Consider the following 55,258-nt stretch of genomic DNA (forward strand, 5'->3'; position numbering starts at 1 on the left):
ATCGCCTGGCACCTGCGCGAGTCCATCGGTGGTGATGACAGTCGCTATAAGCGCGTGGTGTTCAACGAGATCACCAAGAAGGCGATTCAGGATGCCTTCTCCAAGCCCGGTGAGCTGGACATCAACCGCGTTAACGCCCAGCAGGCACGCCGTTTCCTTGATCGTGTGGTGGGCTACATGGTCTCGCCGCTGCTGTGGGCCAAGATCGCCCGTGGCCTGTCTGCCGGTCGCGTGCAGTCGGTGGCGGTGAAGCTGGTCGTTGAGCGTGAAAAAGAAATTCGTGCCTTCGTCCCGGAAGAATACTGGGAAGTGCACGCTGATCTCGGCACTGCGAAGAACGCCAAGGTGCGCTTCGAAGTCGTTCGCGAAGACGGTTCGGCCTTCAAACCGGTCAACGAAGCGCAGGCCATGGTGGCGCTGGAGAAGCTCAAGGCTTCCAGCTACAGCGTGGTCAAGCGCGAAGATCGTCCGACTAGCAGCAAGCCGTCGGCGCCTTTCATCACGTCGACCCTGCAGCAGGCTGCGAGCAACCGTCTGGGCTTCGGCGTGAAGAAGACCATGATGATGGCTCAGCGTCTCTACGAGGCGGGTTACATCACCTATATGCGTACCGACTCGACCAACCTGTCGAACGACGCCGTAGAGATGGTTCGTGGCTTCATTGGCAGCGAGTACGGCGACAAGTACCTGCCGGGTAAGCCTAATCTGTATTCGAGCAAGGAAGGTGCCCAGGAAGCGCACGAAGCGATTCGTCCCTCTGACGTCAACTTGCGTCCGACCCAGCTCTCCGGCATGGAGCGTGATGCCGAGCGCCTGTATGACCTGATCTGGCGTCAGTTCGTAGCCTGCCAGATGCCGCCGGCCGAGTACCTGTCCACCAGCGTCACCGTGGCTGCCGGCAACTTCGAGCTGCGCGCCAAGGGCCGCATCCTCAAGTTCGACGGTTACACCCGCGTGCTGCCGCAGCAGAGCAAGCCGGGCGAGGACGACGTCCTGCCGGAAATGAAGGAAGGCGAGAGCCTCAAGCTGATTCAGCTCGACCCCAGCCAGCACTTCACCAAGCCGCCGGCGCGTTATTCCGAAGCGAGCCTGGTCAAGGAGCTGGAAAAACGCGGTATCGGCCGTCCGTCCACCTATGCAGCGATCATTTCCACCATCCAGGATCGCGGCTACGTCACGGTGCACAACCGTCGTTTCTATGCCGAGAAGATGGGCGACATCGTCACCGAGCGTCTCGACGAGAGCTTCGCCAACCTGATGGATTACAGCTTTACCGCCACCATGGAAGAGCATCTCGACGATGTGGCCCAGGGTGAGCGCGAGTGGAAGCATCTGCTCGACGAGTTCTACGGTGATTTCAAGAAGAAGCTCGAAGTGGCCGAGGCGGGTGAGGGCGGCATGCGTGCCAACCAGCCGACGCTGACCGACATCCCCTGCCGCGAGTGCGGCCGGCCGATGATGATCCGCACTGCCTCCACCGGCGTGTTCCTTGGTTGCTCCGGCTATGCGCTGCCGCCGAAGGAACGCTGCAAGGCCACCATCAACCTGGTGCCGGGCGACGAGATTGCTGCCGACGACGAGGGTGAGTCCGAGTCCCGCGTACTGCTTGGCAAGCATCGTTGCCCGATCTGCTCCACGGCCATGGATGCCTATCTGCTGGATGAAACCCGCAAGCTGCACATCTGTGGCAACAACCCGGATTGCACGGGTTACGAGATCGAGCAGGGTCAGTACCGCATCAAGGGTTATGAAGGGCCAAGTCTGGAGTGCGACAAGTGCGGCAGCCAGATGCAGCTCAAGACGGGCCGTTTCGGCAAGTTCTTCGGTTGCACCAATGCCAGCTGCAAGAACACCCGCAAGCTGCTCAAGAACGGCGAAGCGGCGCCGCCGAAGATGGACAAGGTGGAGATGCCCGAGCTCAAGTGCGAGAAGGTGGATGACACCTACGTGCTGCGTGACGGTGCATCGGGTCTGTTCCTCGCAGCCAGCCAGTTCCCCAAGAATCGTGAGACGCGTGCACCCCTGGTGCTGGAAATCGTTCCGCACAAGCATGAGATCGATCCCAAGTACCACTTCCTTTGCGATGCTCCACAAAAGGACCCGGATGGCCGCCCAGCAGTGATTCGCTACAGCCGCAAGACCAAGGAGCAGTACGTGCAGTCCGAGGTCGATGGCAAGCCGACTGGCTGGCGTGCGTTCTTCGATGGCGGTAAGTGGAAGGTCGAGGACAAGCGCTGATCTCTGCGCTCTGACGAGAAGCGCGTCTGCCTTGGTTAGACGCGCGTATCATGACCCGATCTGCTGTGGAGGTCGCCGCAATGGCCAAAGAAATCTATACCCGCACCAATCAGAAGATCTTCTTCGCCGGTATCGCCCTGGATAACTGGCGCAAGGCCGAGGCTTCCAGCGCGTTCAACGTGCAGGCGCTGGTGCAGGCCGAGCGTGAAGCTGCGCTGTTTCACCTGTACGGTGGGCTTCTTGGGGTGTGTCATGAGATCGCCGGTTACTACCGCATGAACAACGCAGCGCCTTCGCGTGTCGAGGCCTTCGTGCAGCAGGCGGTGCTCGACGGTTCACCCAGCCCTGAGCTGGCCGAGTTGGTCGAATTGGCGCAGCAGCGCGAAACCTGGCTGGCCGAGTTGCTGGCGGCCTATGCTGCGCTGTTCCAGCCGCCACGTGAGGAGCGCAAGGCCAAGGTCGATCCGTCCATGCCGTTGATCACCGCTGTCAGCGTCGGCGAAGAGCCGGCCGAGCTGGGCATCGATGATATCGATGCCTGGCGTCAGCAGCTCAAGGCTCTGGTGCTGCGTTTCCGCGAAGGCCTGAGCGAGTGCTGATTGGGTTTAACTGGACCAGTGGGCTGGGGACGATCCCGGCTGGCTGTTACAATGTCGTGTTTTTGCACAGAGACTGAGCCATGCCTACATCCTTCCTGGAAATCGTCGAACTGCCCGATGGGCGCATTGCCCTGCGTCGCGCAGAGGATGAAGAGGCGTTGGTGACCCTGGATTTCTCCGCTGATGCCAAGGCTTTCCTGCAGGGGCAACACATCGAGGTGGCCAAGGCCATGCTCAATGTTGGTGTGCAGATGGCTGGCCGAATGGCTGAGGGTGATTTCAGTGGTGAAGAAGAAGGCTCGCGCGTTCTCCACTGAGTTACTGCGTCTCAACGAAAAACGGGGCTCCATTGGAGCCCCGTTTTCATTTCCGCAAGCGAAGTCGTGGTCAGCTAACCCAGGCTGATGTTCAGGCTCTGCGCGCCACCTGTGTTGGCGGCCTGTGCAAGGCGCTGACGAGTGCTGCTCTCGACCGGATGCAACCAACTGATCACGGTATGGCTGCGACCCAGCTTGAGTGCTTCTTCGGCCAATTCCAGGGCATTCTGCCCTTGTCGCGGATGCAGCAGCAGGATTCGTTCACGGTTCAGCCCTGCATCGCGCAGCCAGCTTTGCGTGAGGCTGGCCGGTGGTGCCACCAGAGTCAGCCAGCGTGCGTCCTGATTCTGGCTCAGCTCTCGCAGAATCGGCGCCAGCAAGTGCAGGCAGTGCCCAGCGGCGCCACGTAGAGCCAGTTCGCTAAACGCCTGAGCATCCTCACTGCGAGAGATGTCATGGGCTGCGACCAGTGGCTCATTTGGCGTTCGGCCAAGAAACGCGTCGAAAAGGGGAAGTTGTGGGCGCTCGAACGACTGCTGCACGTACATGGTGTCTCCTCAGCGGCGGATTACACCGACGCTCAAACCTTCGATGACCAGATCCTGGTTTTCCAGGTCCACTTCGATCGGGGCGAACTCGGGGTTCTCGGCAATCAGCCAGACCTTATTGCCCTCGCGCTTGAAGCGTTTGACCGTCACTTCATCGTCGATACGGGCGACGACGATCTGGCCGTTACGGGCTTCACGGGTGGTGTGCACGGCGAGCAGATCGCCATCGAAAATGCCGATATCCTTCATGCTCATGCCGCGCACACGCAGCAGATAGTCGGCTTTGGGCTGAAAGAACGCAGGGTTGATCTGGCAGGATTCCTCGACATGTTGCTGAGCGAGGATCGGTGCGCCGGCAGCAACGCGGCCAATAACTGGAAGGCCTGCGTCTTCGTTCGCAGCGCCTGCCTCGAAGCCAGGAATGCGAATGCCGCGCGAAGCGCCTGGGGTCATTTCGATAGCCCCCTTGCGCGCAAGGGCCTTGAGGTGCTCTTCTGCTGCGTTGGGTGATTTGAACCCCAGTTCCTGAGCGATTTCCGCGCGGGTGGGTGGGTAGCCGTTGTCTTCCAGGCACCGTTTGATGAAGGCGAGAATCTCGGCTTGGCGTGGCGTCAGTTTCAGCATGGCTGGGCTCTGTCTTTTTATACAGTGACTGGGATTATATACAGTAAGCCGCTCTTGGCAACGCCCATTTTGCAGATGCCTGTCGTCCGGCTTGTTACCCATGCTGAGTAATCTGCGTCTCTGCTTGTTGTAAGCTGTGACCGGCCGGCCAAAAGACGGCTCATGCGGCTTGACAATTCAGTCGGATGAAACGTATGTTTCAAACAAGTGTTTGTCAGGTGGTAGGTCATGGCTCAGTCGGAAACCGTTGAACGCATTCTCGATGCTGCGGAACAGCTGTTCGCGGAAAAAGGCTTCGCTGAAACTTCATTGCGGCTGATCACCAGCAAGGCTGGGGTCAACCTGGCTGCCGTCAATTATCACTTCGGTTCGAAGAAGGCGCTGATTCAAGCGGTCTTCTCGCGCTTCCTTGGGCCTTTCTGTGCCAGCCTGGAAAAAGAACTCGATCGCCGTCAGGCCAAGTCTGACACCCAGGTTTCCCTGGAGGAGTTGCTCGAGCTTCTGGTCGAACAGGCTCTGGCCGTCAAGCCGCGCAGCGGCAACGATCTTTCCATCTTCATGCGCCTGCTCGGTTTGGCCTTCAGCCAGAGCCAGGGTCACCTGCGCAAATACCTGGAAGAGGTTTACGGCAAAGTTTTCCGTCGTTACATGCTGTTGGTACATGAGGCTGCGCCGCGTATTCCACCACTGGAGCTGTTCTGGCGTGTGCACTTCATGCTCGGTGCTGCGGCGTTCAGCATGTCTGGTATCAAGGCCTTGCGCGCGATGGCCGAGACCGATTTCGGCGTCAACACCTCGATCGAGCAGGTGATGCGGATGATGGTGCCATTCCTCGCCGCCGGTATGCGTTCGGAAACCGGGGTCAACGATCCTGCGTTAGCCGGCGCACAACTCAAGCCCCGGACCAAGACGCCAAGCGCTGCCCCCAAGGTTTGACCGGGCGGCAGGTGGGCTTGGCTTCGTCCTTCGGCTAAGCTAGCGGCCCATGTCCGATCTTGATTTACTCCACATCTCCATTGCTGATCAGGCGCTTTACGGCTTCAGTGCTGGGCGGCTGCTAGCGTGTTTTCCTGTATCCACCGCACGCAACGGCGCAGGTGAGCGTAATGGCTCGGGTTGCACGCCGCGCGGGCTGCATCAAGTGCGCGCGAAGATCGGCGCCGGTCTGCCTCTGGCGGCCGTGTTGCGCGGGCGTCGCTGGACAGGTGAGGTATGGTCGCCGCAACTGCACGAGCAATTTCCCGGCCGTGACTGGATCCTTACCCGCATTCTCTGGTTGAGCGGTCTCGAGTCGGGGCGCAATCGCCTGGGCGAGGTCGATACCTTCCGTCGCTACATCTATCTTCACGGCACCCCGGACACGGAACCCATGGGCGAGCCGTTGTCCCATGGCTGCATCCGTTTGCGCAACGCCGACATGCTGGCGCTTTTTGATCGCGTGCCGCCGCACTGCAGGGTGCGTATCGACGAAGCACCCTGCCCGCAGTGGGGCACAGGCCAAGATTTCACGTAAGGAATAGGTTTATGCAAGGCTCTTTGATGATGGACATCGCCGGCACCTGGCTGACCGCCGAGGATCGCCAGATGCTGCGCCAGCCCGAGGTGGGCGGCTTGATCATTTTCGCCCGCAACATCGAATCGCCGCGTCAGGTGCGCGAGTTGTGCCAGAGCATTCGTGCCGTGCGCCCGGACCTGCTGCTGGCCGTGGACCAGGAGGGCGGCCGGGTGCAGCGTCTGCGCCAGGGCTTTCTGCGTCTGCCGGCGATGCGCGCGATCGCCGACAACGACAATGCCGAAGTGCTTGCCGAGCATTGCGGCTGGCTGATGGCGACCGAGGTGCTGGCCGTTGGGCTGGATCTCAGCTTCGCTCCGGTCCTCGATCTCGACCATCAGCGCAGTCCGGTGGTCGGCAGTCGCGCCTTCGAGGGCGACCCGCAGCGGGCAACCACGCTGGCTGCTGCGTTCATCCGCGGCATGCACCAGGCGGGTATGGCAGCGACCGGCAAGCATTTCCCCGGGCATGGCTGGGCCGAGGCGGACTCTCACGTGGCCATTCCGGTCGACGAGCGCAGCCTCGATGAGATTCGCGCCTGTGACATGCAGCCGTTCAAGCGTCTGGCTGGCGAGCTCGATGCGGTGATGCCGGCGCATGTCATCTATCCGCAGGTCGATGAGCAGCCGGCGGGTTTCTCTCGTCGCTGGCTGCAGGACATCCTGCGCGGCGAGCTGGGCTTCGACGGCGTGATCTTCAGTGACGACCTGTCCATGGCCGGTGCGCACGTGGTCGGCGATGCCGGCAAGCGTATCGAGGCGGCGCTCGCTGCTGGCTGTGACATGGGCCTGGTGTGCAATGATCGGGGCTCGGCGGAACTGGCGCTCAGCGCATTGCAGCGCTTGCAGGTCACCCCGGCCGAGCGACTGCAGCGCATGCGTGGGCGCGGCCACGCGTGCACCGATTATCGTCAGGCGCCGCGTTGGTCTGCGGCGGTGGCTGCGCTCAGAGCGGCGCAGCTGATTGACTGAGGCGGAGAGGCGTAAGCGGCCCGCTTACAGCGGGCTGATGCGCACCAGGGCGCCGAGGCTGCCGTGATCGAGGTAGGTCAGGCTGTTGTCTTTCAGGCGTTGGGCGACTTTCATGTGTTCGCTGCTTTCCAGCAGGCCGTCGGCACTGAAGCGGTTGATCCACAGTTCCAGGTCCAGATCGGCGAAGCGATCCTGGGTGAAGGCGAGGGTGCCTTCGACCGGGTAGTGGCCGAGGTGCGCATCGCCGCTGTTGACGGCTACGCGGCTGGGCGAGGTGCTCAGTGTCTGACTCCAGGCCTTGTGCAGCAGAACCTCATAGCCATTACCCGAGTTGAGCTTGGCTGCTTCGCTGTCGAGGCTTGTGGGGCGCTCGCTGCCGGCGATTGGCAGGGCGGTGCCGGCCCAATCGTCGGGGGCGATCTTCGGCGCGATCACCGCGTCACCGGCCTGGCGGAATACCAGCAGTTCCACCTGATACAGACGTTCGGCGAAAGCGCTCGGGGCGAGCAGGCAGAGCAGCAGGGCGATCAGGTGCAATGGGCGCATGTAGGAGTCCTTCAGGTGGTGGGCGCGAGGCGCTCGAGCAGGGCTTCCAGGGTATTGAAGCGCTCTTCCGCGCGCTCCATGGGCACCTGGATCTTGAAGACGGTGGCGCCTTCGAACTTGTAGCGTTTCGGTTGGGTCTGGATCAGCTTGATCAGCGTCAGCGGGTCGACGCAGGTCTCTGCTGCGAATTCGATGCGGCCGCCCTGTGGTCCGGCGTCGACCTTGGTAATACCCAGCTTCTCTGCCTGCAGCTTGAGCAGGGTCAGGCGCATCAGATTTTTGGTTGGCTCCGGCAACAGGCCGAAGCGGTCGATCATCTCAACCTGCAGCTCCTTCAGGCCATCCTCGTCGCTGGCGTTGGCGATGCGCTTGTAGAGAATCAGGCGGGCGTGCACGTCGGGCAGGTAGTCTTCGGGGATCAGCGCCGGTACGCGCAGGTTGATCTCCGGGCCGCCGCCCAGCGGCTGGTCGAGGTTCGGCTGCTCGCCTTTCTGGATGGCCTTGACCGCGCGTTCGAGCATTTCCATGTACAAGGTGAAGCCGACGGCCTGAATCTGTCCGCTCTGGCCGTCACCGAGCAGTTCGCCGGCGCCGCGGATTTCCAGGTCGTGGGTGGCCAGGACGAAGCCCGCGCCGAGATCTTGGGCGTTGGCGATGGCCTCCAGGCGTTTCTCAGCGTCTGTGGTCATCTGCTTGCGCGGCGGGGTGAGCAGGTAGGCGTAGGCTTGGTGGTGGCTACGGCCGACACGGCCACGCAGCTGGTGCAGCTGGGCCAGACCGAACTTGTCGGCGCGGTCGATGATGATGGTGTTGGCGCTGGGCACGTCGATGCCAGTCTCGATGATGGTCGAGGCCACCAGTACGTTGAAGCGCTTGTGGTAGAAGTCGCTCATCACCTGTTCGAGATCGCGTTCGCGCATCTGCCCATGGCCGATGCCGATACGTGCCTCGGGGACCAGTTCGGCGAGGTCAGCGGCGCATTTCTCGATGGTCTTCACGTCGTTGTGCAGGTAGTACACCTGGCCACCGCGCAGCAGTTCGCGCAGCAGCGCTTCCTTGATGGTCGGCTTGTTGGCTTCCATGACGAAGGTGCGCACCGACAGGCGCCGCGCCGGCGGGGTGGCGATGATCGACAGGTCGCGCATGCCGGCCACGGCCATGTTCAGGGTGCGCGGGATGGGCGTGGCGGTCAGGGTGAGAATATCCACCTCGCTGCGCAGGGCCTTGAGCTGCTCCTTCTGGCGCACGCCGAAGCGGTGTTCCTCGTCGATGATGGCCAAGCCGAGGTTTTGGAACTTGACGTCATCCTGCAGCAGCTTGTGCGTGCCGATGACGATATCCACCTTGCCTTCGGCCAGTTGCTGCACGGCGTCGCCGACTTCCTTGACGCTCTTGAAGCGGCTCATCACCTCGACCTTCACCGGCCAATCGGCGAAGCGGTCGCGGAAGCTGTTGTAGTGCTGCTGGGCGAGCAGGGTGGTGGGCACCAGCACGGCGACCTGCTTGCCGCTGTGTACGGCGATGAAGGCGGCGCGCATGGCCACTTCGGTCTTGCCGAAGCCGACGTCGCCGCAAACCAGGCGATCCATCGGCTTGCCGGCCAGCATGTCGCTGCGCACGGCGTCGATGGCGGCCTGCTGGTCCGGGGTTTCCTCGAAGGGGAAGCCGGCGCTGAAGGTGGCGTAATCCAGCGCCGGGTCCTGGAAGGCGAAGCCTTCGCGGGCGGCGCGGCGGGCGTAGATATCGAGCAGCTCGGCGGCAACATCACGCACCTGCTCGGCTGCCTTGCGCTTGGCCTTCTGCCAGGCTTCCGAGCCGAGGCGGTGCAGCGGCGCAAGAGCATCGTCGCTGCCGGTGTAGCGGGCAATCAGGTGCAGGCTGGCCACCGGCACGTAGAGTTTGGCTTCGTCGGCGTACTGCAGGGCGAGGAATTCGGCGGCCTGGCCATCGAACTCCATGGTCACCAGGCCCAGGTAGCGGCCGACGCCGTGATCGATATGCACCACCGGTGCGCCCTCGCGCAGCTCGGTGAGGTTCTTGATCACGTTGTCGCCGCCTTCGCGGCCTTTCTCGCGGCGCCGGCGCTGCATGACGCGCTGGCCGAACAGCGGGCTCTCGGCGATCAGCGCCAGGTCGTCGAGCAGCAGCCCTTCGTCCAATGGTGCGATGCAGATGTTCAGGCGCTCGCTGCTGGCAACGAAGGCTGGCCAACCCTCGACTTCCTTGGGCTTGAGCTTGAGGCGAGCCAGCAGCTCCAGCAGCACTTCGCGGCGCCCGGCCGATTCGGCGCAGAACAGCACACGGCCTGGATATTCTTCGATAAAGCGGCGCAGCGCTGCCAGCGGCTCGCCGGCCTTGGCCTGGATCGCCAGGTCGGGCAGGGCGCGGGCGTCGAAGCGGGTCTGGCCGACGCCAGGCTCGATATCGTCCTGATTGACCACCACCCGCGGCCAGCTCTTCAGGCGGGCGAAACAGTCCTCCACCGGCAGGAAGATGTCGGCAGGCGGTAGCAATGGCCGCTCTGGATCAACTCGGCGATCCTCATAGCGGCTACGCGCATCTGTCCAAAATTGCTCGGCGGCTTTTTCGATACCGGGCAGGGAAAATACCTGGGTGTCGCCCGGCAGGTAGTCGAACAGGGTGTCCGTCTCTTCGAAGAACAGCGGCAGGTAGTACTCGATGCCTGCTGGGGTGATGCCGGTGGAAAGGTCCTGATAGATCGGGCAGCGACGGAAATCCACGTCGAAGCGCTCGCGAAAGCGCCCGCGGAAATCGGTGACGGCTTTCTTTTCCAGCGGAAACTCACGCGCTGGCAGCAGGCGGATCGACTCGACCTTGTCCACCGAGCGCTGGGTTTCGGGGTCGAAGGTGCGTAGGGTTTCGATTTCGTCGTCGAACAGGTCGATACGGTAGGGCGTGTCGCTGCCCATCGGGAAGAGGTCGATCAGCGCGCCGCGCACGGCGAATTCACCGTGCTCGTACACCGTATCTACGCAGCGGTAGCCGGCGGCCTCCAGGCGCGTGCGCGTCTGCTCCACATCGAGTTTCTGGCCGACATCCAGCACCAGGCTGCTGCCCAGCAGGAAGCGCTTCGGTGCGAGGCGGTGTAGGGCTGTGGTGATCGGCACTACGAGGATGCCGCGGCTCAGCTGCGGTAGACGATAGAGCGCTGCGATACGCTGCGAAATGATGTCCTGGTGCGGCGAAAACACATCGTAGGGCAGGGTTTCCCAGTCGGGGAAGTGCAGCACTGGCAGGTCGGGGGCGAAGAACGCCAGCTCTTCCTGTAGCCGCTCGGCGCTCTGGCTGCCTTCGGTGAGCACCAGGGTGAAGCGTCCAGCGTCGCTGGCCGCTTCTGCGATGGTCAGGGACAGGGCGGCCCCGGGCAGGTTGCCCCACTGTTGTTTGCCGGCGCTGGCCGGTAGAGACGGAAGACGCAGTACGGACACGGGCGGCTCACGGTCGTGACGAAAGGCCGGGAATTGTAGCGGGGCTTGCTGGTCAATGTCAGTCGCGACAGGCGCGCATTGCTCATGCTCGCGCGCACCGTCATAATGTAGCCCCTTTTTTCAGCCCCTACATGTGGAAGGTACTGCCCGTGACTCAGAAGCCCGACCAGTGTCTCGGTGAATGGATCGATCGTGAAGCCCTCGCGGAAGCGATGATTCCGCTGATTGGTCAGCTCTATCGCAACAACAATGTGGTGACCTCGATCTACGGCCGTGGCCTGATCAATCGTTCGGTCATCGACATCCTCAAGGCTCACCGTTTTGCCCGTCACCGCCTGGCTGAAGAAGCCGAGCTGTCGGTGCACGACACCTTCCCCATGCTCAAGGCCATGAGCGAGCTCAAGCTGGGCGCTGCCTCGGTTGATCTGGGCAAGCTGGTTGCCAAGTTCAAGGCCGAAGGCGCTGGTCGCGGCGTCGAGCAGTTCGTCAAGGACGAGCTGGCCGATGTGGTCGGCAAGCAGAACGGCGCTGGTCGTGAAGGTACCGACGTTGTGCTGTATGGCTTCGGTCGTATCGGCCGCCTGCTGGCGCGCATCCTTATCGAGAAGACCGGTGGTGGTGATGGCCTGCGTCTGCGCGCCATCGTCGTGCGCAAGGGTGCCAGTAACGATCTGGTCAAGCGTGCCAGCCTGCTGCGTCGTGACTCGGTGCACGGCAAGTTCAACGGCACCATCACCATCGATGAAGAGAACAACACCCTGACGGCCAACGGCAACCTGATCCAGGTGATCTACGCCAAGGATCCGAAGGAAGTCGACTACACCCAGTACGGCATCAAGAACGCGCTGCTGGTGGATAACACTGGTGTGTGGCGTGATGCCGAGGGTCTGGGTCAGCACCTGGCTTGCCCTGGCGTCGATCGCGTCGTGCTCACCGCGCCTGGCAAGGGCGCGCTGAAGAATATCGTGCACGGCATCAACCACAGCGAAATCACCGCTGAGGACAAGATCATCTCCGCTGCGTCCTGCACCACCAACGCCATCGTGCCGGTGCTCAAGGCGGTCAATGATCAGTACGGCATCGTCAATGGTCACGTCGAGACCGTTCACTCGTACACCAACGACCAGAACCTGATCGACAACTTCCATAAAGGCAGTCGTCGTGGTCGCAGCGCCGCGCTGAACATGGTCATCACCGAAACCGGCGCGGCTACCGCTGCTGCCAAGGCGCTGCCTGTGCTCAAGGGCAAGCTGACCGGCAATGCCATTCGTGTGCCGACGCCGAACGTGTCCATGGCCATTCTCAATCTGAACCTGGAGAAGGCCACCACGCGCGAAGAAATCAACGAGTACCTGCGCCAGATGGCCATGCACTCGGATCTGCAGAAGCAGATCGACTTCGTCAGCTCGCAGGAAGTGGTATCGACCGACTTCGTCGGCTCGCGTCACGCCGGTGTAGTGGATGCCGAAGCCACCATCGCCAACGATAACCGCGTTGTACTGTACGTCTGGTACGACAACGAGTTCGGTTACAGCTGCCAGGTGGTGCGCGTGATGGAAGACATGGCCGGGGTCAATCCGCCAGCCTTCCCGCGTTAAGCGTCAGGGTCAAAAAACGGGAGCTTCGGCTCCCGTTTTTTTATGCCTGAAATCTGCCCTGGCGAAGTTGTCGAGTTGATCTCGAGCAGTATCGAGTTTGTTGCGCCCTGTTACCGAAAGGCCAAAAAAAGCAAGCGCTTGGGTGGTCAGTGCCGGGGGGCGTCTTTATAATCAAGCGGATTTTTTACCCAGGTTTGGCGCCTTCCTCCACGCCCATATCGTATTGGCGTGGTCGGGTCTATTAGACCTTCGGTAGCGCCGCCTGTCCTATAAAAAGCTTTCTAAATCAGTGGTTAGGCAAACCTATGATCAAACTAAAGCATGGGCTTGATTTGCCCATAACGGGTGCGCCGGCACAGCGTATCGAGGCCGCCAGGCCCGTACGCAGTGTCGCTGTCATCGGCTTCGACTATCACGGGATGAAGCCGACGATGGAAGTGCAGGTCGGTGACCGGGTTAAGCTCGGTCAATTGCTGTTTACCGACAAGAAGACACCCGGCGTGCGCTATACCGCTCCCGCTGGTGGCGTGATCAGCGCCATCCATCGTGGTGAGAAGCGTGTCCTGCAATCCGTGGTCATCGACATTGATGGCGACGAGCAGGAGACCTTCGCTCAATATGCTGCCGACCAGCTGGATTCGCTGACTGACGAGCAGGTTCGCGAAAACCTGCAGCAGTCTGGCCTTTGGACCGCTCTGCGTACGCGTCCGTTCAGCAAGGTGCCGGCGCTCGATGCCGTACCGAGTTCGATCTTCGTGACCGCAGTCGACACGCATCCGCTCGCCGCCGATCCTGCTGTGATCATCGGTGAATATGCCGCTGATTTCGAAAATGGCCTCAAGGTTCTCGGTAACCTGGCCAAGATCTTCCTGTGCAAGGCCGACGGCGCCAATCTGCCTGGCGAGAAACTGGCCAAGGTACAGAGCGAAGCCTTTGCTGGCCCACATCCGGCAGGTCTGCCGGGGACTCACATCCACTTCCTCGACCCGGTCAGCATCGGCAAGAGCGTCTGGCAGATCGGTTACCAGGACGTGATCGCGGTGGGCAAGCTGTTCACCACTGGCCAGCTGTTCGTCGAGCGCGTGGTAGCACTCGGCGGCCCGGTTGCCGAAAAGCCGCGTCTGCTGCGCACCCGCCTGGGCGCCAACCTGGAAGAACTCACCGCTGGTGAGCTCAAACCAGGTTTCAATCGTGTGATTTCCGGCTCGGTGTTCGGCGGTCGTACCGCTCAGGGTGCCTTCGCCTTCCTCGGTCGTTACCACAACCAGGTGTCCTGCCTGGTGGAAGGCAATGACCGCGAGATGATGCATTACCTGCGTGCCGGGGTTAACAAACACTCGGTACTGAACGTGTTCGTCTCCAAGCTGGCCAGCGCCAAGCTGTTCAACTTCACCACCACCACCAACGGCAGCCCGCGTGCCATGGTGCCGGTGGGCAACTACGAAGCCGTGATGCCGCTGGATATCCTGCCGACTCAACTGCTGCGCTATCTGATCGTTGGCGACACCGAGATGGCTCAGAAACTGGGTTGCCTGGAGCTCGACGAAGAAGATCTGGCGCTGTGCACCTACGTGTGCGCTGGCAAGTATGAATATGGCCCGATCCTGCGGGACAACCTCACCCGCATCGAGAAGGAGGGTTAATCCGTGGGCATTCGTGCATTCCTCGACAAGATCGAGCACAACTTCGAAAAGGGCGGCAAGTACGAGAAGTGGTATGCCCTCTACGAGGCCATCGACACCTTCTTCTATCGTCCCGGCAGCGTGACCAAGACCACTGCTCACGTGCGTGATGGCATCGACCTCAAACGCATGATGATCACCGTGTGGCTGTGCACCTTCCCGGCGATGTTCTTCGGCATGTGGAACACCGGCTACCAGGCCAACCTGATCTTCGCTCAGAGCCCCGAGCTGCTGGCGAGCCAGGAAGGCTGGCGCTTCGCTCTGATCGGCTCGCTGGCCGGTTTCGATCCGAACAGCCTGTGGGACAACTTCATTCAGGGCGCGGCTTATTTCCTGCCTGTCTACGCGGTGACCTTCATCGTCGGCGGCTTCTGGGAAGTACTGTTCGCCTCGATCCGCAAGCATGAAGTCAACGAAGGCTTCTTCGTCACTTCCGTGTTGTTCGCCCTGATTCTGCCGCCGAGCATTCCGCTCTGGCAGGTCGCCCTGGGCATCAGCTTCGGTGTGGTGATCGGCAAGGAAGTGTTTGGTGGTACCGGCAAGAACTTCCTCAACCCGGCTCTGACCGGCCGCGCATTCCTGTTCTTCGCCTATCCGGCGCAGATGTCGGGTGATGCGGTCTGGACTGCGGTCGACGGCTTCGCTGGCGCCACTTCGCTGAGCCTGGCGGCTTCCGGCGGCATCGAGAACGTGATCAACAACGGCATCACCTGGATGGACGCTTTCTTCGGCACCATTCATGGTTCGATGGGTGAAACCAGTACTCTGGCCATCGCCATCGGCGGCCTGGTTCTGCTGGTCACCAAGATCGCTTCCTGGCGCATCGTCGCTGGCGTGATGCTGGGCATGATCGGTCTGAGCCTGCTGTTCAACACGATTGGCTCTGCCTCCAACCCGATGTTCGCCATGCCCTGGTACTGGCATCTGGTGGTGGGCGGCTTCGCCTTCGGCATGTTCTTCATGGCCACCGACCCGGTGTCGGCCTCCATGACCAACACCGGCAAGTGGATCTTCGGCGCCCTGATCGGCGTGATGGTCGTACTGATCCGTGTGGTCAACCCGGCCTTCCCTGAGGGCATGATGCTGGCGATTCTGTTCGCCAACCTGTTTGCACCGCTGATCGACCACTTCGTCGTTCAAGCCAATATCAAGCGGAGGCTGGCGCGCAATGTCTAGTCAAAAAGAATCCACCGTCCGCACGCTGACGGTGGCCGTGCTGGTGTGCCTGGTGTGCTCGGTGTTCGTCGCCGGCGCTGCCGTGGCACTGAAGCCGACCCAGGTTGAAAACCGTCTGCTGGACAAGCAGCGCAGCATCCTGTCCATTGCCGGCCTGGGTGAGGCAGGCATGTCCGGTGCCAGGGTCAAGGAAGTGTTCGACAGCACCGTCACTGCCAAGCTGGTGGACCTGGAGAGCGGCAAGTTCTCCGATGCGTTCGATCCGCTCACCTTCGACCCGCTGAAGGCCGCCAAGGACCCGAAAACCTCCGATGCTCTGAAGGGCAGCGAAGACATCGCCGGGATCAAGCGTCAGGAGCGTTACACCACCGTTTACCTGGTGGAGAAGGACGGCGAAATGGAAACCCTGATCCTGCCGGTGCGTGGTTATGGCCTGTGGTCGACCCTGCACGGCTTTATAGCGGTGAAAGGGGATCTGAACACCGTCGTGGGCATGGGCTTCTACCAGCATGGCGAGACCCCCGGCCTCGGCGGCGAGGTGGACAATCCGAAATGGAAAGGCCAATGGCCCGGCAAGACCCTGTTCGATGAAAACGGCAAACTCGCCGTACAGATCGTCAAGGGCGGTGTCGATCCGCAGAGCCCGCAAGCTACTCACCAAGTCGACGGCCTGGCCGGCGCCACTCTGACCAGCGTCGGTGTGGACAAGCTGCTGAAGTTCTGGCTCGGCCAGAACGGCTTCGGCCCGTTTATCGCTAACCTGCGTGCAGGGGAGGCTTGATCATGTCGCAGCCGACTATTAAAGAAGTCCTGCTCAACCCGATCTTCAACAACAACCCCATTGGCCTGCAGATCCTCGGTATCTGCTCGGCCCTGGCGGTCACGTCCAATCTGCAGACCGCGCTGGTGATGTCCGCCGCGCTGACGCTGGTGACCGGTTTCTCCAACCTGTTCATCTCGATGATCCGCAGCCAGATTCCAGGCTCGATCCGCATGATCGTGCAGATGGTGATCATTGCCTCGCTGGTGATCGTGGTCGATCAGGTGCTCAAGGCTTATGCCTTTAGCCTGTCCAAGCAGCTGTCGGTGTTCGTCGGCCTGATCATCACCAACTGCATCGTGATGGGGCGTGCCGAAGCCTTCGCCATGCAGAACCCGCCCGTGCTGTCGTTCTTCGACGGCATCGGTAACGGTCTGGGCTACAGCGCCATGCTGATCGCTCTGGGCATCATTCGCGAGTTGTTCGGTGCGGGCAAACTGATGGGTTACGAGGTCTTCTCGGTGGTCAACGATGGTGGCTGGTACCAGCCCAACGGCATGCTGCTGCTGCCGCCTTCGGCGTTCTTCCTGATCGGCCTGTTCATCTGGGCAATCCGTAGCTGGAAGAAGGATCAGGTCGAGGCCAATGCCTACAAGATGGCACCTCAGGTATCCAGCAAGGAGGCCTACTAATGGAGCACTATCTCAGTCTGCTGGCCAAGGCCGTGTTCGTCGAGAACATGGCGCTGGCCTTCTTCCTCGGCATGTGTACCTTCATCGCCATCTCCAAGAAGGTCGAGACTGCAATCGGTCTGGGCATCGCGGTGATCGTGGTACAGGTCATCACGGTACCGGCGAACAACCTGATCTACACCTACCTGCTCAAGGATGGCGCGCTGGCATGGGCTGGTCTGCCTGAGGTCGACCTCAGCTTCCTGGGGCTGCTCAGCTACATCGGCGTGATCGCGGCCATCGTGCAGATCCTCGAGATGCTGCTGGATAAATACGTACCGGCGCTATACAACGCGCTGGGTGTATTCCTGCCGCTGATCACCGTGAACTGCGCCATCATGGGCGGCACCCTGTTCATGGTCGAGCGTGACTACAACCTGGCCGAAAGTACCGTGTACGGCTTTGGTTCGGGTCTGTCCTGGGCGCTGGCGATCGCTGCGCTGGCCGGCATCCGCGAGAAACTCAAGTACAGCGATGTACCGGCTGGCCTGCAGGGTCTGGGCATTACCTTCATCACCATCGGTCTGATGTCGCTGGGCTTCATGTCCTTCTCCGGCGTGCAGCTGTAAGGAAAGGATGAACAGATGAATTACGAAATCTTCCTCGCCATCGGCATGTTTACCGCTATCGTCCTGGCGCTGGTGGTGGTAATTCTCGCTGCCCGCGCCAAGCTGGTTTCCAGCGGCGACGTGAGCATCGAGATCAACGGCGAAAAAACCATTGTGGTACCGGCTGGCGGCAAGCTGCTGCAAACCCTGGCCAACCACAACATCTTCCTGTCTTCCGCTTGCGGCGGCGGCGGTACCTGCGCCCAGTGCAAGTGCATCGTGGAAAGCGGTGGTGGCGAGATGCTGTCCACCGAAGAGTCGCACTTCACCAAGCGTGAGGCCCGTGAGGGCTGGCGCCTGTCCTGCCAGACGCCGGTCAAGCAGGACATGAAGATCGAAGTGCCTGAAGAGGTCTTCGGCGTCAAGAAGTGGGAGTGCACCGTCGAATCCAACCCGAACGTCGCCACCTTCATCAAGGAGCTGACGCTGAAGCTGCCGGAAGGTGAGAACGTCGACTTCCGCGCCGGTGGTTATGTGCAGCTGGAATGCCCGCCGCACACCGTGTACTACAAGGACTTCGACATTCAGGAGGAGTATCGCGGCGACTGGGACAAGTTCAACCAGTGGAAGTACGTGTCCAAGGTCGACGAGACCGTGATCCGTGCCTATTCCATGGCCAACTACCCGGAAGAGCGCGGTCTGGTGAAGTTCAACATCCGTATCGCCTCGCCGCCCCCCGGCAAGGACGATCTGCCGCCGGGCAAGATGTCTTCCTACGTGTTCAGCCTCAAGCCGGGCGACAAGATCACCGTGTACGGCCCCTTCGGTGAGTTCTTCGCCAAGGACACCGACGCCGAGATGGTCTTCATCGGTGGTGGTGCCGGCATGGCGCCGATGCGTTCGCACATCTTCGACCAGCTCAAGCGACTGAAATCCAAGCGCAAGATCAGCTTCTGGTACGGTGCGCGCTCCATGCGCGAGTCGTTCTACAACGAAGAGTACGATCAGTTGGCCGCGGAAAACCCGAACTTCGAATGGCACCTGGCGCTGTCCGACCCGCAGCCGGAAGACAACTGGACCGGTCTCAAGGGCTTCATTCACAACGTGCTGTACGAGAACTACCTGAAGGACCACCCGGCTCCTGAGGATTGCGAGTTCTACATGTGCGGCCCACCCATGATGAACGCCGCAGTGATCAAGATGCTTACCGACCTGGGCGTCGAGCCGGAGAACATCCTCCTCGACGACTTCGGCGGCTAACGCATGAGGTCTGCTGTACTCCAGCCCGTTATCGCTGTCGCCCTGGCGGCAGCCCTAACGGGCTGCTTGCATTCTGAACGGATCGAAGAGTTCGGTGGCCCGACCATGGGCAGCACCTATTCGATCAAATACGTCCGCAGTGAAGGTGTCGCGCCGCAAGCCGAACTCAAGGCCGCGACCGAGGCGATCCTCGCCGAGATCGATCTGCAGATGTCCACTTATCGCGATGATTCGCTGATCGAGCAGTTCAACCGGGCGCCGGCTGGTACCTGCCAGGCCATGCCCAAGGGCGTGCTGGATCTCGTGCGTGCCGGCAATCGCCTGCACGAGGAGAGTCAGGGCTACTTCGACCTGACGCTGGAGCCGTTGCTCGACCTCTGGGGTTTCGGACCCAAAGGGCAGGGCGAGGCCGTGCCGGACGCTGAACGCCTGGCTGAAGTGCGCCAGCGGGTCGGTCAACAGCACCTGAGCATCGAAGGCGAGCAGCTGTGCAAGGACGTCGACGTGGAAGTCGACTTCAACAGCATCGCTGCCGGTTACGCTGTCGATCAGATCGTCGCGCGTCTGGGCGAGCTGGGCGTTACCAGTTATCTGGTCGAGGCCACCGGCGAGCTCAAGGCGGCAGGCTTCAAGCCCGATGGCAGCCACTGGCGTATCGGCCTGGAGGCGCCGCGTAATGATCAGCGCGTCGCTCAGCGCATCCTGCAGCTCGATGGTTACGGTATTTCCACCTCTGGTGACTATCGCAACTACTTCGAAGAGAACGGCCAACGCTATTCGCACACGCTCGATCCGCTGACCGGCAAACCGGTCAATCACAAACTGGCAGCTGTCACGGTGGCCGATCCATTGACCTTGCGCGCCGATGGCTTGTCTACTCTATTGATGGTGCTGGGGCCGGATGCCGGCATGGCCTTCGCCGAGCGCAACGGTATCGCGGCGTTTTTCGTGACGCGTGAGGGCGAGGGCTTCGTCACACAGGGCACGACCGCATTCGAGCAGCTATTCGCTGCAGGAGATAAGCAATGACGTTTCTGGTGGTATTTCTGACCATGATCCTGGTCGTCGGCATGATGGCCGTCGGCGTGATCATGGGGCGCAAACCCATCGCCGGCTCCTGCGGTGGCATCGCCAATCTGGGTATCGAGAAAGAGTGCTCGATCTGTGGTGGTAGCCGTGAGAAGTGCGAAGAGGTCAATCGCGACAACGGCGAAGCGCCCAACACCGACCTGGCTTACGACGCGAGCAAGCGCTAAGCCAGGCGGCATGCTTTGATAGCCGGCAGCTGTAATCCACTGCCGGCCCTGCCGAGGGTGCGCCACAAGCGCTCCGGCCTGATCTGAAGGAGTAAACATGGCGGTCTACAACTACGATGTGGTGGTGCTGGGCTCCGGCCCGGCGGGCGAGGGCGCGGCAATGAACGCGGCCAAGGCCGGGCGCAAGGTGGCCGTGGTGGACAACCGTCCGCTGGTCGGTGGCAACTGTACCCACCTCGGCACCATCCCCTCCAAGGCGCTGCGCCACTCGGTGCGGCAGATCATGCAGTTCAACACCAATCCGATGTTTCGCCAGATTGGCGAGCCGCGCTGGTTCTCCTTCCCCGATGTGCTGAAAAGCGCCGAGAAGGTGATCGCCAAGCAAGTCACTTCGCGCACGGGCTACTACGCGCGCAACCGCATCGACACCTATTTCGGAACAGCCAGCTTCGCCGACGAGCAGACGATCGAAGTGGTCTGCCTCAATGGCGTAGTGGAAAAGCTTGTGGCCAAGCAGATCGTCATCGCCACCGGCTCGCGTCCCTATCGCCCGGCCGATGTCGATTTTCGTCACCCGCGTATCTACGATAGCGACACCATTCTCAGCCTGGGTCACACGCCGCGCCGCCTGATCATCTACGGAGCGGGCGTGATCGGTTGCGAGTACGCCTCGATCTTCAGTGGCCTGGGTGTGCTGGTCGACCTGATCGACAACCGCGATCAGTTGCTCAGTTTCCTCGACTCGGAAATCTCCGACGCGCTCTCCTACCACCTGCGCAACAACAACGTGCTGATTCGTCACAACGAAGAGTACGAGCGCATCGAGGGGGTGGAGAACGGCGTGGTGCTGCATCTGAAATCGGGCAAGAAGATCAAGGCCGACGCCCTGCTGTGGTGTAACGGCCGTACCGGCAACACCGATCAGTTGGGCCTGGAGAACATCGGCATTGCGGTCAACAGCCGTGGCCAGATCCAGGTCGACGAGTACTACCGCACCGAGGTCAGCAACATCTACGCCGCCGGTGACGTGATCGGCTGGCCGAGCCTGGCCAGTGCTGCGGCTGACCAGGGCCGTTCCGCTGCCGGCAGCATCGTCGAAAATGGCAGCTGGCGTTTCGTCGATGACGTACCGACCGGCATCTACACCATTCCGGAGATCAGTTCGATCGGCAAGACCGAGCGTGAACTGACTCAGGCCAAGGTGCCTTACGAAGTGGGCAAGGCCTTCTTCAAAGGCATGGCCCGTGCGCAGATCTCGGTCGAGCCGGTGGGCATGCTGAAGATCCTCTTCCATCGTGAAACCCTGGAAGTGCTGGGCGTGCACTGCTTCGGCTATCAGGCCTCGGAGATCGTCCACATCGGTCAGGCGATCATGAATCAGAAGGGCGAAGCCAACAGCATCAAGTACTTCATCAACACCACCTTCAACTACCCGACCATGGCCGAGGCTTATCGGGTTGCCGCGTTCGACGGCCTCAACCGGCTTTTTTGAGCGGCTCCGGCCGGCGGCCTGAGCCGGTCGGGGAGGCAGGCTGGGTAGTGGCTTCCGAGTGGCGCTGGCCGAATCGGGAGAGCTTCTAGCGTCTCAGGCGGCAGCAAACGACAAAACCGGCCTAGTGCCGGTTCTGTCGTTGTTGGGCGCTGTACTCGTAGCCCGGATTGCATCCGCGCTAAGCGGCTGGATCGCGGATAAATCCGCTCCTACGGAAGGTGAATGCCTTAGGTCGTAGCCCGGATGCAATCCGGGGACATCCTCGCTCCAGCTCCCGGATTGCATCCGGGCTTCGCGGCGGGCTGCTCTGGCTTGCTCCCCTCTCCCGCTTGCGGGGGGCGTTAAGGCTTAGCCGCGCAGGGTCTGCACCGCGATGCCGGGGAAGTCGGTGATGATGCTGTCGACGCCGAAGTCGGCCAGACGACGCATCAGCGCCGGTTCGTTGACCGTCCATACCGACACGTGCAGCCCCTGTTTCTGCGCCTTGAGCAGGCGCTCCGGGGTGCACAGCGCCCAGTTCAGGGCGAGCAGGTGACAGTCGTAATGGGCGGCCACCTTCAGCGGGTCGAGCCAGGCGTACTCGGCTACCAGGCCCAGTTGCAGCTGTGGTGTCAGCTCGCGCGCGGCCTTGAGCACCTCGCGTGAGCTGGAAGTGATGGTGATCCGTTCGCGCAGGCTGAAGCGCTCGGTCAGTTCGGCGATGGCCAGTACAGTGCGTGCAGCGCGTACTTTCGATGCGCTCTTGACTTCCAGCTGCCAGTGCTCGAACTGGCATTGCTCGAACAGGTCCTGCAGGCGCGGAATGGGGCAGGGGCGTACCCAGCCCGGGCCACCCTTGCGTGCGTCGTACTTGATCAGCTCGGCGGCGTCATGCTCGACCACCTTGCCGCGCAGGCCGGTGGTGCGCTTGAGGGTTGGGTCGTGGATCACCATCAATTCGCCGTCGCGTGACAGGTGCAGATCCAGCTCGCAACGATTGACGCCATGCTCGAGACAGCGCTGGAAGCTGGCGAGGGTGTTTTCCGGGGCTTCGCCCTTGGCGCCGCGATGGCCGTAGATAAGGGTCACTGTTGCTCCTTGGCGGTGTCGAGGTGGCGTGGCTGGTGATGGCGCACGCTGTTGATCACGTGATCGTATTCGAAATAGACGCTGAATTCGCGGTAGTCCCAGCGCGTGATCGGCGGCTGGCCGACGGGCTTGTGCTCCTCATCGGCGAGGCCGAAGCGCTCCAGTACCGAGCGTTTGGACTCGCCTTTGTGCGGCAGGTTGCGGGCATCGATATCCGAGCCCTGGCTGCCTACCGGGATGGTCAGGGTGTCGGCGAACGAGGAAAGCGGGGCGAGCAGGGCGAGTAGCAGGGCGAAGCGATACATGGCGGTTCCTTGGCGGCGTTCATTCGCGGGCCTGGCGACGTTCCAGGGCCTGTCTCTGCAGGATATGCCGGGCCAGCAATTGGCGCTGTGCGTCGGTCAACGCTTCGAACTCGGTGCCGATCTCGTACTGGCCGTCGCTGCGTGCGCTGCAATGCACCACCTGAGCGCGCAGCAGCAGGCCGAGGGCCTGTGGCATCAATACCATCTTGATCGCCAGGTGACTGCCGATTGCCACGGCCTGGGGGTGGCTGAAACTAATGCCACCCTCGGACAGCGAAACCTGGCGCGGTGCGCCAATGTCGCGCAACAGGCTCTGCGCCACTGCCTGGCCGAGCAGATCGATGCGTTTGTTGATCACTTTCAGGTAGTTGGCCAGGGTGCGGTCGCGTTCGCTGATGTGGCGCAGCAGATGCTGCGACTCGAAGTCCATCAGGTGCAGGTCGCTGAGCAGGTTGAACAGCGGCGATGGATCGTGAAGCGCGTCGCTGGCATGGGCTTCGGCCCCCGACAGCAGGCTGAATTCCAGTGCGATCGTATCGTCGATACGATAGTATTCGCGGCGATCATCTACATCGTTAGTCGACATGGCGAACCCATGAAAGCGGTGGTGGTCGAAGACCCTGTTGAAAGTCTCGTGAACTGGATGCATGCCAGGCAAGCGTCGGTTACGAATGGTAAACGAGCATTGCTCGCTTCGCTCGTCCCTTCGGGGCCACACTGCAGCGCACCAGCCGTAAGCGGCTTTCCAAGTGTTTTTAACGCAGCAGGCCCGTTACGCAGCCGACTTCGAGTTTCTTCTGAGTGTAAGGCCGCTGATCTGGCCCTGCCACATGGACGTTTTTCTTTCCCCCGAATCTCTCCGACATGTTCAGACCTCTGTTCGTATTCATCGGTACGCGCTACACGCGAGCCAAGCGCCGCAACCATTTCGTCTCGTTCATTTCCCTGACGTCCATGCTCGGCCTCACCCTGGGGGTGATGGTAATGATCCTGGTGCTGTCGGTCATGAACGGTTTCGACCACGAGATGCGCACGCGCGTCTTGGGGATGATTCCTCACGCCACGGTCGAGTCGCCGACCCCGGTCAGTGACTGGCCGACCCTGGCGCGCCAGGTGGAGCGCCATCCGCGCGTCGAGGCGCTGGCCCCCTTCACCCAGATGCAGGGCTTGCTGACGAACGACGGCAAGGTGCAGAAGGTGCTGATCAATGCCATCGATCCCGAGCAGGAACGCAAGGTCTCTATCATTGATGGCTTCTTCCAGCAGGGCAGTCTCGACAGCCTGCAGCCGGGCGATTTCGCCATGGTCATTGGCGACAAGGCAGCAGCCAAGCTGGGCCTCAAGCTCGGCGACAAGGTCACCTTCGTCGCGCCTGAGGTCACCGTGACCCCCGCGGGCATGTTCCCGCGCCTGAAGCGCTTCACTGTCACCGGTATTTTCCATGTCGGCGCCGGTGAGATCGACGGTGCCTTGGCCCTGGCCAACATCAGCGACCTGGCGCGCCTGCAGCGCTGGAAGCCGGATCAGGTGCAGGGCCTGCGGCTGAAGTTCGATGACCTGTTCCAGGCACCGCGCAGTGCCTGGGAGATCGCCCAGACCCTCGAAGGCGATTTCTATGCCCGCGACTGGACCCGTACTCACGGCAACCTGTACCAGGCCATTCGCATGGAGAAGACCATGATCGGCCTGCTGCTGCTGCTGATAGTCGCGGTGGCGGCATTCAACATCATCTCCACGTTGGTGATGGTGGTGACCGACAAGAAGGGCGACATCGCCATCCTGCGTACCCTCGGCGCCACGCCGCGGCAGATTATGGCCATTTTCATGGTCCAGGGCACCGTGATCGGTGTGGTCGGCACCGTCATCGGCGCGCTGCTGGGCATTCTTGCGGCGCTGAATATCAGCAGCCTGATCGCCGGCATCGAGCGCCTGCTGGGCATCAAGTTTCTCAACGCCGATGTCTATTTCATCGATTACCTGCCTTCGCAACTGCAGAGCGCCGACGTGGTGATGGTCTGCACCGCGGCGTTGCTGCTGAGCTTCTTCGCCACCCTGTATCCAGCCTGGCGCGCTGCGCGTACCCAGCCGGCCGAGGCCCTGCGCTATGAGTGAGTCCATGAATCAGAACGCCGTGAAACAGCACAATGCCGTGCTCAGCTGCCGAAACCTGAGCAAGCGTTACGACGAAGGCCCCGAGTCGGTAGTGGTGCTCGATGGGCTCGAACTGGAACTCTTCCCGGGCGAGCGCGTGGCCATCGTTGGCAGCTCCGGCTCCGGCAAGAGCACCCTGCTGAACATGCTCGGCGGCCTGGATACGCCCAGCGAGGGCAGCGTCTGGCTCGCCGGCGAACAACTGTCGGCACTGAGCGAGACCGCACGTGGCCTACTGCGCAACCGCGCGCTGGGCTTCGTCTACCAGTTTCACCACTTGCTGGCCGAGTTCACCGCGCTGGAGAACGTCTGCATGCCACTGCTGATCGGCAAGACGTCGATCGCCGAGGCGCGCCAGCGCGCGACAGCCTTGCTGGAGCGGGTAGGCCTGGGGCATCGCCTGAATCACAAGCCGTCAGAACTGTCCGGCGGTGAACGTCAGCGTGTGGCGATTGCCCGTGCCCTGGTCAACCGCCCTGGGCTGGTGCTGCTCGATGAGCCCACCGGCAACCTAGACCAGCACACCGCTGAAGGCATTCAGGAGCTGATGCGTGAGCTTAGCCGCGACTCCAACACTGCGTTTCTGGTGGTGACCCACGACATGCAGCTGGCCCGCCAGATGGATCGCGTGCTCAGCCTGCAGGACGGCAAGCTGGTGACCCTCTGATGTTTCGTCCGCTGAGTATCTTCATCGGCGCTCGCTACACACGGGCCAAGCGCCGCAACCATTTCATCTCCTTCATTTCGCTGACTTCGATGATCGGCCTGGCGCTCGGCGTGCTGGCGATGATCGTGGTGCTGTCGGTGATGAACGGTTTCCAGAAGGAAATGAGCTCGCGCATTCTCGGCATGGTGCCGCACGCCATGCTCTACGGAGCCGAGCCGGTCGCCGACTGGCGCGCCCTGGCGGATAAGGCCATGGCCAATCCGCAGGTACAGGCCGCGGCACCCTATGCCGAGCTGGAGGGCATGCTCTCGCATCGCGGGCTGATGCAGCCGATCCAGATTCATGGCATCGATCCGGCAGAAGAGGGCAAGGTATCGATCCTGCCCGAGCACATCCGCCAGGGCAGCCTGAACAATTTGCAACCCGGTGAATTCGGCGTGGTGATCGGCGACATCACCGCGCGGCGTTTCGGCTTGCAGGTGGGCGACAAGTTGACCTTGATCATCCCAGAGCTGAGCAGCGCGCCTGGTGGCGTCACGCCGCGCATGCAGCGCTTGAACGTGGCGGCGGTGTTCAAGGTCGGTGCCGAGCTGGACAGCTCGCTGGCCCTGATCAACGTCGTCGACGCCGCTGCCATGCAGCGACTGCCGGAAGGCACGGTGCCGGGCATTCGCCTGGCGCTGAAGGACCTCTACCAGGCGCCGCAGGTATCCAAAGCGCTGGTCGCCGAACTGGGCGCCGGTTACCGCGCCGATGACTGGACTCATACCCAGGGCAGCCTGTTCAGCGCGATGAAGATGGAGAAGACCATGATCGGTCTGCTGCTCCTGCTGATCGTCGCGGTGGCCGCGTTCAACATCATCGCCACGCTGATCATGGTGGTCGCCGATAAGAGCGGCGACATCGCCATTCTGCGCACCCTGGGCGCCACGCCACGGCAGATCATGGCGATTTTCATGGTGCAAGGCTCGGTGATCGGCCTGGTCGGTACGCTGATTGGTACGGTGTTGGGTGTGTTGGCGGCGCTCAATGTCAGCGCCCTAGTGGCTTGGCTGGAATCGTTCGCTGGGCAGCAGGTGATGAGCTCCGATGTGTACTTCATCAGCAGCCTGCCATCGGATCTGCAGTGGCTGGATGTGGCGCTGATCTGTTCGGCAGCGCTGATCCTGAGCTTCCTCGCCACGCTCTACCCCTCATGGCGGGCGGCGCAGGTGCAGCCGGCCGAAGCGCTGCGCTACGAGTAAGAACGAAAAAGCCGTCTAACCAGGCTGTGCGAAAACTACTGCGCTCGGTCATGCTGCGTTAAAAGCAGGCTCAGAAAGCTCATTTACCACTTGTAAACTGCGCTTCTTCCTGCTTTGCCTTGCCCGACCTTCGCTCGCTGCGTTTTCACACGGCCTGGTATTCGACGGCCTTTTCTTTTCAGCGGCGGTCCAAGCGGCGCTTTTCCTGACGCTTGCGCCAGCTACGCTGTACCCACCAGCGCCAGTAGAGCATGGTCAATACATACCCCAGTGCGGCGAGAACCAGGCCGGATACAAAGGAGCCGAGGTACAGCGGCTTCCACAGGATGGCCACTTCAGCCGTGATCCATTCCAGGCTCAGGGTCTGTGGCATACGCACCGGTGGTGTCTGCATGATCCATGCGCCCAGTTTGTAGGTGCAGTAGAAAATCGGTGGCATGGTGATGGGATTGGTCAGCCACACCAGGCCGATGGAAATCGGCAGGTTGGCGCGCATCGGGATGGCGACGGCGGCGGCGGCCAGCATCTGCATCGGCATGGGGATCATCGCCCAGAACAGGCCGATGGCCATGCCGCGAGCTACCGAGTGACGGTTGAGATGCCAGAGATTGGGGTCATGAATGAGCTTGCCGAGAAAGCGCAGGGACTTGTTACCCTTGATGCTGTCGGGGTTGGGCATGTAGCGCTTGAATAAACGACGCGGCATGAAGAGTCTCTGGGCAGGCAAAAGCGCCGATATTATGCACGGATTCGGTCTGGCCAGCGTTTCCATATTGTGACCGAAGGTGAGCGCCGGACGCGTTCGCTGCAGCTCGATGAGCAGGGAGGAAGGGGATGCGAACAGGGATGTTGGCACTGGCCTTGGGGCTATTGACGCTGCGCTTTCTGCCAAGCCTGCCGCCGAGTTGGTTGTTGCTGGTGGTGGTCTGCGCCGCTCTGGCTTTGCTGTTCTCGCGCCTCTATCCGCTTGGGTTCTTTTTGCTGGGGTTGGCCTGGGCCTGCAGCTCGGCGCAATCGGCACTGGATGACCGCCTTGCTCCACCGCTCGATGGCCGTACCCTGTGGCTGGAGGGGCGGGTGGTCGGCCTGCCTGAAGTGGCCGATGGTGTCGTGCGCTTCCAGTTCGAAGAGGCGCACTCGCGGCGCGCCGAGCTGCCGAAAAGAATGCGCTTGGCCTGGTATGGCGGGCCGCCGGTGCAAGGCGGCGAGCGCTGGCGGGTGGCGGTCAACCTGAAGCGGCCGCATGGCCTGGTCAATCCGCAGAGCTTCGACTACGAAGCCTGGTTGCTGGCGCAGCGTATCGGCGCCACGGGCACGATCAAGTCTGGCGAGCGGTTATCCCCCGCGACGGGCTTTGGTAGCTGGCGCGACAGTCTTCGCCAGCATCTGCTGGCTGCGCCGGCCTTTGGGCGCGAAGGTGCCATTGCCGCTCTGGTCCTCGGTGATGGCTCCGGCCTGAGTACGAGCGACTGGCGCCTGCTGCAGCACACGGGCACGGTGCACCTGATGGTCATCTCTGGCCAGCATATTGCCCTGCTAGCCGGCTTTCTTTACGGGCTGGTGGCGTTGCTGGCGAGAGTCGGTGCCTGGCCAAGGCGTTGGCCCTGGTTGCCCTGCGCCTGTGCGTTGGCCTTGAGCGGGGCGCTGGTCTACGGGATGTTGGCTGGTTTTGAGGTACCGGTGCGCAGGGCCTGCGTGATGGTTGCGCTGGTGCTGCTCTGGCGCATGCGCTTTCGTCATCTGGGCGCCTGGTGGCCATTGTTGCTGGCCTTGATCGTGGTTCTGCTGCTGGAGCCGCTGGCATCGTTGCAGCCGGGTTTCTGGTTGTCGTTTTCGGCGGTGGCGATTCTGGTTCTGGTGTTTGGCGGTCGACTTGGCGTCTGGGGTTGGTGGCGCGGGCTAACGCGTGCGCAATGGACCATGGCCATCGGCCTGTTGCCGATGATGTTGGTCCTCGGCCTGCCGGTCAGCAGCAGCGGGCCGTTGGCCAATCTGATCGCCGTGCCTTGGGTCGGATTGGTGGTGGTGCCTCTGGCCTTGCTGGGCACCCTGCTGCTGCCTATACCAATCTTGGGCGAAGGGCTGTTGTGGCTGGCCGGTGGTGCGCTGCACCTGCTGTTCGAATTGCTCGGCATCATCGCCGGCTGGCTACCCGCCTGGTTGCCGAGCGTTCTGCCGCTGTGGGCATGGTGGCTGGCGGCAGCTGGTGCTTTGCTGCTCCTTTTGCCGGCCGGGGTGCCGCTGCGGTTGCCCGGTCTTGCGCTGTTGTTGCCCGCATTGTTATTGCCACCGCCGCATCTAGATGATGGTCGCGCCGACATTTGGGTGCTGGATGTGGGGCAGGGGCTGGCGGTGCTGTTGCGTACCCGAGAACATGCTCTGCTGTACGACGCTGGGCCGCGCTTTGGTGATTTCGATACCGGTGAGCGCATCGTCTTGCCCTCGTTGCGAGCGCTGAACCTCAGGCAGCTCGACGTGATGCTGCTCAGCCATGCCGATAACGATCATGCTGGCGGCGCGGCCGGGATCAAGGCCGGTATGCCGGTATCGAGGGTGGTCAGTGGTGAACCGCGAAGGCTGGCCGATGCGCTCGGCGCCGAAGCGTGCGAGTCAGGACAAAGCTGGCAATGGAACGACGTGACCTTCAGGCTGTGGCAGTGGGAACGCGCCAGCTCCGGCAACCAGCTGTCGTGCGTATTGCAGATAGAGGCTGCGGGCGAACGCCTGCTATTGACCGGCGATATCGACGTACAGGCCGAGCGGGCGCTGATGCAGGCCGAATTTCCCCTGGCCTCGCAGTGGCTGCTGGCTCCTCATCATGGCAGTCGCACCTCGTCCAGCCAGGCGTTCATCGACGCGGTCGGTGCGCAGCATGTGCTGATTACCCGCAGCCGCCACAATGCCTTCGGTCATCCTCATCCGCAGGTGCTGGAGCGTTATCGGGCAGCAGGCGTGTTGGTCCATGACACGGCGCTCGATGGCGCGCTGCATCTGCGCCTGGGCGAGCATGGCGCAGCGCGGGCATTGCGACGCGAGCCACGTTTCTGGCGGGAAAAATGAGAACAACGGCGCCCTATGCTAGAGTGGCGCGACTTTTTCGAGGGGGGATTCTCTACCGTGTGGGAACTGGTCAAAGCTGGCGGCTGGATGATGCTGCCGATCATTCTCTGTTCCATCGCTGCTGCCGGCATCGTCGCCGAGCGCCTGTGGACCCTGCGGCCCGCCCGCGTCACCCCGGCCAATCTGCTGGCTCAGGTGTGGCGCTGGATCAAGGACAAGAAACTCAACAACCAGAAGCTAAAGGAGCTGCGCGAGGATTCGCCGCTGGGGCAGATTCTCGCTGCCGGCCTGGCCAACTCCACGCATGGTCGCGAGATCATGAAAGAGTGCATCGAGGAGGCTGCCGCGCGCGTCATCCATGAGCTGGAACGCTACCTCAATGCCCTTGGCACCATTGCAGGCATCGCGCCGCTGCTCGGCCTGCTCGGTACCGTACTGGGTATGATCGAAATCTTCAGCTCCTTCATGGGTTCGGGCATGGCCAATGCGCCGATGCTCGCCGGTGGTATCTCCAAGGCGCTGATCACCACGGCGGCCGGCCTGATGGTGGCGATCCCGGCACTGTTCTTCCATCGCTATCTGCAGCGTCGTGTCGACGAACTGGTAGTCGGCATGGAGCAGGAAGCGATCAAGCTGGTGGAAATGGTGCAGGGTGATCGCGACGTCGACCTGGGTGAGGGCAAGGCGTGAAATTCCGGCGCAAACCGCGGGAGAACGTCGAGATCAACCTGGCCTCGTTGATCGACGTGGTATTCATCCTGCTGCTGTTCTTCGTGGTCACCACCACCTTTACCCGTGAGACCCAGCTCAAGGTCGATTTGCCTGAGGCGGCCAGTGGCACGCCGCCCGAGCAGACCGAGCTCAAGCAGGTCGAGGTGCTGATTGGTGCCGATGGCGCCTACTCGGTCAATGGCAACGCGCTGCTGGAGAGCAACCTGAGCAACCTGATGGCGGCGTTGCAGAAGGAATCCGACGGCGACAACAGCCTGCCGTTGATCCTCAGTGCCGATGGCAAGACCCCGCACCAGGCGGTGATTACGGCCATGGACGCTGCTGGCAAGCTGGGCTTCTCGCACCTGCGCATCACCACGGTGGAAGCACAGGAAACTCCCTGAAGTGAGCGCCGCTGATCGCTTGCTCGAGGCCTGGTACCGCGGCCACCCGGCGCTGGCACTGCTGCGCCCGCTGGAGTGGTTGTACCGCCGTGTGGTGCAGGGTAAGCGTGCACGCTTTCTGGCCGGCGAGGGCGATATCTACCGCGCCCCGGTACCGGTGCTGGTGGTGGGCAACATCACCGTCGGCGGTACCGGCAAGACGCCGCTGATCCTCTTTCTCATCGAGCATTGCCGCGCCCGTGGGCTAAAGGTCGGCGTGGTCAGTCGTGGCTATGGCGCCAAGCCGCCGAGCCTGCCGTGGCGCGTTCGTGCCGAGCAACCTGCGGCCGAGGCAGGTGACGAGCCCTTGCTGATCGTCCAGCGTACAGGCGTGCCCTTGATGATCGACCCGGATCGCAGTCGCGCCGTGCGTGCGTTGCTGGCCGAAGAAACATTGGACCTGATCCTCTGCGATGACGGCCTGCAGCACTACCGCCTGGCGCGCGATCTGGAACTGGTGCTGATCGATGCTGCGCGCGGCCTGGGCAATCGCCGCTGCCTGCCTGCCGGGCCTCTGCGTGAACCGGCCGAGCGTCTTAGTGAGGTGGATGCGGTGCTGTTCAATGGCGCCGAGGCCGACCGCGCCGATGGCTACGCCTTTCGCCTGCAGCCGACCGCACTGGTCAATCTGGCCAGCGGTGAGCGCGTCGGCCTCGATCATCTGCCGCCAGGCCAGGCGGTGCATGCGGTGGCCGGTATCGGTAATCCGCAACGTTTCTTCAATACCCTCGAAGCGCTAAACTGGCGGCCGGTTCCGCATCCCTTCTCCGACCATGCTCAGTACGATGCCGCGCAGCTCAGTTTCGAGCCGTCGCTGCCACTGCTGATGACGGAAAAGGATGCGGTGAAATGCCGGGCCTTCGCCGCCACCGACTGGTGGTACCTGGCCGTCGACGCCGTGCCCACGCCGGCTTTCGTCGACTGGCTGGATGGAGAGCTGGCCCGCCTCATACCGGGGTCCTGATGACCCCATCAAGGACTGCGCCATGGACCTCAAACTGCTCGATATTCTCGCTTGCCCGATCTGCAAAGGCCCGCTGCAGCTTTCCGAAGACAAGACCGAACTGATCAGCAAGGGCGCTGGCGTGGCCTACCCGATCCGCGACGGCATTCCGGTGATGCTGGAAAGCGAAGCGCGTACCCTGAATACCGATGAGCGTCTGGACAAGTAAATGAACGCAGCCTTCACCGTCGTCATTCCTGCTCGTTACGCCTCCACCCGCCTGCCCGGCAAGCCGCTTCAGGACATCGCCGGCAAGCCCATGGTGCAGCACGTCTGGGAGCAGGCGAAGAAGAGTTCGGCCCAGCGTGTGGTCATCGCCACCGACGATGCGCGAATCGTCGAAGCCTGCCAGGCCTTCGGCGCCGAGGTGCTGCTGACCCGCGAGGATCACAACTCCGGCACCGACCGCCTGGCCGAAGTGGCTACCCAGCTCGGCCTGCCGGCCGATGCCATCGTGGTCAACGTGCAGGGCGACGAACCGCTGATTCCGCCTGTAATCATCAATCAGGTGGCGGCTAATCTGGCGGCCAATCCGCAGGCTGGTATCGCCACCTTGGCCGAGCCCATCGAGGACGTCACCGCGCTGTTCAATCCCAACGTGGTCAAGGTGGTCGCCGACAAGACCGGCCTGGCCCTGACCTTCAGCCGTGCGCCACTGGCCTGGGCACGTGACACCTTCGCCAAGAGCCGCGATGCGCTGCCGCAAGGTGTGCCATACCGTCGCCACATTGGTATCTACGCCTACCGCGCCGGCTTCCTGCATGACTTCGTCGCCTGGGGCCCATGCTGGCTGGAAGACACCGAGTGCCTGGAACAGCTGCGCGCGTTGTACAACGGCGTGCGCATCCACGTCGCCGATGCGCTCGAAGCGCCGGCTGCTGGCGTGGATACCGCCGAAGACCTGGAGCGGGTACGCCACCTGCTGGGGGCCTGATGAAGGTTCTGTTCGTCTGCCTGGGCAACATCTGCCGTTCACCGACGGCAGAAGGCGTGTTTCGCCACAAGCTGCGCGCAGCTGGCCTGGAAGATCGGGTGCAGGTGGATTCCGCTGGCACTGGCGACTGGCATGTAGGCAAGGCGCCTGACAGTCGTACGCGCCAAGCCGCGCTGCGCCGTGGCTATGATTTGTCTGCACAGCGTGCGCGCCAGGTCGAGGCCGCCGATTTTCAGCGCTTTGACCTGATCCTGGCCATGGATCAGAGCAATTTGCGCAACCTCAAGGCGCTGCGTCCTGCCAATGCCGGTGCTGATCTTGATCTCTATCTGCGCCGTTATCAGCTGGCATTGGACGAGGTACCGGACCCTTACTACGGCGGCGAAGATGGCTTCGAGCAGGTGCTGGACCTGATCGAGCAGGCCAGTGATGCGCTGTTAATCGAGATCAAGGGGCGCCTGTGAGCCTGAATCTGCAGAGCGACGTGTCGCTCAAGGCCTTCAACAGCTTTGGCGTTGACGTGCGTGCCCGGCTATTCGCCGAAGCCCGTCACGACGACGAAGTGCGCGAGGCGTTAGGCTTGGCGCAACAGCACGGCTTGCCGCTGCTGGTGATCGGCGGTGGCAGCAACCTGCTGCTGACTCGCGATGTCGAGGCGCTGGTGCTGCGCATGGGCAGCCGTGGTATTCGCATTCTGGAGGACGACGGCGAGCAGGTGCTGGTGGAGGCCGAAGCTGGCGAACCCTGGCATCCCTTCGTGCAATGGAGCCTGGCGCAAGGCCTCAATGGCCTGGAAAACCTCAGTCTGATTCCCGGCACCGTCGGCGCCGCGCCGATGCAGAACATCGGTGCCTACGGCGTGGAGATCAAGGATCTGTTCGAAGGCCTGACCGCGCTGGATCGACAGACCGGAGAACTACGCGACTTTGCCCTCGAAGAATGCGCTTTCGCCTATCGCGACAGCCTGTTCAAGCGCGAAGCCGGGCGTTGGCTGATTCTGCGCGTGCGCTTTCGTTTGAGTCGGCTGGCTTCGCTGCGTCTGGATTACGGTCCGGTACGTCAGCGCCTGGTAGAGATGGGCGTAGAAGCGCCGACTGCCAGCGATGTCAGCCGGGCTATCTGCGCCATTCGCAGCGAAAAGCTGCCAGATCCCGGCGAGCTGGGTAACGCCGGCAGCTTCTTCAAGAATCCGGTAGTGCCATTCGAGCTGGCCGAACGCATTCGCGCCGAACATGCTGACCTGGTCAGCTATCCGGCTGGTGCTGGCCTGGCCAAGCTGGCGGCTGGCTGGTTGATTGAGCGGGCAGGGTGGAAGGGCTTTCGCGAGGGCGATGTGGGTGTGCATCGTTTGCAGGCGCTGGTGCTGGTCAACTACGGCAACGCCACGGGTGCACAATTGCTGCAGTTGGCGCAGCGTATGCAGGCTGATGTATTCGAGCGCTTCGGTGTTGAGTTGGAGATCGAGCCTAACGTGCTCTGATCTGTTCCTGCTTGCCACTCCCGGATTGCATCCAGGCTACGCTTCTGCAGCGCCAGACACGGAAATGAAAAAGGGGATGCCTAGGCATCCCCTTTTTAGTGACCGCGGGAGGATCAAGCCTGGGGCTTGACCTCTTGCACGTCGGCTGGCGTCTGTTCTTCCGGCTGCGCTTGCTCTACCGCTTCGCTCGCGTTTTGCTCGCTGACGACAGGAGTGGTTTCGGCTTCGGCGACTGGCTCGACCGCAGGAGCGGTTTCGACTGCAGTGGCTTCGGCTTCTACCGGGGCGCTTGCTTCAGTGACCGGAGCAACTTCGACTGCTGGCGCAGCCTCTACAACCGGAGCGGCAGTCGCGGCCTGTGCAGCTTCGCGCGCCAGGCGCTCAGCTTCACGCTGACGGCGACGCACTTCGCGCGGGTCGTTCGGCGCGCGGCCAGTGGCATTGGCCGGAACCGCGGCGGCAGCAGGCGCTTGTTCGACCGCTACCGGAGCAGGCTCCTGGGCGACTTCGGCAACCGGCTCAGCTTGAGCGGCCGGCTCGGCAGCAGGAGCTTCCACGACGACAGGGGCTTCGGCTGCGGTCGGCTCTGCTTCAGTTGCCTTCTCCGCGACCGGAGCTTCGACCGCTTCAGTCACGGTAGCTTCGACTTGCGCCTCGACCGGTTGAGCAGCAGGGGCTTCTTCAACCTGAGCAGCCGGTGCTTCGACGGCCGGTGCTGGGTTGACCGGAGCTTCGCTGGCAACGGCTTCGCTGCTATCGACGCTTTCTGCAACCACGGCGGTGGCAGTGGCTACGGCAGCTGGAACGGCGGCTTGAGCTTCGTTACCTGCGGCTTCGCTGTTCTCGGCGCTTTCGATCAGGTTGCCGTCGGCATCACGCTGACGCTCGCGACGGTTGCTGCGGCGACGCTGGCCACGAGAGCGGCGACGCGGACGTTCGCCATCGTTGTTGTCCTGCTCGTCATCCTGCAGCTGTTCTTCGTTTGGCAGGGCTTCATCCTGCAGAGCCTCGGCCTGCTCGGCACGCGGCTGACGCTCTTCGCGCGGCGGACGCTGACGTTCCTGGCGCTCGCCACGTGGTTGGCGCTCGGCGCGTTCTTCACGTTGCTCATTGCTGGCGGCGTCCAGTGGCTCGCGCAGTTCACGTACGCGCTCTTCACGCGGAGCGCGCTCTTCGCGCGGCTTGCGCTCGCGGCGGTTTTCCTGGCCTTCACGCGGCTCGCGTGGGGCGCGTTCTTCGCGTGGAGCACGCTCTTCGCGGGGCTGACGCTCTTCGCGCGGCTCGCGTGCCTGGCGCTCTTCACGCGGTGCACGTTCTTCGCGCGGCTTGCGCTCTTCGTCGCGACGACCACCGCGATTGCGGCTCTGTTGGCGACCGTTGCGGCGTTCTTCACGCGGCGGACGCTCGTTGCTTTTCTTCTCGACGACTGCGGGCTTGGCTTCTTCTTCCTTGCCGGCGAACAGGCTGACCAGCGACTTCACCAGGCCTTTGAACAGGCTTGGCTCGGGTGCCTTGCTCGGTGCCAGCGGAGCCGGTTGTGGCTCGGCAGCGACCGGAGCGCTGCTACGCGGTGCGGCCTTGATCGCGGCTTCCTGGCGAACCAGGGTGCGCGTGGCGGCACTCGGATGCGCGGCCGCTTCTTCGTGTTCTGCGGTGGCAGCGATTTCGTAGCTGCTCTGGCCGCTCAGGGCTTCCGGGCTGTCGTCACGCAGGCGCTGCACTTCGAAATGCGGGGTTTCCAGGTGATCGTTCGGCAGGATCACGATGCGCGCACGGGTGCGCAGTTCGATTTTGGTGATCGAGTTGCGCTTCTCGTTGAGCAGGAAGGCGGCGACCGGGATCGGTACCTGAGCGCGGACCTCGGCGGTGCGATCCTTCAGCGCTTCTTCTTCGATCAGGCGCAGGATGGCCAGCGACAGGGATTCGACGTCGCGGATGATGCCTTGGCCGTTGCAACGTGGGCAGACGATGCCGCTGGTTTCACCCAGGGACGGACGCAGACGCTGACGGGACATCTCCAGCAGGCCGAAGCGCGAGATGCGGCCGACCTGTACGCGGGCGCGGTCGGCTTCCAGAGCTTCACGCACCTTCTCTTCGACGGCGCGCTGGTTCTTGGCCGGGGTCATGTCGATGAAGTCGATGACGATCAGGCCGCCGATGTCACGCAGGCGCAGCTGGCGGGCGATTTCCTCAGCCGCTTCCAGGTTGGTCTGCAGCGCGGTTTCCTCGATGTCGCTGCCCTTGGTGGCGCGCGCCGAGTTGATGTCGATGGATACCAGGGCTTCGGTCGGGTCGATGACAATGGAGCCGCCGGACGGCAGCTTCACTTCACGCTGGAAGGCGGTTTCGATCTGGCTTTCGATCTGGAAGCGGTTGAACAGCGGCACGCTGTCTTCGTACAGCTTGATCTTGCTGGCGTACTGCGGCATCACCTGCTGGATGAAACTCAGGGCTTCTTCCTGGGCTTCGACGCTATCGATCAGCACTTCGCCGATGTCCTGGCGTAGGTAGTCGCGGATGGCGCGGATGATAACGTTGGATTCCTGATAGATCAGGAACGGGGCAGGGCGGCTGGTGGAGGCTTCCTTGATGGCGCTCCACAGTTGCAGCAGGTAATCGAGGTCCCACTGCATTTCTTCGCTGGAACGACCCAGGCCGGCAGTGCGCACGATCAGGCCCATGTCGGCCGGGGCGTTGAGGCCGTTCAGCGCTTCGCGCAGTTCGTTGCGCTCTTCGCCTTCGATGCGGCGGGAGATGCCGCCGGCACGTGGGTTGTTCGGCATCAGCACCAGGTAACGACCGGCCAGGCTGATGAAGGTGGTCAGGGCTGCGCCCTTGTTGCCGCGTTCTTCCTTATCGACCTGGACGATGACTTCCTGGCCTTCCTTGAGCACGTCCTTGATGTTGATGCGGCCGCCTTCAGGAGACTTGGAGAAGTATTCGCGGGAGATTTCTTTGAGGGGGAGGAAACCGTGGCGTTCGGAGCCGAAGTCGACGAAAGCGGCTTCGAGGCTGGGTTCAACGCGGGTGATGCGGCCTTTGTAGATGTTGGCCTTTTTCTGTTCGCGGGCGCCGGACTCGATGTCCAGATCGTAGAGTTTTTGGCCATCTACCAGGGCGACACGCAACTCTTCGGGCTGAGTTGCGTTAATTAGCATTCTTTTCATGTGGTACCAATGGGTTCCGGGCTAGCGGAAGCCACGTTAGGCACACACGACTCTCAGGGTCGGTGTCAGGCGCGTCAGAAACGGTCGTAAATCGTTCCACTGTCGAGCGACGGTCAGCCAATACCGGGCTGCGGTCGCGACGGACGTCTCCTGCTTGCTGTGGTGACAGAAAGCACTCAGTCAGGAAGAGGAATCAACTGGCGGTAGCGGACGAGATGAGGCGTCTTTGATCAAGCGGTGTGCTACGCAGTCCGACAGTTGTACATCTCCACCCTACACGTATCGCTGAAAATCGGGTGCCGCGCGCGGATTCCGCAGCGGTTGTCATTTATCGCGACCGCCCGGCGGGCGAATCGCGCATCATACTCAAGGCTTTATTTCCGAAGTCTTCGTGGCCTTTTGCGGCTTTTCTAAGCTGAAGAATCCGTCGGACGGCCTCACGTCCCAAAAGGTTTGCGCGGGCAGGGGATGGCAAGTTTGGCATTCATCCACAAGCCAGGCCGCTTTTGGCGGCGTTCGCGACTATAGCAGCAATGATTAAGTGCTTCAATTCCATAAAAAATTGTTATGATTACGCGATGACTACTCCTGCCTCTCCAACCTCCGGCGTTCAGCTGATCGAGGTTGCACCGGAACTCGCCGGCCAACGCATCGACAACTTCCTCAGGACACAGCTCAAGGGCGTGCCCAAGACCCTGATTTACCGCATCTTGCGCAAGGGTGAGGTGCGGGTTAACAAGGGTCGGATCAAGCCCGAATACAAACTCCAGGCTGGCGATGTCGTGCGTGTGCCGCCACTGCGTCTGGCCGAGCGCGATGAGCCCGAGCCGCTGGCGCAGGGGCTGTTGCAGCGGCTCGAAGCCGCCATCGTTTATGAGGACAAGGCGCTGATCGTGCTGAACAAGCCGGCCGGTATCGCCGTGCATGGTGGCAGCGGTTTGAATTACGGCGTGATCGAGGCGTTTCGCCAGTTGCGTCCTGATGCCAAGGATCTGGAGCTGGTGCATCGTCTCGATCGCGATACGTCAGGCCTGCTGATGATCGCCAAGAAGCGCAGCATGCTGCGCCACCTGCACGAAGCGCTGCGCGGCGACGGCGTGGACAAGCGCTATATGGCGTTGGTGCGTGGTCACTGGGCGACTGCCAAGAAGCAGATCGCCGCGCCGCTGCTGAAAAGCAACCTGCGTTCCGGCGAGCGTATGGTCGAGGTGAATCCCGAGGGCAAGGAGGCGCTCACGGTATTTCGTGTGCTGCGCCGTTTTGGCGAGTTCGCCACGCTGGTCGAAGCCAGGCCGATCACGGGTCGTACCCACCAGATTCGTGTGCACGCGCAATATGCAGGCCATGGTATTGCCGGTGACAGCAAATACGGCGACGACGACTTCTCCCGCGAGATTCGCGAGCTGGGCGGCAAGCGCCTGTTCCTCCATGCCTATGAGTTGCACGTGCCGCTGCCTGATGGTGGCGTGCTGAAGCTCGAGGCGCCGGTGGACGAGATGTGGGCCAAGACCCTGGAGCGCCTGAGTGCCTGATTATCAGCTGCTGATCTTCGATTGGGATGGCACGCTGGTGGATTCCATCGGCCGTATCGTCGAGGCCATGCATCGCGCGGCCGATGTGGCGGGCGTGCCGCGCTGCACCGATGTCGCAGTGCGCGGGATCATTGGGCTGGAACTGGGGGTGGCGATTCGCACGCTGTACCCGGAACTCGATGAGCCGCTGCGAATCGAAACCATCCGGCGCGCCTATAGTGAGCAGTATCTGGCGCTGGAGACCGAGCCGTCACCTTTGTTCGAGGGTGTGCGCGAGTCGCTCGAAGTCTTTCGTGATCAGGGGTATCAACTGGCTGTGGCGACCGGCAAGGGGCGCAGGGGGTTGCATAGGGTGCTGGCTGACAAGGGTTGGCTGGATTACTTCGATATCACCCGTTGCGCTGACGAGACGGCAAGCAAGCCCGACCCGCTGATGCTGCACGAGATTCTCACGCATTGCCGGGTGCAACCCGAGCAGGCGCTGATGGTTGGGGATTCGACCTTTGACCTGCTGATGGCGCGCAATGCCGGGATGGATGCCGTGGCGGTGGGTTTCGGTGCGCAGCCGCTGTCGGTGTTGCGCGAGTGCTCGCCGCGTTTGGCTATCAACGAATTCAATGAGCTGCGTGCGTGGCTGGAAGTCGGTCGTGCGCAGCGTTCAGCAGAGGTGAGTGAATATGTCGGATGAGTGGAAGTCATCGTCTTCGTCAGGCGAGGATGCCAAGAGCTGGAAGTTGCTGGAAAAGGCGCTGCTGTCCAGTGTTCAGGAGCAGCGTCGTTCGCGTCGCTGGGGTATTTTTTTCAAGCTGCTGACCTTTATCTACCTGTTCGGTGCGTTGGCGCTGGTATTGCCAGTGCTCGATCTGAAAAAAGCCTCGACCACCGAGGCGCATACGGCGCTGATCGAAATTCGCGGCATGATCGCTGATCGTGAAGAGGCCGGTGCCGACAAGGTGGTGGGCAGTCTGCGTGCCGCCTTCGAAGATACCAATACCAAGGGCGTGATCCTGCGCATCAATAGCCCGGGCGGCAGCCCGGTGCAGTCCGGCTACATCTATGACGAGATTCGGCGCTTGCGTGGCGAGTATCCGCAGACCAAGGTCTACGCCGTGATCAGTGATCTGGGTGCATCCGGTGCCTATTACATCGCCAGTGCGGCCGATGAGATCTATGCCGACAAGGCCAGTCTGGTTGGCTCCATCGGTGTTACGGCGGCCAGTTTCGGCTTTGTTGAAACCATGGAAAAGCTTGGTGTCGAGCGTCGCGTTTACACCTCGGGTGAGCACAAGGCGTTTCTCGATCCGTTCCAGCCGCAGAAGGAAGAGGAAACTCGCTTCTGGAAAACCGTGCTGGACACCACTCATCGTCAGTTCATCGACAGCGTGAAGCAGGGGCGTGGTGATCGCCTCAAGGCTGACGAGCATCCCGAATTGTTCTCGGGGTTGGTCTGGTCCGGCGAGCAGGCACTGCAGTTGGGCTTGGTCGACGCGCTGGGTAGTGCCAGTTATGTGGCGCGTGAGGTAATTGGCCAGAAAGAGATGGTCGACTTCACTCAGCGTGATACGCCATTCGATCGCTTCGCCAAGCGCCTGGGTACCAGTGTGGCGGATCGCATTGCGCTGTGGATGGGCTTTCAGGGGCCGACGCTGCGTTAGGGCGTGCCCCGTAGGGCGGGTGCAATCCGCCGACCGAGATTGGCGGGTTGCACCCGCCCTACGGCACTTCTATTTCTTCGTTGATCAGCATGTCCACCAGTCGAATGAGGGGCAGGCCGACCAGGCTGGTGGCGTCTTCGCCCTCGGTGCTGCGAAACAGGCTGATGCCCAGACCTTCGGACTTGAAGCTGCCGGCGCAATCGAATGGCTGCTCGCGTTGCAGGTAGCGCAGGATCTGCTCGTCGCTCAGTGGGCGAAAATGCACGGTGAAGGGTGCGCATTCGACCTGGCATTTGCCGGTGCTCGAATTGAGCAGTGCCAGTCCGGTCAGAAAGGTGACGCTGCTGCCGCTGGCGGCGCGCAACTGTTGCTGGGCTCTCGGCAGATCGTGGGGTTTGCCGAGTATCTGTCCGTCGCTGAGTGCGGCGACCTGGTCCGAGCCGATGATCAGGTGGTCTGGGTTGTTGGCGGCGAGCGCGCGGGCCTTTTCTTCAGCCAGGCGTCTGACCAGGTCGATGGCGGCTTCGCCCTCGCGGCGGCTTTCATCGATGCTCGGTGACTGCCAGGTAAAGGGTAGTTGCAGGCGTTCGAGCAGCTCGCGGCGATAGGGGGAGCTGGAGGCGAGCAGCAGTGCGGGCATGTTCTCTTCCTTTATAAGCGTGGGTGGGAAATTCTACTGACCGCCGCGCCTCGAAAACAGGCCGAATTTCCTTTGACATGGACAGGGTGCATCCCTAGAATGCTGCGCCTATGTTGAATGGGCCGATTCCACCTCACGTTGATCCGCGCAAGCTCGCCGACCGCGAAGCTACCCTTGAAGGGCTGCTCGAACTGGCCAGCCTGCCGCGTCTCTGCGACCCGCTTGCCGATACGGCTGGTACGGTGCAGGCGAAATTTCATTTCGCCCGTGACGAGCAGAAAACTGTGGTTATCCGCAGTGAGCTCGAGGTTGAGGTCAAAATGGTCTGCCAGCGTTGTCTGGAGCTGGTCGCGCTACCCATCCGCAGCGAATGTGAATACGCCGTGGTTCGGGTTGGAGCGAACACTCAGTCCTTGCCCAAGGGCTACGACATACTGGAAGTGGGCGAAGAGCCGCTGGAGCTTCTTGGTCTGGTCGAGGAAGAGTTACTTCTCGCCCTGCCAATCGTTCCTGCTCATGCCCCAGGTGATTGCCAGCAGCCGGACGGTCTCGATGAGCCCGAGCCAGGCGAGGACGAGGTATCGCGGTCCAACCCGTTCAGTGTATTGGCGCAGTTAAAGCGTGACCCAAACGTTTAGGAGTTAATGAGTTATGGCTGTTCAGCAGAACAAAAAATCCCGTTCCGCCCGCGACATGCGTCGTTCGCACGACGCCCTCGAGGCCAGCGCCCTGTCCGTAGAGAAGAGCACCGGTGAAGTTCACTTGCGCCACCACGTTTCTCCGGAAGGCGTGTATCGCGGTCGCAAAGTGATCGATAAGGGCGCTGACGAGTAATCCTTGTCCGCCTCGATCATCGCGATTGATGCAATGGGTGGGGACTTCGGTCCCCACTGCATTGTTCCGGCCTGCATTTCTGCGCTGGCCGAATTCCCCTCGCTGCACCTGGCCCTTGTCGGTCAAGCTCCCCTTATCGAAGAACAGCTCGCTCGCCAGTCTGGCGTCGATCGCTCGCGCCTGCAGGTTCATCACGCCAGTGAAGTGATTGCCATGGACGAACGTCCAGCTCAGGCCCTGCGCGGCAAGCCGGATGCCTCGATGCGCGTGGCACTGGAATTGGTGCGTCAGCGTCAGGCGCATGCCTGCGTCAGCGCGGGCAACACCGGCGCACTGATGGCGCTGTCGCGTTATGTGCTGAAGACGCTACCGGGTATCGACCGGCCGGCCATGGTCAGCCCGATTCCTACCGAGCGCGGTCATTGCTACCTGCTGGATCTGGGCGCCAACGTCGATTGCAGTGCCGAGCACCTCTATCAGTTCGCCATCATGGGCGCCGTGGCTGCCGAGACGCTGGGCGTCCCTCGGCCGCGGATCGCCTTGCTCAATGTCGGTACCGAAGACATCAAGGGCAATCAGCAGGTCAAGCTGGCGGCCAATATGCTGCAGCAGGCGCCAGGGTTGAACTTCATTGGCTACATCGAGGGCGACGGCATGTACCGCGGTGAGGCCGATGTCGTGGTGTGCGATGGCTTCGTTGGCAATATCCTGCTCAAGTCCAGCGAAGGTCTGGCCAAGATGATCACCGGGCGGGTCGAGACGCTGTTCAGTGAGGGGTTGTTCGCGCAGGCCATCGGAGCCCTGGCGATGCCGCTGCTGCGTCGCCTCAAGGCCGACCTAGCGCCCGCCAAGCACAATGGTGCGAGTTTCCTCGGGCTGCAGGGCATCGTGGTCAAGAGCCATGGTGCGGCGGGGCAGGAGAGTTTCCAGAGCGCCATTCGTTGTGCGTTGCGCGAGGTGCAGGAAAATTTGCCGCAGCGACTGCATGGTCGCCTCGAAGACTTGTTGCTGTAGACTCGTCACGTTTTCAGGGTATGAGCTGCAGTGGAATGTGACTGCCGCGCGTAGCCTGTCATCCAACTGTCAGTTTGCTGCGCCAGGCTCGCCTGGCGTTGGTTTTTCGACTCAAGGGACTTATTCATGTCTGCATCCCTCGCATTCGTCTTCCCCGGTCAAGGCTCGCAAGCCCTGGCCATGCTTGCCGACCACGGTGCTCAGCAGAAGCTGGTGATCGATACCTTCGGTGAAGCCTCTGAAGCGCTCGGCTACGACCTCTGGGCGCTGACCCAGCAAGGCCCGGAAGAGCAACTGAACCAGACCGACAAGACTCAGCCGGCCATTCTCACTGCCTCCGTCGCCCTGTGGCGCCTGTGGCAGGCCGAAAAAGGCGCCAAGCCGGCGTTCGTCGCCGGCCACAGCCTGGGTGAATATTCCGCGCTGGTCGCCGCTGGCAGCATCGCCTTTGCCGATGCCGTGAAGCTGGTGGAGCGCCGTGGTCAGTTGATGCAGCAGGCCGTTCCTGCCGGGCAGGGCGGTATGGCCGCCATCCTCGGTCTGGAAGATGCCGACGTACTGGCTGCCTGCGCCGAAGCTGCGCAGGGTGATGTGGTCAGCGCAGTGAACTTCAACGCACCTGGCCAGGTGGTGATCGCCGGTAGCGCTGCTGCCGTCGAGCGCGCCATCGAGGCGTGCAAGGCCCGTGGCGCCAAGCGCGCCATGGCGCTGCCGGTCAGCGTGCCGTCGCATTGCGCACTGATGAAACCGGCCGCCGAGCGTTTCGCCGAGTCGGTGGAAGCGCTGAGCTGGCAGGCGCCGCAGATCCCGCTGGTACAGAACGTCAGTGCAGCCGTGGTGTCCGATCTGGCCACGCTGAAAGCCGACCTGCTGGCGCAGCTATACAGCCCGGTACGCTGGGTCGAGTCCATGGTGCGTTTGTCCGAGCAGGGCGTTACCGAGCTGGTCGAGTGCGGCCCGGGCAAGGTGCTGGGCGGCCTGAACAAGCGCTGCGTCAAAGGCATCAACACTTACAACCTGGATACCCCCGATGCTTTCGCCGCTGCTCGTGCTGCGTTGGCTTGAGAAAGGAGAACGAACATGAGTCTGCAAGGTAAGGTCGCGCTGGTCACTGGCGCCAGCCGTGGCATCGGTCAGGCAATCGCCCTGGAATTGGGTCGTCAGGGGGCTACCGTAATCGGTACTGCTACTTCGGCATACGGTGCCGAGCGCATTGCTGCCACGCTGAAAGAGCATGGTGTCAGTGGTACTGGCATGGAACTGAATGTGACCAGCGCCGAGTCCGTCGAGGCTGTGCTGGGTGCTATTGCCGAGCAGTTCGGTGCTCCGGCGATTCTGGTCAACAACGCTGGTATCACGCGCGACAACCTCATGCTGCGCATGAAAGACGACGAGTGGTTCGACGTCATCGATACCAACCTGAACAGCCTCTATCGCCTGTCCAAGGGTGTGCTGCGTGGCATGACCAAGGCGCGCTTCGGCCGCATCATCAACATCGGTTCCGTGGTCGGTGCCATGGGCAATGCCGGGCAGGCCAACTATGCGGCTGCCAAGGCCGGTCTCGAAGGTTTCAGCCGCGCTCTGGCGCGTGAAGTGGGTTCTCGCGGTATTACGGTCAACTCGGTCGCTCCGGGTTTCATCGACACCGATATGACCCGTGAGCTGCCTGAAGCGCAGCGTGAAGCGCTGCTGACTCAGATTCCGCTGGGTCGTCTGGGCCAGGCTGAAGAGATTGCCAAAGTTGTCGGATTCCTGGCTTCCGATGGCGCAGGCTACGTCACTGGCGCTACTATTCCGGTGAACGGCGGTATGTACATGAGCTAAAAAGGGCGCCTTCGAATGATCGGAGGCTCTCGAATGTGACGCGAGCCATCAGAAAACTGTCATAGTGGCTGTCTAAAATCCGTTATAAAGCTGCAACAGGTTTATAGACAGATCGTTGAAGTGTTCCTGGGGGCTCCCCGGCATTCAGCTTGAAATGCTAAAAACCCTTTCTATACACTTGGCCGCTACCAGCTGCCTGGATTTGTCCAATAGGAGTGAAAACAAGGTATGAGCACCATCGAAGAACGCGTCAAGAAAATCGTTGCTGAGCAACTTGGCGTCAAGGAAGAGGAAGTAACCAACAGCGCTTCCTTCGTTGAAGACCTGGGTGCCGACTCTCTTGACACCGTTGAGCTGGTGATGGCTCTCGAGGAAGAATTCGAGACCGAGATCCCGGACGAGCAAGCTGAGAAGATCACCACCGTTCAGGAAGCTATCGACTACGTGACTGCCCACGCGCAATAAGTCACCGTCAGCTTTCTGACCGAGAAAAGCCGCACTGCCCTAATCAGGCGTGCGGCTTTTCTTTACGTGCAAGGCGCATGTGGCGCCTGAGTAGAACAAGAGGAGATTGCTGTGTCGCGTAGACGCGTCGTGGTTACCGGTATGGGCATGCTGTCGCCGCTGGGTAACGATGTGCCGAGCAGCTGGCAGGGCATTTTGGCCGGGCGCAGTGGCATCGGTCCGATCGAGCATATGGACCTGTCCGCCTACTCCACCCGTTTTGGCGGATCGCTCAAGGGCTTCAATGTCGAGGAATACCTGTCCGCCAAAGAGGCGCGCAAGCTCGACCTGTTCATCCAGTATGGTCTCGCTGCCTGCTTCCAGGCCGTGCGTGATTCCGGGCTGGATATCACCGACGCCAATCGTGAGCGGATCGGTGTGGCCATGGGCTCCGGTATCGGCGGCCTGACCAATATCGAGAACAACTGCAAATCGCTGCACGAGCAGGGACCGCGGCGTATTTCGCCGTTCTTCGTGCCGGGCTCGATCATCAACATGATTTCCGGCTTCCTGTCGATTCACCTGGGTCTTCAGGGGCCGAACTATGCCATCGCCACGGCGTGCACCACCGGCACGCATTGTATCGGTATGGCCGCGCGCAACATTGCCTACGGCGAAGCCGACGTGATGGTTGCCGGCGGTGCCGAGATGGCGGCTTGCGGCCTGGGCATGGGCGGCTTCGGTGCCGCGCGTGCGCTGTCGACGCGTAACGACGAGCCGACCAAGGCCAGCCGTCCGTGGGACAAGGGCCGTGATGGCTTCGTGCTTTCCGATGGTTCCGGCGCCCTGGTGCTGGAGGAGTTGGAACACGCCAAGGCGCGTGGTGCCACCATCTATGCCGAGCTGATTGGTTTCGGTATGAGCGGCGATGCCTTCCACATGACCTCGCCACCCGAAGATGGCGCCGGTGCAGCGCGCTGCATGGCTGCCGCCCTGCGTGATGCGGGTATCAATGCCGATCAGGTGCAGTACATCAACGCGCATGGCACCTCGACGCCTGCGGGCGACAAGGCTGAAGTTGCCGCGGTGAAAAGCGTGTTCGGCGATCACGCCTACAAGCTGTCGGTCAGCTCGACCAAGTCCATGACCGGTCACCTGCTGGGTGCTGCAGGCGCTGTGGAAGCGATCTTCAGCGTGCTGGCGCTGCGCGATCAGGTTGCGCCGCCGACCATCAACCTGGATGAGCCGGACGAAGGCTGCGATCTGGACTTCGTCGCGCATCAGGCCAAGGCCTTGCCGATCGAGATCGCTCTGTCGAACTCCTTCGGCTTCGGCGGCACCAACGGCTCGCTGCTGTTCCGTCGGTTCAACGGCTGATGCTGAGCTGGGTCAACGGCGTGCCCGGCGAGCAGTCGTCGGTTCGCGACCGTGGCCTGGCTTACGGTGATGGTCTGTTCGAGACCATCGCCGTGCGCGGCGGGCACATTCCGCTGCTGGCGCGGCACATGGCGCGCCTGGCCGATGGCTGTCGGCGTCTGTCCATTCCTCTCGATCTGCTTCTCATGGAACGCGAGCTGCTGGCGTTCGCCGGGCAGTTGGGCGAGGGTGTGGCCAAACTCATCGTCACCCGTGGCGAGGGCCAGCGTGGCTACGCGCCACCGCAACCCTGTCAGCCGCTGCGTATCCTGCAATCTGCTGCGTTGCCGCAGTACCCTGCCGCGCACGCCGAGCAGGGTGTGCGTCTTTTTCCCTGCGAGACGCGCCTGGCTGAGCAACCACTGCTGGCCGGGCTCAAGCACCTCAATCGCCTGGAGCAGGTGTTGGCGCGCGCCGAATGGCAGGATGCCGAGTGCGCCGAAGGCCTGATGCGCGACAGCAGTGGCCGAGTCATCGAGGGCGTGTACAGCAACCTGTACCTCGTCGTCGGCGGCGGGCTGGTGACGGCTGATCTGTCGCGCTGTGGCGTGGCTGGCGTGATGCGTGCGGAGATCCTGCAGCAAGCGCAGTTGCTCGGACTGTCTGTCGAGTTACGCGATGTGTCCTACGACGAACTGCTGGATGCCGATGAAGTCTTTCTCTGCAACAGCCTTTACGGCATCTGGCCTGTACGGGCGCTGCAAGAGCGACACTGGTCGGTCGGGCCACTCACCCGTAAACTGCAGGCCATCGTCTGCGACCTACTGAGTAACTAACTGGTGCTACGCAAGATCCTGGTGCTGCTTGAATGCGGCGTGTTGTTGGCTGCTCTACTGGTAGTTGGTGCTGCCTGGCAGCAGCAAAGAGCGCTGGAGCAGCCTCTGCATCTGGCTGAAGAAATGCTTCTGGAGGTGCCGTCCGGCGCTACGCCGAGCGGCCTGCTCAATCGTCTGGAAGCAGAAGGTGTCATCGACAATGCCTTCTGGCTGCGCCTTTACTGGCGCTTCAATCTGAATGCGCCTGCCATGCACAGCGGTGAATATCGTTTACTGCCACAACAAACCGCGCGGGATATGCTCGGGCTATGGCAGCGCGGTGAGGTGGTGCAGTACAGCCTCACTCTGGTCGAGGGTTGGAACTTCCGTCAGGTGCGTGCCGCTCTGGCGCGCCAGGAGCGCCTGGAGCAGCGTCTGGCCGATCTCAGCGATGCGCAGTTGATGGAGCGCCTGGGCCTGGCCGGACAGAATCCGGAGGGGCGTTTCTTCCCCGATACCTATCGCTTTGTTCGTGGTATGAGCGACGAGGATTTGCTCAAGCAGGCTAACGCACGTCTTGAGGCTGTGCTTGCCGAAGAATGGCAAAAGCGCGCCGAGGGCTTGCCCTATCGCGAGCCCTATGACGCGCTGATCATGGCCTCGATGATCGAGAAGGAAACCGGCGTGCCCGAGGAGCGCGGCGAGATTGCTGGCGTGTTCGTCCGCCGTCTGCGCATGGGCATGCGTCTGCAGACCGACCCCACCGTGATCTACGGCATGGGCGAGCGCTACAACGGTCGTATCACCCGTGCCGACCTGCGCACGCCGACGTCCTACAACACCTACACCATCGACGGCATGCCGCCGACGCCGATCGCCATGGTCGGGCGTGAGGCTATTCACGCCGCGCTCAACCCGCTCGATGGCACCACCTTGTATTTCGTCGCGCGAGGCGACGGCAGCCATGTGTTCTCCAACACTCTTGCCGAGCACAATCGCGCCGTGCGCGAATACCAGCTCAAACGTCGCGCCGACTACCGCTCCAGCCCCGCGCCGCGCGCGGCGGCCGAAACTGAATAAGGGCAATCCGTGACCGGTCTGTTTATTACCCTGGAAGGCCCGGAAGGCGCAGGCAAGAGCACCAACCGAGAGTACCTGGCCGAGCGCCTGCGCGAGCAGGGCGTGGATGTGCTGTTGACCCGTGAACCCGGTGGCACGCCGCTGGCCGAGCGGATTCGTGAGCTGCTGCTCGACCCCAGCGACGAGCCGATGGCGGCCGATACCGAGCTGTTGCTGGTGTTCGCTGCCCGTGCCCAGCATTTGCAGCAGGTGATTCGTCCGGCTCTGGCCAAAGGCAGCGTGGTGCTGTGCGACCGTTTCACCGATGCCACCTACGCATACCAAGGTGGCGGCCGGGGTCTTTCCATCGAGCGCATCGCGCAACTGGAGCAGTTCGTCCAGGGTGAGCTGCGTCCAGATCTGACGCTGATTTTCGATCTGCCGGTCGAGGTTGGTCTGGCACGCGCGGCGGCACGCGGGCGTCTGGATCGCTTCGAGCAGGAAGGCCGTGGCTTCTTCGAGGCCGTACGCCAGGCCTATCTGCAGCGCGCTGCGCAGTCGCCGCAACGCTATCGCGTGCTGGACGCCGGGCAGACTCTGGTGCAGGTGCAAGCCGATATCGATGCCTTGCTGCCGAGCCTGCTGGAGGCTTGCCGTGGCTGAGGTCTATCCCTGGCAACAAACGCTCTGGCAGCAACTGGCCGGGCGCACTCAACATGCTCATGCCTATCTGCTACATGGCCCGGCCGGGATCGGCAAGCGTGCGCTTGCCGAGCGTCTGATGGCGCGCCTGTTGTGCCAGAGTCCGAACGGGCTGGATGCCTGTGGCAACTGTAAATCCTGTCATCTGTTGGCCGCCGGTACTCACCCGGACAACTACGTGCTGGAGCCGGAAGAGGCGGACAAGCCGATCAAGGTCGATCAGGTGCGTGAGCTGGTCGATTTCGTGGTGCAGACCGCGCAGCTGGGTGGGCGCAAGGTGGTGCTTCTGGAGCCGGCCGAGGCGATGAACCTCAACGCCGCCAACGCGCTACTGAAAAGCCTGGAAGAGCCGTCCGGCAATACCGTGCTGCTGCTTATCAGCCACCAGCCCAGCCGCTTGTTGCCGACCATCAAGAGTCGCTGCGTGCAGCAGGCCTGCCCCTTGCCGAGCGAGGCGATGAGCCTGGCTTGGCTGGCCCAGGCACTGCCCGAACTGAGTGACGACGAGCGCGCCGACCTGCTGACGCTCGCAGCGGGTTCGCCGCTGGCCGCCGTGCGCCTGCAGGCTCAGGGTGTGCGCGAACAGCGTGCCCAGGCCGTGGAGGGGGTGAAAAAACTGCTCAAGCAGCAGATCTCGCCGAGCCAACTGGCCGAAAGCTGGAACTCACTGCCGCTGAATCTGCTGTTTGACTGGTTCTGCGACTGGGCGCAGCTGATGCTGCGCTACCAACTGACCAAGGACGAGGAAGGCCTAGGCCAGGCCGATATGCGCAAGGTGGTGCAATACCTCGCAGACAAGAGCGCGCAGGCCAAGGTATTGGCGATTCAGGAATGGTTGCTCGCGCAAAGGCAGAAAGTGATGGGCAAAGCCAACCTCAATCGTGTACTGCTTCTCGAAGCGTTGCTGGTGCAATGGGCGGCACTGCCGGCGCAGGATCGCGGCTGAGTCGCGTCGGAGCAGGATTCGGCAGGGCGTCACATTCTGCTGGCTGCCTGCCACCCAGTGGTTTGCGCCGGAGCATGAACAGGCCCTAGAATCAGCCATTAAGCAATAAACGCCAGGAATGTGCTGATGAGCCTGCCACCCAATCTGGGTCCCCGTAACGGAATTCTGTCCCTGACCATCAAGGACAAGTCCGTGCTGTACGCGGCCTACATGCCCTTCATCAAGAATGGCGGCCTCTTCATTCCCACCAACAAGAGCTATAAGCTCGGTGACGAAGTGTTCATGCTGCTCAACCTGATGGATGAGCCGGAGAAGATTCCGGTTGCCGGCAAGGTGGTGTGGATCACCCCGAAGGGCGCGCAGGGCAACCGTGCTGCCGGTGTCGGCGTTCAGTTCAACGATGGTGATAACACTGCGCGCAACAAGATTGAAACCTACCTCGCTGGTGCGCTGAAGTCCGACCGCCCGACGCACACCATGTAATTCGTCGGCCGCGAGCCACCTTTCCCTTGCGGTCGATGCCTCTGCCCTCAGAGCGTCCAGCCAACTGCTGCTTTCGATTACAATTCGGGCTTTCCCTTTGCCCGAGTTTTCCCGCTGTGCTGATCGACTCCCATTGCCACCTTGATCGTCTCGACCTCGCTGCCCATGGCGGCTCGCTGGATGCTGCCCTGGATGCGGCGCGCGCCGTTGGTGTAGGCCACTTCCTGTGCATCGGCGTAAGCGCCGACAACGCCGCCACGGTCAAGGGCCTGGCCGAGCGTTATGACGACGTCGATTGCTCGGTGGGCGTGCATCCACTGGATCTGGAACCGGGCGCCGAACCCGCACTGGACTGGCTGCTGGGTGAGCTGGCGCATCCCAAGGTGGTCGCCATTGGTGAAACCGGCCTAGATTACCACTATGAGCCAGAGTCTGCTGCGTTGCAGCAGGCCTCTTTCCGTCTGCACCTGGAGGCGGCGCGCATCACGGGTAAGCCGGTAATCGTGCATACCCGCGAGGCTCGCGCTGATACGCTGGCATTGCTGCGCGAAGCGGCATTGCCGCAGGCCGGCGTGCTGCATTGCTTCACCGAAGACTGGGAGATGGCCAAGGCTGCACTGGATATCGGCTTCTATATCTCATTGTCCGGTATCGTCACTTTCCGCAATGCCGAGGCGTTGCGCGAAGTGGCGCGCCAGGTGCCGGTCGACCGCCTGTTGGTGGAAACCGACTCGCCTTATCTCGCGCCCGTGCCGCATCGCGGCAAGCCCAACCTGCCGCAATATGTACGTGAAGTGGCCGAGTACCTGGCGGTGCTGCGAGGAGTGAGCTACGAGGTGCTGGCTGAGCAGACCTCGAACAACTTCAAGCGTTTGTTCCCGTTGGCTGGTGTGGCTGACGCTTAACAGCCCGTAGGGGGCGCCGCGCGCACCAGGCGATGTGAGGCGTTGCAGCCATGGTGGGTTACGCCGCACCCAGATCCAGCGAAGCAGTCCGCGACCGTGACAGGCGGCTAACCCACCCTTGGGAACGGCGATCCGCTGAGCAAAAAAAACCCGGACTCTGGGGGATGAATCCGGGTCAAGACCATTAGGAGTAAATCAAGGTACGCGGTCCACGGTACCTTGGCTGGCGGGGCACTTGGGGGGAGATGCCGCACACCAGTACGTTCCAGTATTGGCCATGATCCGCGAGCGTCCAGGCCAAAGTCTGAGTTTTTTAAACGGATTTGGAATACCACGGGCGCTGCTGAGTCCTCACCCTTTTGCCAGCTGGGTTAGCAGGCCCAAGGTCTCTTCGATAACCTGCTCGCTGGTGTAGAAATGCGGCGACAGGCGGACGCCTGGCCCGCGTTGTACACAGATCACCTGTTCCTCGCGCAAGCGCTGATACAGCGCCGGATTGTCCCAGCCCGCCAGGCTGAAACTGAGAATACCGGCACGACGCGCAGGCTCGAGCGGGCTATGGATCACTGCACCAGGCAATTCGCGAATACCATCGTTCAGGCGCTGAACCCGCTCTCCCACCAGCGCGCCGATCCGCTCCATGCCCACTTCCTCGAGCAGCGACAGGCTCGCCTCCAGGGCGAAGGCGCCGAGCATGTTCGGGCTGCCGCATTCGAAGCGTCGTGCACTGCGGGCCGGCTGCCAGTCCTGGCGGGTGTAGTCGCCGGCGTGCTCCAGCATGTGCCAGCCATACTCGTGCAGTTTCAGCTGATCGCGTACCGCACTGCGGCAATAGAACACCCCCAGGCCCTCCGGGCCGAGCATCCATTTGTGGCCGTCGGCCATGGCGAAGTCGCAGTCGTAGGCTTGGACGTCGAAGGGCAGGGCGCCCAGTTGCTGGATGGCATCAATGCAGAACAGCACGCCATGCTGGCGGCAGCCGCGGCCTAAGCGCGGCAGATCGAGACGCAGGCCGCTGGCGAACTGCACGGCGCTGATCGACAACAGGCGTGTACGCGGGGTGAAGGCGGCGAGCAGGGCCGCTTCCGGATCATCACCCTTGAGATTGACTTCGACTACCTCGACGCCCTGGGCCGCCAGTGCCAGCCAGACGATGCGGTTGGAAGGGAATTCCTCGTCGCTGATGATCACCTGGTCGCCGGCTCGCCAGTCCAGGCCGAAGGCCACGAAGGAGAGTGCCTCGGAGGTATTCTTGACCAGTGCAATATCACCGGTGCTTGGTGCGTTCATCAGGCGCACAAGGCGTTCGCGTAGGCTACGCTCAAGTTTCAACCAGTCGGGATAGTCACGCGCACCGCTGCTCACGTTCGCTTCCGAGAACCGTCGAACCGCTTCAGCACTGCGTTTCGGCCAGGGAGCGACCGCCGCATGATTCAGATAGCGCAGTCCATTTTCCAGGGGGAACTCATCATGAAACACGTACATGGTCGGATGATCCGTGCAATTTGGCCGCATTTGGGCATAATAAGCGGCTTCGATTTTTGACCCCGTAGTCCCTTTATGCAGAAAGAACCCCGTAAGGTCCGCGAATTCCGTCGCCGCGAGCAAGAAATTCTCGATACCGCGCTGAAACTCTTCCTCGAACAAGGAGAAGACAGCGTTACCGTCGAGATGATCGCTGATGCGGTCGGTATCGGCAAAGGCACTATCTACAAGCACTTCAAGTCCAAGGCGGAGATCTACCTGCGCCTGATGCTCGACTACGAGCGCGATCTCAATGAGCTGCTGCATTCGGCCGATGTGGATCGTGACAAGGAAGCGCTGTCGCGTGCGTACTTCGAATTCCGCATGCGCGATCCGCAACGCTATCGCCTGTTCGACCGCCTCGAAGAGAAGGTGGTCAAGGGCAATCAAGTGCCGGAAATGGTCGAGCAGTTGCACAAGATCCGTGCTTCCAACTTCGAGCGTCTGACCCAGCTGATCAAGGGCCGCATCGCCGAAGGCAAGCTGGAAGACGTGCCGCCATACTTCCACTACTGCGCCGCCTGGGCCCTGGTGCATGGCGCCGTGGCGCTGTACCACTCGCCGTTCTGGAGCAATGTGCTCGAGGATCAGGAAGGCTTCTTCCAGTTCCTCATGGATATCGGCGTGCGCATGGGTAACAAGCGCAAGCGCGACGCCTGACGCCTGGCATGTCGGCCACGGGACTGTGCCGTGGCCGACATAGCGATATACTCCGGCTCTTAACGAACTGGAGCTCCCAATGATCGTCGACCGCCAGGGCAGACGCTTCCGCAACCTTCGCGTCAGCCTGACCGCTGCCTGCAACTACGCCTGCACCTACTGTGTGCCGAACGGCAAGCGTCTGGTCGCCGCTCAGGACGAACTCTCCGCCGACGCCATGGCGCGTGGCGTCGCTTACCTGATCGAAGCCGCTGGCATCGAGCGCTTGCGCATCACCGGTGGTGAGCCCTTGGTCAGCACGCGCCTGGAGCCTTTCCTGCGCCAGGTCAGCCAACTCGGCCTCGACGATATCAGCCTCACCACCAACGGCCAGTTGCTCGAGCGCAAGCTACCGCTGCTGGTCGAATGCGGTATCCGCCGTCTCAATGTTTCCCTCGATACTCTCGACGCCGACGCTTTTCGCAGCATCGCCCGCGGCGGCGACCTGGCCACCGTGTTGGCGGGTATGGAAGCGGCGCGTGAAGCCGGGATGAAGATCAAGGTCAACATGGTGCCGTTGCGCGGGCAGAACCTCGACCAGGTGCTGCCACTGCTCGAGTACTGCCTGGAGCGCGGTTTCGAGCTGCGTTTCATCGAACTGATGCGCATGGGCCATCTGGCGCGCGACCCCAACGCCTTCAACCAGCAATTCGTTGGTTTGCCCGAGCTGCTGGAGCTGATCGGTAGCCGTCACCAGTACGTGCAGGCCAGCGCCCCGGTCGACGCTACCGCGATGCGCTACGCCATTCCCGGCGCCGGTCATTTCGGCGTGATCGCCAACGAAAGCGTGCCGTTCTGCCGTACCTGCTCGCGCCTGCGCCTGTCGTCTACCGGCTGGCTGCATGGCTGCCTGTCGTCGAGCAACCGCCACTTCGTCGGTGACTTGTTGGACAAGCCGCGTCACCAGGCCTTGCCAGCGTTGCAGCGATTGCTGGTCAAGGCGTTGGGTGACAAACAGGATCTGGCCTTCTCTGGTGGTGTGACGGTGATGAAGATCATCGGCGGCTAGTGGGCTGATCACGGTAGGGTGTGCCACGCGCACCGCCGACAGTGCTGCAGGGTGAGCTTTAGCCCACGATCCGTTCTAGAGCCCCGTCCCACCTGAGTTAAACGCAACCTGAGCGGCATGCAACGGTTGCAGGTCGAGGCCCAGAGTGGCTCGGCAGTCACTCCAGGCCCGGATAAACTGCCGGGGCGCCAACCAACCGAGTGACTGCCTGCATGCCCGCCACCTTTCCCATCGCTT

The 55,258-nt window shown here is 62.0% G+C and carries 57 protein-coding genes (2 of these 57 only partly in view); 46 read left to right on the forward strand and 11 right to left on the reverse strand.

All coding sequences use genetic code 11. The features are described from left to right. The 3 genes from topA to ACNFCJ_RS10075 all read left to right on the forward strand — a co-directional run. Positions 1–2,238, forward strand: partial view of a type I DNA topoisomerase gene (gene topA, locus ACNFCJ_RS10065; RefSeq protein ID WP_416771122.1) — the 3' portion only. The gene continues 372 nt to the left of window position 1, outside the view; 2,238 of the gene's 2,610 nt are visible here — the last part of the coding sequence; its start codon lies beyond the left edge, outside the window; the stop codon is at positions 2,236–2,238. A gap of 80 nt (positions 2,239–2,318) precedes the next feature. Next, entirely contained in the window at positions 2,319–2,837 is a 519-nt protein-coding gene (locus tag ACNFCJ_RS10070; RefSeq protein WP_416771124.1) for a DUF6586 family protein, read from the forward strand. An 80-nt stretch (positions 2,838–2,917) separates the two neighbouring features. Next, entirely contained in the window at positions 2,918–3,154 is a 237-nt protein-coding gene (locus ACNFCJ_RS10075) for a hypothetical protein (protein WP_003462072.1), read from the forward strand. A gap of 74 nt (positions 3,155–3,228) precedes the next feature. Here the strand turns inward: ACNFCJ_RS10075 and sulA are convergent, their stop codons facing one another. After that, positions 3,229–3,702, reverse strand: a complete 474-nt coding sequence (gene sulA, locus ACNFCJ_RS10080) for an SOS-induced cell division inhibitor SulA (protein WP_416771126.1) — start codon at positions 3,700–3,702, stop codon at positions 3,229–3,231. A 9-nt stretch (positions 3,703–3,711) separates the two neighbouring features. Continuing rightward, positions 3,712–4,326 carry a transcriptional repressor LexA gene (gene lexA, locus ACNFCJ_RS10085; RefSeq protein WP_416771128.1) on the reverse strand — a complete coding sequence of 205 codons (615 nt, stop codon included), beginning with the start codon at positions 4,324–4,326 and terminating at the stop codon, positions 3,712–3,714. Positions 4,327–4,554: 228 nt separating this feature from the next. Between lexA and ACNFCJ_RS10090 the strand changes: the two genes are divergently transcribed. From ACNFCJ_RS10090 to nagZ, 3 genes are read left to right on the forward strand one after another with little or no spacing between them, the layout of a single operon-like run. Beyond that, a complete protein-coding gene (locus tag ACNFCJ_RS10090; protein WP_106734867.1) occupies positions 4,555–5,262 on the forward strand; it encodes a TetR/AcrR family transcriptional regulator in 708 nt (235 codons plus the stop codon). Between the two features lie 49 nt (positions 5,263–5,311). Continuing rightward, the gene (locus tag ACNFCJ_RS10095; protein ID WP_416771130.1) at positions 5,312–5,839 is read left to right on the forward strand and encodes a L,D-transpeptidase family protein; all 528 of its coding nucleotides are present in this window, start codon (positions 5,312–5,314) and stop codon (positions 5,837–5,839) included. Between the two features lie 11 nt (positions 5,840–5,850). Continuing rightward, positions 5,851–6,849, forward strand: coding sequence for a beta-N-acetylhexosaminidase (gene nagZ / locus ACNFCJ_RS10100; RefSeq protein ID WP_416771132.1), 999 nt, complete (start codon positions 5,851–5,853; stop codon positions 6,847–6,849). A 24-nt stretch (positions 6,850–6,873) separates the two neighbouring features. On the opposite strand, the gene ACNFCJ_RS10105 is transcribed toward nagZ, so the two are convergent. Both ACNFCJ_RS10105 and mfd read right to left on the reverse strand, forming a co-directional pair. Then, complete coding sequence (locus ACNFCJ_RS10105) at positions 6,874–7,395, reverse strand: CsiV family protein (RefSeq protein WP_416771133.1); 522 nt, start codon at positions 7,393–7,395, stop codon at positions 6,874–6,876. Positions 7,396–7,406: 11 nt separating this feature from the next. Next, complete coding sequence (mfd, locus tag ACNFCJ_RS10110) at positions 7,407–10,844, reverse strand: transcription-repair coupling factor (RefSeq protein ID WP_416771135.1); 3,438 nt, start codon at positions 10,842–10,844, stop codon at positions 7,407–7,409. Positions 10,845–10,975: 131 nt separating this feature from the next. Here mfd and ACNFCJ_RS10115 point away from each other — a divergent pair, with 131 nt between their 5' ends. The 10 genes from ACNFCJ_RS10115 (at position 10,976) to sthA (ending at position 21,347) form a co-directional block, all read left to right on the forward strand. Beyond that, positions 10,976–12,442 carry a glyceraldehyde-3-phosphate dehydrogenase gene (locus ACNFCJ_RS10115; protein ID WP_416771136.1) on the forward strand — a complete coding sequence of 489 codons (1,467 nt, stop codon included), beginning with the start codon at positions 10,976–10,978 and terminating at the stop codon, positions 12,440–12,442. 305 nt (positions 12,443–12,747) lie between these two features. Continuing rightward, complete coding sequence (locus tag ACNFCJ_RS10120; RefSeq protein ID WP_416771137.1) at positions 12,748–14,085, forward strand: Na(+)-translocating NADH-quinone reductase subunit A; 1,338 nt, start codon at positions 12,748–12,750, stop codon at positions 14,083–14,085. 3 nt (positions 14,086–14,088) lie between these two features. Next, a complete protein-coding gene (locus ACNFCJ_RS10125; RefSeq protein WP_416771138.1) occupies positions 14,089–15,300 on the forward strand; it encodes an NADH:ubiquinone reductase (Na(+)-transporting) subunit B in 1,212 nt (403 codons plus the stop codon). Further along, entirely contained in the window at positions 15,293–16,081 is a 789-nt protein-coding gene (locus tag ACNFCJ_RS10130) for a Na(+)-translocating NADH-quinone reductase subunit C (protein ID WP_416771139.1), read from the forward strand. Before ACNFCJ_RS10125 ends, ACNFCJ_RS10130 begins: the two co-directional genes overlap by 8 nt. Then, a complete protein-coding gene (locus ACNFCJ_RS10135; RefSeq protein ID WP_172825338.1) occupies positions 16,078–16,752 on the forward strand; it encodes an NADH:ubiquinone reductase (Na(+)-transporting) subunit D in 675 nt (224 codons plus the stop codon). Before ACNFCJ_RS10130 ends, ACNFCJ_RS10135 begins: the two co-directional genes overlap by 4 nt. Further along, positions 16,752–17,360, forward strand: coding sequence for an NADH:ubiquinone reductase (Na(+)-transporting) subunit E (nqrE, locus tag ACNFCJ_RS10140; protein WP_013714786.1), 609 nt, complete (start codon positions 16,752–16,754; stop codon positions 17,358–17,360). Before ACNFCJ_RS10135 ends, nqrE begins: the two co-directional genes overlap by 1 nt. A 15-nt stretch (positions 17,361–17,375) precedes the next feature. Beyond that, positions 17,376–18,599: an NADH:ubiquinone reductase (Na(+)-transporting) subunit F gene (gene nqrF / locus ACNFCJ_RS10145; protein ID WP_013714787.1), complete on the forward strand. Its 1,224-nt coding sequence runs from the start codon at positions 17,376–17,378 to the stop codon at positions 18,597–18,599. Positions 18,600–18,704: 105 nt separating this feature from the next. Continuing rightward, positions 18,705–19,628 carry an FAD:protein FMN transferase gene (locus tag ACNFCJ_RS10150; protein ID WP_416771242.1) on the forward strand — a complete coding sequence of 308 codons (924 nt, stop codon included), beginning with the start codon at positions 18,705–18,707 and terminating at the stop codon, positions 19,626–19,628. Continuing rightward, positions 19,625–19,855, forward strand: a complete 231-nt coding sequence (gene nqrM / locus ACNFCJ_RS10155; protein WP_416771141.1) for a (Na+)-NQR maturation NqrM — start codon at positions 19,625–19,627, stop codon at positions 19,853–19,855. Before ACNFCJ_RS10150 ends, nqrM begins: the two co-directional genes overlap by 4 nt. Positions 19,856–19,952: 97 nt before the next feature. Beyond that, positions 19,953–21,347 carry a Si-specific NAD(P)(+) transhydrogenase gene (gene sthA / locus ACNFCJ_RS10160; RefSeq protein WP_143504385.1) on the forward strand — a complete coding sequence of 465 codons (1,395 nt, stop codon included), beginning with the start codon at positions 19,953–19,955 and terminating at the stop codon, positions 21,345–21,347. 348 nt (positions 21,348–21,695) lie between these two features. Here sthA and ACNFCJ_RS10165 read toward each other — a convergent pair whose 3' ends face one another. Genes ACNFCJ_RS10165 through ACNFCJ_RS10175 form a run of 3 tightly spaced genes read right to left on the reverse strand, consistent with a single transcriptional unit; the run spans position 21,696 to position 23,306 of the window. Further along, positions 21,696–22,415 carry a glycerophosphodiester phosphodiesterase gene (locus ACNFCJ_RS10165; protein ID WP_416771143.1) on the reverse strand — a complete coding sequence of 240 codons (720 nt, stop codon included), beginning with the start codon at positions 22,413–22,415 and terminating at the stop codon, positions 21,696–21,698. Then, a complete protein-coding gene (locus ACNFCJ_RS10170) occupies positions 22,412–22,720 on the reverse strand; it encodes a phosphodiesterase (protein WP_416771144.1) in 309 nt (102 codons plus the stop codon). Before ACNFCJ_RS10170 ends, ACNFCJ_RS10165 begins: the two co-directional genes overlap by 4 nt. A gap of 19 nt (positions 22,721–22,739) precedes the next feature. Then, positions 22,740–23,306, reverse strand: a complete 567-nt coding sequence (locus ACNFCJ_RS10175) for a PilZ domain-containing protein (protein WP_416771145.1) — start codon at positions 23,304–23,306, stop codon at positions 22,740–22,742. 278 nt (positions 23,307–23,584) lie between these two features. On the opposite strand from ACNFCJ_RS10175, the gene ACNFCJ_RS10180 reads away from it, so the two are divergent. Genes ACNFCJ_RS10180 through ACNFCJ_RS10190 form a run of 3 tightly spaced genes read left to right on the forward strand, consistent with a single transcriptional unit; the run spans position 23,585 to position 26,782 of the window. Further along, complete coding sequence (locus ACNFCJ_RS10180) at positions 23,585–24,832, forward strand: lipoprotein-releasing ABC transporter permease subunit (RefSeq protein WP_416771147.1); 1,248 nt, start codon at positions 23,585–23,587, stop codon at positions 24,830–24,832. Positions 24,833–24,836: 4 nt separating this feature from the next. Next, positions 24,837–25,538: a lipoprotein-releasing ABC transporter ATP-binding protein LolD gene (lolD, locus tag ACNFCJ_RS10185; protein ID WP_064495908.1), complete on the forward strand. Its 702-nt coding sequence runs from the start codon at positions 24,837–24,839 to the stop codon at positions 25,536–25,538. Further along, positions 25,538–26,782, forward strand: a complete 1,245-nt coding sequence (locus ACNFCJ_RS10190; protein ID WP_416771148.1) for a lipoprotein-releasing ABC transporter permease subunit — start codon at positions 25,538–25,540, stop codon at positions 26,780–26,782. Before lolD ends, ACNFCJ_RS10190 begins: the two co-directional genes overlap by 1 nt. Before the next feature lie 178 nt (positions 26,783–26,960). Here ACNFCJ_RS10190 and ACNFCJ_RS10195 read toward each other — a convergent pair whose 3' ends face one another. Continuing rightward, positions 26,961–27,488, reverse strand: coding sequence for a DUF2062 domain-containing protein (locus ACNFCJ_RS10195; RefSeq protein ID WP_416644574.1), 528 nt, complete (start codon positions 27,486–27,488; stop codon positions 26,961–26,963). A 140-nt stretch (positions 27,489–27,628) separates the two neighbouring features. On the opposite strand from ACNFCJ_RS10195, the gene ACNFCJ_RS10200 reads away from it, so the two are divergent. From ACNFCJ_RS10200 to murB, 8 genes are read left to right on the forward strand one after another with little or no spacing between them, the layout of a single operon-like run. Continuing rightward, positions 27,629–29,842 carry a DNA internalization-related competence protein ComEC/Rec2 gene (locus tag ACNFCJ_RS10200; RefSeq protein WP_416771244.1) on the forward strand — a complete coding sequence of 738 codons (2,214 nt, stop codon included), beginning with the start codon at positions 27,629–27,631 and terminating at the stop codon, positions 29,840–29,842. A 57-nt stretch (positions 29,843–29,899) separates the two neighbouring features. Then, positions 29,900–30,532 carry a MotA/TolQ/ExbB proton channel family protein gene (locus ACNFCJ_RS10205; protein WP_416771150.1) on the forward strand — a complete coding sequence of 211 codons (633 nt, stop codon included), beginning with the start codon at positions 29,900–29,902 and terminating at the stop codon, positions 30,530–30,532. Next, complete coding sequence (locus ACNFCJ_RS10210; protein WP_125878645.1) at positions 30,529–30,957, forward strand: ExbD/TolR family protein; 429 nt, start codon at positions 30,529–30,531, stop codon at positions 30,955–30,957. The genes ACNFCJ_RS10205 and ACNFCJ_RS10210 overlap by 4 nt, the downstream gene beginning before the upstream one ends. Position 30,958: 1 nt before the next feature. Continuing rightward, positions 30,959–31,960: a tetraacyldisaccharide 4'-kinase gene (gene lpxK, locus ACNFCJ_RS10215; RefSeq protein WP_416771152.1), complete on the forward strand. Its 1,002-nt coding sequence runs from the start codon at positions 30,959–30,961 to the stop codon at positions 31,958–31,960. 22 nt (positions 31,961–31,982) lie between these two features. Next, a complete protein-coding gene (locus ACNFCJ_RS10220) occupies positions 31,983–32,168 on the forward strand; it encodes a Trm112 family protein (protein ID WP_013714804.1) in 186 nt (61 codons plus the stop codon). Then, entirely contained in the window at positions 32,169–32,933 is a 765-nt protein-coding gene (gene kdsB / locus ACNFCJ_RS10225; protein ID WP_416771153.1) for a 3-deoxy-manno-octulosonate cytidylyltransferase, read from the forward strand. Next, positions 32,933–33,397 carry a low molecular weight protein-tyrosine-phosphatase gene (locus ACNFCJ_RS10230; protein WP_106734887.1) on the forward strand — a complete coding sequence of 155 codons (465 nt, stop codon included), beginning with the start codon at positions 32,933–32,935 and terminating at the stop codon, positions 33,395–33,397. Before kdsB ends, ACNFCJ_RS10230 begins: the two co-directional genes overlap by 1 nt. Further along, positions 33,394–34,413: a UDP-N-acetylmuramate dehydrogenase gene (gene murB / locus ACNFCJ_RS10235; protein ID WP_416771156.1), complete on the forward strand. Its 1,020-nt coding sequence runs from the start codon at positions 33,394–33,396 to the stop codon at positions 34,411–34,413. The genes ACNFCJ_RS10230 and murB overlap by 4 nt, the downstream gene beginning before the upstream one ends. Before the next feature lie 113 nt (positions 34,414–34,526). Here murB and rne read toward each other — a convergent pair whose 3' ends face one another. Continuing rightward, the gene (gene rne, locus ACNFCJ_RS10240; RefSeq protein ID WP_416771157.1) at positions 34,527–37,580 is read right to left on the reverse strand and encodes a ribonuclease E; all 3,054 of its coding nucleotides are present in this window, start codon (positions 37,578–37,580) and stop codon (positions 34,527–34,529) included. Between the two features lie 578 nt (positions 37,581–38,158). Here rne and rluC point away from each other — a divergent pair. The 3 genes from rluC to sppA are packed head-to-tail and all read left to right on the forward strand — an operon-like array spanning position 38,159 to position 40,767. Next, positions 38,159–39,112 (forward strand): 23S rRNA pseudouridine(955/2504/2580) synthase RluC, encoded by a 954-nt coding sequence (gene rluC, locus ACNFCJ_RS10245; RefSeq protein ID WP_017677613.1) that lies wholly within the window; start codon positions 38,159–38,161, stop codon positions 39,110–39,112. Beyond that, positions 39,105–39,800, forward strand: a complete 696-nt coding sequence (locus ACNFCJ_RS10250; protein WP_416771158.1) for an HAD-IA family hydrolase — start codon at positions 39,105–39,107, stop codon at positions 39,798–39,800. Before rluC ends, ACNFCJ_RS10250 begins: the two co-directional genes overlap by 8 nt. After that, positions 39,790–40,767, forward strand: coding sequence for a signal peptide peptidase SppA (gene sppA / locus ACNFCJ_RS10255; protein WP_416771159.1), 978 nt, complete (start codon positions 39,790–39,792; stop codon positions 40,765–40,767). The genes ACNFCJ_RS10250 and sppA overlap by 11 nt, the downstream gene beginning before the upstream one ends. Before the next feature lie 58 nt (positions 40,768–40,825). Here the strand turns inward: sppA and ACNFCJ_RS10260 are convergent, their stop codons facing one another. Then, positions 40,826–41,407 (reverse strand): Maf family protein, encoded by a 582-nt coding sequence (locus tag ACNFCJ_RS10260; RefSeq protein ID WP_416771161.1) that lies wholly within the window; start codon positions 41,405–41,407, stop codon positions 40,826–40,828. 110 nt (positions 41,408–41,517) lie between these two features. Here ACNFCJ_RS10260 and ACNFCJ_RS10265 point away from each other — a divergent pair, with 110 nt between their 5' ends. The 13 genes from ACNFCJ_RS10265 (at position 41,518) to ACNFCJ_RS10325 (ending at position 51,789) form a co-directional block, all read left to right on the forward strand. Continuing rightward, positions 41,518–42,045, forward strand: a complete 528-nt coding sequence (locus ACNFCJ_RS10265; protein ID WP_416771163.1) for a YceD family protein — start codon at positions 41,518–41,520, stop codon at positions 42,043–42,045. A 13-nt stretch (positions 42,046–42,058) separates the two neighbouring features. After that, positions 42,059–42,241, forward strand: coding sequence for a 50S ribosomal protein L32 (rpmF, locus tag ACNFCJ_RS10270; protein ID WP_037048542.1), 183 nt, complete (start codon positions 42,059–42,061; stop codon positions 42,239–42,241). Positions 42,242–42,244: 3 nt separating this feature from the next. Further along, positions 42,245–43,255: a phosphate acyltransferase PlsX gene (plsX, locus tag ACNFCJ_RS10275; RefSeq protein WP_099526414.1), complete on the forward strand. Its 1,011-nt coding sequence runs from the start codon at positions 42,245–42,247 to the stop codon at positions 43,253–43,255. A 126-nt stretch (positions 43,256–43,381) separates the two neighbouring features. Continuing rightward, complete coding sequence (gene fabD, locus ACNFCJ_RS10280; RefSeq protein ID WP_416771166.1) at positions 43,382–44,320, forward strand: ACP S-malonyltransferase; 939 nt, start codon at positions 43,382–43,384, stop codon at positions 44,318–44,320. Positions 44,321–44,335: 15 nt separating this feature from the next. After that, positions 44,336–45,079, forward strand: coding sequence for a 3-oxoacyl-ACP reductase FabG (fabG, locus tag ACNFCJ_RS10285; RefSeq protein WP_416771168.1), 744 nt, complete (start codon positions 44,336–44,338; stop codon positions 45,077–45,079). 228 nt (positions 45,080–45,307) lie between these two features. Next, positions 45,308–45,544 (forward strand): acyl carrier protein, encoded by a 237-nt coding sequence (acpP, locus tag ACNFCJ_RS10290; protein WP_003245177.1) that lies wholly within the window; start codon positions 45,308–45,310, stop codon positions 45,542–45,544. Positions 45,545–45,655: 111 nt separating this feature from the next. Then, complete coding sequence (fabF, locus tag ACNFCJ_RS10295) at positions 45,656–46,900, forward strand: beta-ketoacyl-ACP synthase II (RefSeq protein ID WP_416771170.1); 1,245 nt, start codon at positions 45,656–45,658, stop codon at positions 46,898–46,900. Beyond that, entirely contained in the window at positions 46,900–47,715 is an 816-nt protein-coding gene (pabC, locus tag ACNFCJ_RS10300; protein ID WP_416771172.1) for an aminodeoxychorismate lyase, read from the forward strand. The genes fabF and pabC overlap by 1 nt, the downstream gene beginning before the upstream one ends. Positions 47,716–47,718: 3 nt before the next feature. Beyond that, entirely contained in the window at positions 47,719–48,774 is a 1,056-nt protein-coding gene (gene mltG / locus ACNFCJ_RS10305) for an endolytic transglycosylase MltG (protein WP_416771173.1), read from the forward strand. A 9-nt stretch (positions 48,775–48,783) separates the two neighbouring features. Then, entirely contained in the window at positions 48,784–49,416 is a 633-nt protein-coding gene (tmk, locus tag ACNFCJ_RS10310) for a dTMP kinase (RefSeq protein ID WP_416771175.1), read from the forward strand. Further along, positions 49,409–50,401 carry a DNA polymerase III subunit delta' gene (locus tag ACNFCJ_RS10315; RefSeq protein WP_416771176.1) on the forward strand — a complete coding sequence of 331 codons (993 nt, stop codon included), beginning with the start codon at positions 49,409–49,411 and terminating at the stop codon, positions 50,399–50,401. Before tmk ends, ACNFCJ_RS10315 begins: the two co-directional genes overlap by 8 nt. A 126-nt stretch (positions 50,402–50,527) precedes the next feature. Beyond that, complete coding sequence (locus ACNFCJ_RS10320) at positions 50,528–50,884, forward strand: PilZ domain-containing protein (RefSeq protein WP_003245164.1); 357 nt, start codon at positions 50,528–50,530, stop codon at positions 50,882–50,884. 116 nt (positions 50,885–51,000) lie between these two features. Next, positions 51,001–51,789 (forward strand): TatD family hydrolase, encoded by a 789-nt coding sequence (locus tag ACNFCJ_RS10325; RefSeq protein WP_416771178.1) that lies wholly within the window; start codon positions 51,001–51,003, stop codon positions 51,787–51,789. Positions 51,790–52,140: 351 nt separating this feature from the next. Here the strand turns inward: ACNFCJ_RS10325 and ACNFCJ_RS10330 are convergent, their stop codons facing one another. Beyond that, the gene (locus tag ACNFCJ_RS10330) at positions 52,141–53,274 is read right to left on the reverse strand and encodes an aminotransferase class V-fold PLP-dependent enzyme (protein WP_416771180.1); all 1,134 of its coding nucleotides are present in this window, start codon (positions 53,272–53,274) and stop codon (positions 52,141–52,143) included. Positions 53,275–53,349: 75 nt separating this feature from the next. Here ACNFCJ_RS10330 and ACNFCJ_RS10335 point away from each other — a divergent pair, with 75 nt between their 5' ends. The 3 genes from ACNFCJ_RS10335 to ACNFCJ_RS10345 form a co-directional block, all read left to right on the forward strand. Beyond that, entirely contained in the window at positions 53,350–53,973 is a 624-nt protein-coding gene (locus tag ACNFCJ_RS10335) for a TetR/AcrR family transcriptional regulator (RefSeq protein WP_003461933.1), read from the forward strand. Between the two features lie 79 nt (positions 53,974–54,052). Further along, the gene (locus ACNFCJ_RS10340; RefSeq protein WP_017677598.1) at positions 54,053–55,021 is read left to right on the forward strand and encodes a GTP 3',8-cyclase MoaA; all 969 of its coding nucleotides are present in this window, start codon (positions 54,053–54,055) and stop codon (positions 55,019–55,021) included. A gap of 212 nt (positions 55,022–55,233) precedes the next feature. Next, positions 55,234–55,258, forward strand: the 5' end (the start) of a protein-coding gene (locus ACNFCJ_RS10345) for a radical SAM protein (protein WP_416771182.1). It continues 869 nt past the right edge of the window; the window shows 25 of its 894 coding nt (coding positions 1–25); the start codon lies at positions 55,234–55,236; its stop codon lies beyond the right edge, outside the window.

Source organism: Pseudomonas sp. NY15364, from assembly GCF_048068235.1.
GTDB lineage: Bacteria > Pseudomonadota > Gammaproteobacteria > Pseudomonadales > Pseudomonadaceae > Aquipseudomonas > Aquipseudomonas mendocina_D.

Excerpts from the sequence above, each read along its gene's own strand:
- ACNFCJ_RS10070 (WP_416771124.1), top strand. The coding sequence starts at position 2,319 with ATGGCCAAAGAAATCTATACCCGCACCAATCAGAAGATCTTCTTCGCC.
- ACNFCJ_RS10075 (WP_003462072.1), top strand. The coding sequence starts at position 2,918 with ATGCCTACATCCTTCCTGGAAATCGTCGAACTGCCCGATGGGCGCATT.
- sulA (WP_416771126.1), bottom strand. The coding sequence starts at position 3,702 with ATGTACGTGCAGCAGTCGTTCGAGCGCCCACAACTTCCCCTTTTCGAC.
- lexA (WP_416771128.1), bottom strand. The coding sequence starts at position 4,326 with ATGCTGAAACTGACGCCACGCCAAGCCGAGATTCTCGCCTTCATCAAA.
- ACNFCJ_RS10090 (WP_106734867.1), top strand. The coding sequence starts at position 4,555 with ATGGCTCAGTCGGAAACCGTTGAACGCATTCTCGATGCTGCGGAACAG.
- ACNFCJ_RS10095 (WP_416771130.1), top strand. The coding sequence starts at position 5,312 with ATGTCCGATCTTGATTTACTCCACATCTCCATTGCTGATCAGGCGCTT.
- nagZ (WP_416771132.1), top strand. The coding sequence starts at position 5,851 with ATGCAAGGCTCTTTGATGATGGACATCGCCGGCACCTGGCTGACCGCC.
- ACNFCJ_RS10105 (WP_416771133.1), bottom strand. The coding sequence starts at position 7,395 with ATGCGCCCATTGCACCTGATCGCCCTGCTGCTCTGCCTGCTCGCCCCG.
- ACNFCJ_RS10115 (WP_416771136.1), top strand. The coding sequence starts at position 10,976 with ATGTGGAAGGTACTGCCCGTGACTCAGAAGCCCGACCAGTGTCTCGGT.
- ACNFCJ_RS10120 (WP_416771137.1), top strand. The coding sequence starts at position 12,748 with ATGATCAAACTAAAGCATGGGCTTGATTTGCCCATAACGGGTGCGCCG.
- ACNFCJ_RS10130 (WP_416771139.1), top strand. The coding sequence starts at position 15,293 with ATGTCTAGTCAAAAAGAATCCACCGTCCGCACGCTGACGGTGGCCGTG.
- nqrE (WP_013714786.1), top strand. The coding sequence starts at position 16,752 with ATGGAGCACTATCTCAGTCTGCTGGCCAAGGCCGTGTTCGTCGAGAAC.
- nqrF (WP_013714787.1), top strand. The coding sequence starts at position 17,376 with ATGAATTACGAAATCTTCCTCGCCATCGGCATGTTTACCGCTATCGTC.
- ACNFCJ_RS10150 (WP_416771242.1), top strand. The coding sequence starts at position 18,705 with ATGGGCAGCACCTATTCGATCAAATACGTCCGCAGTGAAGGTGTCGCG.
- nqrM (WP_416771141.1), top strand. The coding sequence starts at position 19,625 with ATGACGTTTCTGGTGGTATTTCTGACCATGATCCTGGTCGTCGGCATG.
- sthA (WP_143504385.1), top strand. The coding sequence starts at position 19,953 with ATGGCGGTCTACAACTACGATGTGGTGGTGCTGGGCTCCGGCCCGGCG.
- ACNFCJ_RS10170 (WP_416771144.1), bottom strand. The coding sequence starts at position 22,720 with ATGTATCGCTTCGCCCTGCTACTCGCCCTGCTCGCCCCGCTTTCCTCG.
- ACNFCJ_RS10175 (WP_416771145.1), bottom strand. The coding sequence starts at position 23,306 with ATGTCGACTAACGATGTAGATGATCGCCGCGAATACTATCGTATCGAC.
- ACNFCJ_RS10180 (WP_416771147.1), top strand. The coding sequence starts at position 23,585 with ATGTTCAGACCTCTGTTCGTATTCATCGGTACGCGCTACACGCGAGCC.
- lolD (WP_064495908.1), top strand. The coding sequence starts at position 24,837 with ATGAATCAGAACGCCGTGAAACAGCACAATGCCGTGCTCAGCTGCCGA.
- ACNFCJ_RS10190 (WP_416771148.1), top strand. The coding sequence starts at position 25,538 with ATGTTTCGTCCGCTGAGTATCTTCATCGGCGCTCGCTACACACGGGCC.
- ACNFCJ_RS10195 (WP_416644574.1), bottom strand. The coding sequence starts at position 27,488 with ATGCCGCGTCGTTTATTCAAGCGCTACATGCCCAACCCCGACAGCATC.
- ACNFCJ_RS10200 (WP_416771244.1), top strand. The coding sequence starts at position 27,629 with ATGTTGGCACTGGCCTTGGGGCTATTGACGCTGCGCTTTCTGCCAAGC.
- ACNFCJ_RS10220 (WP_013714804.1), top strand. The coding sequence starts at position 31,983 with ATGGACCTCAAACTGCTCGATATTCTCGCTTGCCCGATCTGCAAAGGC.
- kdsB (WP_416771153.1), top strand. The coding sequence starts at position 32,169 with ATGAACGCAGCCTTCACCGTCGTCATTCCTGCTCGTTACGCCTCCACC.
- ACNFCJ_RS10230 (WP_106734887.1), top strand. The coding sequence starts at position 32,933 with ATGAAGGTTCTGTTCGTCTGCCTGGGCAACATCTGCCGTTCACCGACG.
- rne (WP_416771157.1), bottom strand. The coding sequence starts at position 37,580 with ATGAAAAGAATGCTAATTAACGCAACTCAGCCCGAAGAGTTGCGTGTC.
- rluC (WP_017677613.1), top strand. The coding sequence starts at position 38,159 with ATGACTACTCCTGCCTCTCCAACCTCCGGCGTTCAGCTGATCGAGGTT.
- sppA (WP_416771159.1), top strand. The coding sequence starts at position 39,790 with ATGTCGGATGAGTGGAAGTCATCGTCTTCGTCAGGCGAGGATGCCAAG.
- ACNFCJ_RS10260 (WP_416771161.1), bottom strand. The coding sequence starts at position 41,407 with ATGCCCGCACTGCTGCTCGCCTCCAGCTCCCCCTATCGCCGCGAGCTG.
- ACNFCJ_RS10265 (WP_416771163.1), top strand. The coding sequence starts at position 41,518 with ATGTTGAATGGGCCGATTCCACCTCACGTTGATCCGCGCAAGCTCGCC.
- rpmF (WP_037048542.1), top strand. The coding sequence starts at position 42,059 with ATGGCTGTTCAGCAGAACAAAAAATCCCGTTCCGCCCGCGACATGCGT.
- fabD (WP_416771166.1), top strand. The coding sequence starts at position 43,382 with ATGTCTGCATCCCTCGCATTCGTCTTCCCCGGTCAAGGCTCGCAAGCC.
- fabG (WP_416771168.1), top strand. The coding sequence starts at position 44,336 with ATGAGTCTGCAAGGTAAGGTCGCGCTGGTCACTGGCGCCAGCCGTGGC.
- acpP (WP_003245177.1), top strand. The coding sequence starts at position 45,308 with ATGAGCACCATCGAAGAACGCGTCAAGAAAATCGTTGCTGAGCAACTT.
- pabC (WP_416771172.1), top strand. The coding sequence starts at position 46,900 with ATGCTGAGCTGGGTCAACGGCGTGCCCGGCGAGCAGTCGTCGGTTCGC.
- ACNFCJ_RS10320 (WP_003245164.1), top strand. The coding sequence starts at position 50,528 with ATGAGCCTGCCACCCAATCTGGGTCCCCGTAACGGAATTCTGTCCCTG.
- ACNFCJ_RS10330 (WP_416771180.1), bottom strand. The coding sequence starts at position 53,274 with ATGTACGTGTTTCATGATGAGTTCCCCCTGGAAAATGGACTGCGCTAT.
- ACNFCJ_RS10335 (WP_003461933.1), top strand. The coding sequence starts at position 53,350 with ATGCAGAAAGAACCCCGTAAGGTCCGCGAATTCCGTCGCCGCGAGCAA.
- ACNFCJ_RS10340 (WP_017677598.1), top strand. The coding sequence starts at position 54,053 with ATGATCGTCGACCGCCAGGGCAGACGCTTCCGCAACCTTCGCGTCAGC.